Consider the following 47,413-nt stretch of genomic DNA (forward strand, 5'->3'; position numbering starts at 1 on the left):
CTCCTTTCTTTTGTATATGATAGAATAAGAATGTGGAGAAAACCGTTGAATCAAGGCACTCCAATCCCCGTTACTCGATGTAGGGAGTTGGTTGCAGGAAACGTTGCAACCGTAAAACATCGAGCGTACATCCGTCTGTTGTGCGTGGAAGTCAAGTACTGCCTACAGACATGCCGAGCCACTCGGTAGCGATATAGGCATGACCTATGTCGTTGGGTAGTCGTCAACCTGCCCCTGATGCAACCCCAAGTCAAGGAAGGAGGACGAAGTCCGTTCGCACTTCTGGGGAGTTGCAAGCCTCCGCTTCAAGCGTTAGCTAAGTGGGGGTAGTTGACATGTGCTCCACCCCATTTCAAAATCCGAATTTTGTTTCTAATGTGAAAGGTTCAATATATAGCGGATCATTTGGATCGCGATGGTCTTCGTCTTGCACCGATAAGCGAATCGTAACGACGCCACTTTTACATACGTTTTGTTGTTCTCGCATGCATTCGTATTGAAATTCAGACTGTTCGGGAACGATACGTAAATTGGATGGCGTGACTTGCTTCCCATTTATGAATAACGTCCCATTCGTTTTATCTATCATGATTTGTAACGTTTGATCTGCTTGTTCTTTCTCTTCGACGAGCCCTGTACTCGTATCAATTTCTTTTTTCATTCGATTGATGAATGTGAGCGTATAGTCGTTTGATTCATCCTTCTTTAAGCCGTCTGGCGCAAGTGCGTATAGTTCGTTAAACATAGTCGCGACAAGCACATCTGCTTCACTTCGTAGCTGATTTTCAATACCGATTCGTTTATACGCTTTCGTCCCTGTTGTAAATACGCCATACGCGGAAGCAGCAATAAGTGATGTGATCGCTAACCCAACAAGCAATTCAATAAGCGTCAGTCCACGTTCGTTAGCGAATACTTTCATTGGCGATCACCCCTTTTAAGACGATCACTTCGTTATTTGAACGGACGGTGACATATAAACGAAGTAAGTAGTTGCTGACGTCTTCGGCCATCTCTTTCTCTTGTTGGATCGTTCGTTTTAATTCGTCAGGAAATTCGTTTGGCGGGTTCGTTTTGATTTCTGACCATATAGCTTGATCGTACGGAATAATCCAAGCTTGTACGTCCTCTTCATCGTATGTGACGTTGTTTACTGTCGGTGAAAAAACGGCTTTACATACAGTTTCGTCCGGGAATATGGATGTATTTGAACATGATGAAGCATCTAAACGAATAAAAGGTGTTTGTTGCGTCACGTGATCGTTTATATATGTCGCAATTGTTTGAAAATCGAGACGTGCCATATAATGAACGACCCCACGTGCGATATTGACGGCTACCGTTTTCGATTGATTATATGATGTGTATGTCATCGCGTTTGTAAAAAACATAAACATGCCACCCATAACGAATGATAAAATAACAATGGATAATAACACTTCAATTAACGTAAATCCACGTTCATTATAAAAAATATTTATTTTCTTTTGACACATTTTCCTTCCCCTTCTTTTAAAATACATAACTTTATTATACAATATGTTAGAGTTAGGTGTTGTATCATTTGTGAATGGGGGGAACGATTTGCCATATTTATTTTTCGCTATCTTTTTTCTTATATTAATCCCCATCTATATGCGGCTGCCTTTTGGGTGGACAAAAAAAGGAGTAGCTCTTTTATTAGCGGTCGCTTGTTTATTAAGCATGTTTGCGATGATTGCGATCGAGCAATTTCCACTTTGGCAAGCCTCATTATTCCTTTTTCTTTTAGTCATTGCAAGCACATATTTACTTGAACGAAAGCTCGGTCATTTATTTTATGCGCGCATATATGAACATGATTTAATTGTTGAAGGCGACGAAAAAGACGAACGAAAAGACGAACTACCGTCTGCTATAGAAGAGGTGGTGGAGCAACAAAATGAGGAGATTCGACAAGAAGAAATCGAAAACGTCGATGAGGAATGGTTTCAAAGGGAATGGCCTGAAGAAATTGAACAACAAACCTCTATTGAACCGCTCCGTGAAAATGACTTTGATCATATGATTGAGCCGATAGAAAGTGTAGATGACGTCATTGAGCCGTTACATATGGTAGACAGTGACGATACAAGTGTAAACGAAACAACCGAAGACGTGGCAGAACAACAGTGGCTTGATTTGCTCAGTGAAGAAAATATGGAGATTATACATGATCAAAATGAAATGAAGGAAGAAAAAGATAGTCAGCTGCTCGACATCGAAACGATTGCTGTCATCGAAGAAACGAGCGAGCATGTGAGCGATGAATGGTATAACATCGAGCCGATTGTAGAAGACGATGATATACATACGGAAGCGAGTGCTGATATGGTAGAAGAACAAGAAAGTATTCAAAGCGTTGAGGAAGCAGTAGAGCAAGTGAGCGAAGAAGAACAAGGAACGGCCGATGATGAATGTGTAACAGTAGAAGAAAACAATGAAGAGGTGCATATGCTCCCGAGACCATTCATGAAAAATTTACTCGCTTCTTTATACGCGATGCGTCCGATGATGTCGGGCGAGCAATACGAGCAGTTCATTTTTAAGCACTTGCATCCTCAATTGCATGAACAAGATTATTATACGTTTGCGAATGTGTTAATCGAACATTATGTTGCTTCAAAACAATATGAAAAACTATATCATTTTGCTAAACAATTGTATGGGCAATATGAGCCTTATCCAATCATTCAACAACAATTAGCACATATGATTCATTACGCTGAACAAAAAATGGGGTGGAAAAAATGAAAAGTAGTACACAAGTTATTGGTCTTCCAGTCATTAGCATTCAAAATGGTGTTCAACTTGGGCAAGTGAAATCGCTCGTGGTAAACCCAGAAAAAGGAACTGTTGACTTTTTTATTGTTGATCAAGAAAATTGGGAAATTAGTATGAAAGCGATTCCGTTTCGCCATATCATTGGGATTGGTGAATTTGCGGTAACAGTAGAGGAAGAAAAAGCTGTTCTTGATTTAAACGTCATTCCGATTGCAAACGAGCTTGTCAACAAAAAAATTACGATTAAACAAGCGAAAGTAATGACGAGAAAAGGACAATTGCTTGGGGAGGCAACAGAGTTTTATATCGATGAAGAAACAGGGAAAATTACAGGCATTGAAGTACAAATCGGATCAGATGTTCGTATCGTTCGTGCCGATCACGTCATTACATATGGAAAAGAGTTGTTAATTGTTTATGAACATGCGCAACAAGAACTCGTCTCCAATGTTGACGCGTTATTGTCGCTAAAAGGAACACAAGTCGAGCCGCTCATTGAACAAATTCTTCCAGAAACGGTAGGGAACGAGCTAGATGAATTGCGTCAAAAACAAATTGAGATGTTAACAGGAAAACGATTATTAAAAGATATTGTTGATGCAAACGGTCAAGTGTTGCTTCCAAAAGATACGGTGTTGACGAAAGAACATGTGATTCGCGCGCAAGAAGAAGGGCCAGAGGTTGTGATTGAGCTGTCGATGAATGTCGAGTAAGGAGGCGTACGTCATGCGCCAAAACGTTTCATTCAAGCTTTTTTTTACGTTAGTCATTACTGTTTCATATTTGCTTGCGAGCACAAAAGTGGCGACGTGGGCGTACGAGTCGTTTGTTGGCGGGGATAAATTTGCTGAAGGGACGATGATTGGTCCGATCGATGTATCGAATCGTTCGGCTGATGAGGCGTATAAACAAGTGAACGAAAAAGTGAACGAGTGGAAGCAATCAGCAACGATGACGCTCGTACTCGAAGGGAAAGAAGCGACGCTGCAAACGAATGCGTTTACGTTTCATATCGAGGAGAGCATGAAACAGGCGGTAAGCGGAAAAACTACCCCTCTTCTCGTATCTGTTGATCATGAAGCGTTACAACAGGCGATCACTTCCATCGGCGCATTAGGCGATTGGATGGATGTTGAAAAAGTAAAAGCTCAGTTAGAACATGAGGCTGCTTCCCTTACATCTGCTCGCTTATCGCTTAGTCAATACGTTCGCGAGGACATGCAACAACAAACGATATTGTCGCAAGTCGTTATTCCTTTATATGACGAGCTTCATGTCATGTCACAAACAACCATTGTCGTTGAGCCAAAACAAATGTTTTCTGTTCTTGATTTTTTTAAAAGGCAAGGCATAAGTTTATCTAAAGAGGCGATGACGCAATTTGCCTCCGCATTATACGAGGCGATTGTACCGACAAATTTTGAAGTGATCGAGCGACATACAAGCGTGACGTTGCACAATGGGGTAAAGGCAGGGTTTGAAGCGGCTGTTGAACAAAATAAAAAAGACTTTATATTTTTTAACCCGAATGATCAATCGTATACGATCGAAGTAAGAGCGGAAGATGGACAAATGAAAGTTGCCTTAGTGGGCATTCCGTTTATTTACCAATATGCAGTAAAAACAGATCCAATTGAATATTATGATCCGAAAACGATTGTGCAATATAGTGCGCTGCTGAAGCCAAACGAAAAACGAATAAAAGAAGAGGGAAAAAAAGGAATGCTCATTCGTTTACATAAAGAAGTGTACGACCGAAATGGGTCGTTCATCGAGAAGGTGCTCGTTTCGGAAGATTTTTATCCGCCTGTTCATCGCGTTGAGTTGCGCGGATTGCAATCGGGGGGAGATAACGGTATACCGAATGACACCCCTTCAACACAGTCGCCACAACAAGATGACGTTTGGGGAAATGAAAATGAGCAAATAAAAGGAAATGAGGATGATGCCTCATGAAAAAGCAAGAACGAAAACGATTAGGTGATTTGTTAATTGAAGCGGGCCTTATTACGAAAGAACAGCTTGAAGAGACGTTAAAGGAAAAAGCGCCGGGGCAAAAGCTAGGCGATGCGTTATTACAAAGAGGATATATTACAGAGCAACAACTCATTGAAGTGTTAGAATTTCAACTTGGCATTCCGCATGTTAGTTTATATCGTTATCCGATCGATCCGAAGTTGACGAATCTCGTATCAAAAGAATTTGCGAAACGAAATATGCTTATTCCTTTAAAGCAAGAAGGGGATCGGCTATTTGTTGCAATGGCAGATCCAATGGACTTTTTTGCGATTGATGATTTGCGTTTATCGACGGGCTTTCATATTGAAGTAGCTATTGCATCAAAAGATGATATTTTACGGGCAATTAATAAATATTACGACATTGATGATTCGGTGGAAGAATTTTTAAACATCGCTCCTGCGCAAGAGGTGCGCGAACAAGAGAAACTTGTGGAAGATGACTCGCCGATTGTTCGACTCGTCAATCAAATTTTACAAATGGCAGTAGAACAGCGGGCGAGCGATATTCATATTGACCCCCAGGAAACAAAAGTCGTCATTCGTTATCGCATCGACGGCATTTTGCGCACAGAGCGGGCTTTGCCTAAGCATATGCAAGGGATGTTAACGGCGCGTATTAAAATTTTAGCGAATATGGATATAACAGAGCATCGTGTTCCACAAGATGGACGTATTAAAATGAACATCGATTTTCACCCGGTCGACTTGCGCGTATCGACGTTGCCGACCATTTACGGTGAAAAAATCGTTATGCGCGTGCTTGACTTAGGGGCGGCGTTAAACGACTTAAACAAACTTGGATTTAATAAATTGAATTTACAACGGTTTATTCAACTGATCGAACAACCAACGGGCATCGTGTTAATTACAGGACCGACCGGTTCAGGAAAATCGTCGACGCTTTATGCAGCATTAAACCGATTAAATGGGGAACATGTGAATATCATTACAATTGAAGACCCTGTCGAATATCAGCTTGAAGGAGTAAACCAAATTCAAGTAAATCCGAATGTTGGGATGACATTTGCTGAAGGGCTGCGCTCCATTTTGCGCCAAGATCCAAACATCATTATGGTTGGAGAAATTCGCGATCGTGAAACAGCGGAAGTAGCGATTCGTGCCTCTTTAACAGGGCATCTTGTGTTAAGTACGCTGCATACGAATGATGCATTAAGCACTGTTGCTCGTTTAATTGATATGGGAGTCGAGCCGTTTTTAGTTGCTACATCGCTTTCAGGAGTCGTTTCGCAACGTCTCGTGCGTCGCGTTTGTCGCGATTGTCAAGAAGAGCACGAACCGACGAAGCGGGAAATCGACATTTTCGCGCGCCGCGGTTTGAAAATTGAAAAAGTGATGCGCGGTCGTGGCTGCCCGACATGCAATATGACAGGGTATAGAGGACGTATTGCGCTACATGAATTAATGGTCATGTCTGATGAAATGAGAAAAGTCATTTTAAATGGCGAGCCGCTTTCGAAACTGCGCGAAATTGCGATAAAAAATAAAATGATTTTTTTAATTGATGACGGCTTATTAAAAGTGAAACAAGGGCTCACGACAACAGAAGAAGTGTTGCGTGTAAGCATTGGATAAGGTGATGAACATGAAACAAAAAGTAGATGCGATGTTACGTGCCGCATTTGAGCTAAAAGCATCAGATATTCATTTAACGGTCGGCGTTCCCCCGATTTTTCGCGTGAACGGAGATTTAAAGCGATACGGTCAAGAGGTGTTATCGCCAACCGATACGGAACAAATGGCAAAAGCGATCGTTCCGGAGCATATGTGGCCGCGTTTTGAAAAAGACGGGGAGTTAGACTTGTCATATAGCCTATCAGGTGTTTCTCGTTTTCGTGTAAATGTGTTTAAACAGCGTGGATGCATATCGCTCGCCATTCGTACCATACCGACAAAAATTCCGACGCTTGAAGAATTGCAATTGCCAGATGTATTGAAAAAGTTAGTGACAAAACCACAAGGTCTTATTCTTGTTACCGGGCCGACAGGAAGCGGAAAATCGACGACGTTAGCGGCAATGATCGATTATATGAATAAAACGATGCGCAAACATATTATTACGCTTGAAGATCCGATTGAATACGTGCATAAGCATGGAGGGTGTATTATTGACCAGCGTGAAGTCGGGACGGATACAAACAACTTCGCAAACGGACTTCGGGCAGCGCTTCGGCAAGATCCAGACGTCATTTTAGTTGGAGAGATGCGCGATTTAGAAACGATTCAAACGGCTATTACCGCCGCAGAAACAGGGCATCTCGTATTCGGGACGCTGCATACGTCCAGCGCACCAGCGACAATTGATCGCATCATTGATGTGTTTCAACCTGAACAACAAACACAAATTCGCATTCAATTGGCAACCGTTTTAGTTGCAATTATTTCACAACGATTATTTCCACGCGCTCAAAAAAACGGGCGCATCGCAGCAACAGAAATATTAATGAACAATGCAGCGATTGCGAATTTAATTCGCAACGGAAAAATTCATCAAATTCCGACTGTTATGCAAACGAGCCGCGCGCTCGGCATGCATACGCTTGAAGCAAACATTAAAGAGCTTGTGCAGCAAGGGCTCATCGCAAAAGAATCGGTTGAGCCGTATTTGCAGGAAGGATGAGATAGATGGCGCAATTTCGTTATGAAGCACGCGATGTGCATGGGCGAGTGAAAAAAGGTACGATCATGGCTTCTTCGCGTCGGGATGTCATGATGAAATTGCGGGAGCAACGATTAAAAGTCATTGACGTACGCGAAGTACCACAGACGTTATTAACAAAAGAAATTACGTTTGGAAATCCTGTGAAGTTGCAGCATTTCGTCATTTATTTACGCCAATTTTCCACGTTGTTAAAAGCAGGGGTAACGATCGTTGACGCCACTCGCATTTTAGCGGAGCAAACAGAAAGTAAAGCGTTGAAAAAAGCGCTCGTGCATATTGAGGAGCAATTAAGAAGCGGTCAACCGTTATCTACGGCAATGATAGATCATCCGAACATTTTTCCTTCGCTCGTCGTCAATATGATTCGTGCGGGAGAAGCAAGCGGAAGCATTGACGAAACGCTTGAAAGGCTTGCCGATCATTTTGAAAAAGTACATCGCACAAGACAAAAAATTGTTTCTGCTCTAGCATACCCGATCGTTGTTGGAATCATTGCTGTCATCGTTGTCATCTTTTTGCTCGTGAGCGTCGTCCCGACATTCGTTTCAATGTTTGCTGATTTTGGCGCAGAATTGCCGGCCATTACGAAGTTTGTTTTACGTGCAAGCAAAGTGATGCAAACGTATTGGTGGGGCGTTATTTTGTTGTTTATCGCTTTATATATGTCATTCATTTTGTTAAAAAGACAAAAAGTAACGAAATATTATTTAGACGTTTTCGTGCTTCGTATGCCAATTTTCGGTGGGATGATGCAAAAAGCGGTGCTTGCCCGCATGACGCGCACATTAAGTTCCCTTTTTTCAAGCGCTGTCCCGATTTTACAGGCGCTTGCGATCGTTGAAACGGTCGTTGAAAACGAAGTCGTTGCCCGCGTCATTCGTACATCGCGTGATGCGCTTGAACGCGGGGAATCGTTAACAGAGCCGATGAAGCGACATTGGGCATTTCCGCCACTTGTTACACAAATGATTGCGATCGGAGAACAAACCGGTTCACTAGATGCGATGCTTGCAAAAGTTGCTGATTTTTACGAAGCGGAAGTCGAAGCGGCGACCGACCGTTTAAAATCGCTCATTGAGCCGCTCATGATCGTATTGCTGGCCGGTATTGTCGGGACGATTGTCACATCGATTTTAGTGCCGATGTTTGATATATTTAACCATATTCAACAATAAAACTAGTACTTTTCAACTAGGTTGTTAATGTTGTAAAATGATGAAAGAAAACAAAAAAATGCAAAGGAGAGGAATTATGTTAAAAAAATTCATTCGCAATGAAAAAGGTTTAACGTTAATTGAGCTGTTGGCTGTCATCGTTATTTTAGGGATTATTGCTGCCATTGCGGTTCCGAGCATTGGGGGATTAATCGACAACTCGAAAAAAGACGCTCATGTAGCAAACGCACAACAAATGATTAACGCGGCGAAAATTGCTGTGACGGCGGATAAAAGCCTTTTACCAGCTGAAGGAAAAGCAAAGGTTGTTTCACTTAAATACTTGGAAGATAATGGATATTTAGAGGAAGTTAAGGATCCAGACAAAACAACAAACGGATACGTGAAAAATGTACCAAACTATAGTGGTACTGCAGATCCACAAGTATCAGGCGACTTAAATGTAGATGGGCAAGGAAAAGTTGATCAACAACCATCTTCTGGTTCTTATGTTGTTATAGTAAATAAAAATAACAAGTTTTCATATCAAGTAAAATTAGTGAACAACAATCGTGGTGTTAAAGATAGTAACGGTAAAGCAGTAAAGGAAGAAGATTTAAAACGTAATGCAGTAAACGAAATTCAGTAACAGAATAATGAACAGAATAATGAACAGGATAATGATTAATAAATAAACAAATTTTAATTTACAATTAGAGTGATCGCATATGTTGTTTTTTATTTCCTTCCTCCTTGGTCTTTTTCTTGGCTCATTTTATAATGTTGTCGGGCTAAGGGTGCCAAGAGGGGAGTCGATTGTTGCGCCGCGTTCGCATTGTCCACATTGTAAGCGGACGTTGACGGCGTTAGAGTTAATTCCAGTTGTTTCGTATGTGTTGCAAAGAGGGAAATGCCGCGCATGTTCAGCGCGCATTTCCTTTGTTTATCCGTTGATTGAGCTGTCCACGGCGATATTGTTTGCGCTCGCCCCGCTTTTTGTCGGTTGGTCAGCGGAAGTAGCCGTTAGTTGGACGCTCATTTCTTTATTCGTTATTATTTTTGTGTCTGATGTGCATTATATGATTATCCCAAACCGTGTTTTATTATTTTTCACTCCACTTCTTTTTGTTGAACGTTTATGGATTGCCCCCCTTACTCCTTGGTGGGATAGTTTGCTCGGTAGTGTTGTTGGATTTATGATATTGTTTGTGATAGCGCTTATGAGTAAAGGCGGCATGGGCGGTGGAGATATTAAATTATTTGCGTTAATTGGTTTGGCGCTTGGCGTAAAGCTTACCGTTTTAGCGTTCTTTTTATCGACGCTCGTCGGGACGATATTCGGACTGATTGGTATGGCAATTGGCCGTGTGAAACGAGGCGAACCGATGCCGTTCGGGCCAGCGATCGTCGTTGGGACGTTAATCGCTTATTTTTTCGGGGATACGATCATCGATGCATACGTAAAGGTTATGATGTAAGGAGAACGAACTATGCGGCTTTTTTCGTTGAAACATAAAGTGGGCAACATTGTTATAAAAGATCACGTCATTCGCTATGTCGAGTTAAAACAACAGCAACCGCTCGTTTTGCATACGTGCGAGGAATGGCCACTTCCAGAAGGAATTGTGCGAGATGGGAAAATTGTCGATGAAGAACAGCTCGCTCATATTATGGAGCAATGTGTCGATACGTGGAAGATGAAACATCGCCGCATTCGTTTTCTCGTTCCTGATCCGCTGATCGTTATTCGGAAAGTTTCGTTGCCGAAAGAAATCGATGTAGAAGATATACGTAGCTATTTATTTATGGAAATTGGTTCAACCATCCCCCTTCCGTTTGAAGATGCGGTATTTGACTATGCCTTGCTTGAAAAAACGAAAGAGGCGCTTCATGTTTTATTGTTTGCCGCACCGGAAGCGAACGTGATGCAATATGCGCAATTGTTTGAGGAAGTGAAATTAAAACCGATCGTGGCAGATATTTCTCCGCTTAGCTTATATCGCTTATTTTACACATTTCATTTAGCGAACGATGTTGACCACTTTTTATTCGTTCAATTTGATTTATCGTCGTTGAACGTCAGCGTATTTTATCAACATCGTCCTATATTCACGCGCCAGTTAGCGTTTGATGCTCAATGGACGTATTGGGAAAAAACGAATGAAGGATGGAAGTGGTTAAAAGAAGGGGAACCAGAGCGACAGCTTGAAGACGTATATAAAGAGCTTGAGCGCGTCATGAACTTTTATCGTTTTTCGCTGCAGCAAGGCAAAGCGCAAATTACACGGGTTATCATCACCGGCGACCATCCGCTCGTTCATACGTTTTCCCATTTGTTACAAGAGCGTCTTGATCTTACGGTCGAAACGTTGACGTTGCCACTTTCGGTCGACCCAGCTTATTATTTACCAATTGGACTCGGACTAAAAGAGGGTAGTGCACATGCTAGTCGAAATTAACTTATTGCCGAAACGTGAAAAAAAATCCCGACTTATCCCACTTTTATCCATTGTGGCGGCTGTTTTATTCATCGTTAGTGCGACGACGTTTTATTTCGTCGTACAGCGCATGGAACAACAAATCGCCCAATTAAAAACGGAGCTTGATCAAATAAAAGCGCTGCGAATCGCAGAGGAAGAAAAACAAAAAACAGCTGCGAACACATCTGTCGGAGTCCAGTTACAAGAAGCGATTCAATGGGCGGAGCAATATCCGATTCATACGGTCGCGCTTTTACATGAATTGATTGAACGATTGCCAGAACGAGGGTTTTTCATGAACGTTTCGTACGCGCGAGATGGCGCCATTCAAATGACCGCTCAATTTGATACAACACGTGAAAGCGCCGCATATTTACAATCACTAAAAGACGCATCGTTTATCGCAGACGTGAAACTGACGAGTTTAACGGCATCAGAAGGGAATGCGGAAGAAGGAATCATGCCGCGGTACATTGGACAATTTTCTATTCAGCTAAATATGGAGGAATGGAAAAAACAGCAACAAGGAGGGGAAAAATGAGAAAAGGATTTATTGCGACGGTCTCCCTCTTGTTGCTTTCGCTACTATCATTTGCGTTATATATATATGTGTACAAACCGCTCGATGACCGAAAAGAACAACTGGAAACAGAATTGCAGACGGAAAAAAAGTTGCTGCAAACGTTACAAAGCAAACAACCGTCAGACGATTTGCGTGTTAGTCTTGTCGAGTTACAAAAACGCGTTCCTGTTCAACCGTTTGTCGAACAATTTTTATTAGATATTGAAAAAGCGGAAGTCGTATCAAATAGTGAGGTATTGTCGCTCACATTTCAGGAAGGAGAAAACGTTGAAGGGCCTCCTACTCCGATTCAAAAGTTGACGGTCAATGTATCTGTTCGTTCTCCTTCTTATTTTGCGCTCGAACAATTTATTGATGTGTTGGAGAGATCGAAGCGCATCGTGTCAGTCGATTCACTATCGTTTACAGGATATGAAGAATGGACGACGGTGATGGATGAAGTACCGGAACTGTCTTATTCCCTTACGGTTTCAACGTTTTATGCGCCAGAGTTGCGCCAATGGATTGAGCAATTGCCACCGATTGATTTACCGCAACCGAGCGAAAAGCGCAATCCGTTTCCTTCATTAACGGAGCAATAAAGGAGTCGGTCGGATGCAAAATGAGCGCGGAATGACGTTAATCGAACTGTTAGCCGTCATTGTTATTTTAAGTATTTTAGTCATGATAGCGACTATTTCTGTTGTTGAAGTGATTAAAAAGTCACGGGATCGAGCGTTTGTTGCGACAGCGTATTCCTTATATGAAGCGGCACGACTTCACGTTGGTGCGCAGAAAGTAGAGTTTTTCACGCCGAATGAAAGTGAGATATTAACGTACGAACAGTTAGTTGACGATGGCGTTCTTGAGAGAATCATGGATCCGTACACATCGAAACGGTTGCCGCCAAATGATGACTCATATGTTATTGTAACGAAACAACATGACGGTACGATTGCATATGCGGTTTGTTTAAAAGGGGAAACGAAGCAAATTTGTAAAGATAACGGAGTCCCTGTCGATCAGTTGTCGATAAATGACATTCAAGATCGGTAGTGCGAAATTTGACGAAAACCTTCCGCGGCGAGACGACAAATGTCTCGTTTTTTTTTTCTTTTTTTATGTTACGATGACCGAAGAATGACAGCGGGAGGGAGAAAAGTTGGACAAGCCAGCGAAAAAAGCAATTGTGATTAAAGTGAATGGGAAAGAACAAACGTATACGACAGCGACGAACGTATTGCCGCAATGGCCAAGTGACGAGAGCGATGAACGACATGAAAAACAAAATGATTCGATCCAATTTGAAACGGATAGTAAACGATATAAAAAACGATCACCTTGGCGTTCGTTTTTGCTAGCGATCGTTTTAGCGGTCGTTCTTGGGACAAGCTTCGGTTTATTTGTATTAACGATCATTCCGACAACTGAAACTCCTTCGACCGCCACATTGCAGCAAGAACAAAAGGAAGAAGAGCCAATGATGAAACCGACAGAAACCGTTTTTGTCGTTCAAGGTGGGGTGTTTCAAGATACGGAAGCGGCGAAAGCGTACGCGCAAAAAATAAAAGGGCAACATCGTCCAAGCGTCATGGTAGGAAAACAACCGATTTACGTTTTTTTAGGCATGGCATTAACGAAAGAGGAGGCAAAGAAAATCGCGAGCTTATACGAATCGCTCGGAATTGACACATACGTAAAAGCATGGAACGTATCGGTGGACGAAAAAGAAAATGAGCCGTTTATGACGATCGTTTCCGCGATTAGTTTATTGTTGGGTGGGCAACAACTTTCCAATGAACAATGGAATGAGTTACAGTCGTATTCGTTTCATGATGAACAGATGAAAAAAGCGTATGAAGCACTTTTAGATTTTCGTCAAACAAACGATCAATCACAATTATGGATTGCACAACAACATTTATTAAATGTTTTACAATAAGAAGCGCACAGCTTCTTTTTTTCTTTGTCGAACCATTGTACATTGTGTATAAATTTGGTACGATACAAGTGTATCTTCCTTGAAACAAACGCTCATGACAGAAAGGTGATGACGATGCAACTTGTGTTAGCTTCTAGTTCTCCTCGTCGAAAACAACTTCTTCGTATGCTGGGACTTCCGTTTGACATCCTCGTCGGCGATGTCGATGAATCATTTGATGCCGCTTTATCCCCAAGTGAAATTGTGAAGCAGCTCGCACATAAAAAAGCAAATGCGGTGTGGCAGCAAAAAAAAGACGCGTGCGTCATCGGTGCTGATACGATCGTTGTGAGTGAAGGAGAGGTGCTTGGGAAGCCGACGGGCGAACAAGACGCCTTTCGGATGTTAAAACGTTTATCTGGAACAACACATGAAGTATGGACAGGTGTCGCCATTTGTGCTGAAAAAGAGTGCGTCACTTTTGCAGAAAAAACGGACGTTACGTTTTGGCCGCTTACAGATGAAGACATTTGGGCGTATATTGCGACAAAGGAACCGCTCGATAAAGCGGGCGCGTACGGCATTCAAGAACGGGGGGCGCTTTTTGTAAAAAAAATTGACGGCGACTATTTTTCCGTTGTTGGTTTGCCGATTGCAAGGCTCGCTCGCGAATTAAAAAAATTCGGATTTTATCCATTTCGTTAAAAAAGATTAAAATATAGGGGGGAACGTATGCTTATTCGTCATGTTCCGCCCGATGAACGCCCGCGTGAACGTTTGCTTTCTGAAGGACCGCAAAGTTTATCCAATCAAGAATTGTTAGCCATTTTGCTTCGCACGGGGACGAAACAATATTCCGTTCTTACGCTTGCACAACATTTACTTACCCATTTTGAAGGACTTCGTCAGTTAAAAGATGCAACGATTGAAGAAATGACAAGCATTAAAGGGATCGGAAAAACAAAAGCGATCCAAATTATTGCAGCGCTTGAGCTTGGCCGACGCGTGCATCAAATTCAATATGATGATCGTTACGTCATTCGTTCTCCGGAAGATGGTGCACGTTACGTCATGGAAGATATGCGTTTTTTAAGCCAAGAACATTTCGTTGTGTTATATTTAAATACGAAAAATCAAGTGATGCATAAAAAGACAGTATTTATCGGCAGTCTAAATGCATCGATCGTCCATCCGCGCGAAGTGTATAAAGAAGCGATTAAACGTTCGGCTGCTTCCATCATTTGTATTCACAATCATCCGTCAGGGGACCCGACGCCGAGCCGCGAAGATATTGAAGTGACGCGCAGGCTCGCAGAATGCGGCCGTCTCGTTGGTATTGAGCTGCTTGACCATTTAATTATTGGTGATAAAACATATGTGAGTTTAAAGGAAAAAGGATATGTGTAAATCATTCTCTTTTCATTGTAATTGCGTTATAATAAATGTCATGAGTTTTTGAAAGCATTTTGTTTCAGAAAGGAAGATACGAACATGTTTGGAATTGGATCAAGAGATCTCGGAATAGATTTAGGCACTGCCAATACGCTTGTATATGTCAAAGGAAAAGGAATCGTTTTGCGCGAGCCTTCTGTCGTTGCGCTACAAAAAGATACGAAACAAATTGTTGCGGTTGGGAATGAAGCGAAACAAATGATCGGACGTACGCCAGGAAACGTTGTGGCGCTTCGTCCGATGAAAGATGGAGTGATCGCTGATTACGAAACGACAGCCATTATGATGAAGTACTACATTAAGCAAGCGACGAAAAATAACGGATTGTTTGCTGGAAAGCCATACGTGATGGTGTGCGTGCCATCAGGTATTACGGCAGTCGAGGAGCGTGCTGTCATTGACGCAACGAGACAAGCAGGGGCTCGCGACGCTTATACGATCGAAGAACCGTTTGCGGCGGCAATTGGTGCGAATTTGCCTGTATGGGAGCCAACAGGAAGCATGGTTGTCGATATCGGGGGTGGCACAACGGAAGTCGCTGTCATTTCTTTAGGCGGCATCGTTACGAGCCAGTCGATTCGTGTCGCAGGTGATGAAATGGATGAAGCAATTATTCAATATATTCGCAAAACGTACAATTTAATGATTGGGGAGCGCACAGCGGAAGCGATTAAAGTCGAAATTGGTTCGGCAGGCAATCCGGAAGGGATCGGAAGCATGGAAATTCGCGGTCGAGACTTATTAACAGGCTTACCAAAAACGATTGAAATTCATGCAGAAGAAATCGCTGAAGCGTTGCGCGATACGGTATACGCCATTGTTGATTCCGTAAAAAATACGCTTGAAAAAACGCCGCCAGAACTTGCTGCAGATATTATGGATCGTGGCATTGTGTTAACGGGTGGAGGAGCGTTATTACGCAATTTAGATAAAGTCATTAGCCAAGAAACGAATATGCCAGTTATTATTGCTGAAAATCCGCTCGACTGCGTCGCGATCGGTACAGGAAAAGCACTCGACCATATTCATTTATTTAAAAATAAAGCGCGAGACCATCGCTAATGCATAAGAAGGTGTCGTTATGCCGAAATTTTTCTTAAATAAGCGGCTAATTATATTGCTTGTTAGCATCATGGTACTCGTGGCTCTCATTGGTTTTTCGTTAAAAGAACGGAATGAATTAACTTGGATGGAAAAATTCGTAAAAGACACCGTTGTTTTTATGCAATCTATCGTGCACAAGCCCGCACAGCTCGTTGCGGGCTTCTTTGAAAATGTGAACGATTTGCGCCATACATATGAAGAAAACAAGCAGTTAAAAGCGCACTTAGAGCAATACGTTCTTTTGCAATCCGAGGTGGAATCGCTCAAAAAAGAAAATGAACGTTTGCGTGAGCTGCTTGATAAAAAAGAAAGTTTACGCGATTTTGTCGCCATTCAAGCGACGGTGATCGGGCGCAATCCAGATCGTTGGGAAGAAACGTTAATTGTAAATAAAGGATCTCAACACGGTGTGAAAAAAGATATGGCGGTCATTACGCCTCAAGGACTCATTGGTAAAGTGCGCAGCGTTTCACCATTTAGCGCAACGGTGCAACTTCTTAGCGCAAACGATCGGCAAAATCGCATCTCTGCATTTATTCAAGGAGATGAAAACGTATTCGGTTTAATCGAAGGATACGATGAAGAACGAGAAGCATTGCTGCTGAAACGTATTCCATATGATGCGAAAATAAACGAAGGACAGCGTGTATTTACATCAGGACTTGGCGGGATTTTTCCAAAAGGACTATTTATCGGAGAAGTGGAAGAAGTCGTTGCGGATGAGTACGGGCTTACACAAATTGCCTATATCAAGCCAGCAGCGAATTTTTATGATATTGATGATGTGATGATCGTGAAACGAAAAATTGAAATGTCGCAAGAGGAGGAAGGGCAATGAGACGTTTGCTTCTCCCTTCCTTTGTGACCGTTATGTTTTTATTGGAAAGCATTATCGTACAACTTTTCCCTGATCCGTTATTCGATGTTTATTTGCTCGTTCCGCGCATTTTGCTTATTTTGATCGTGTTTATTACGATTTTTATTGGACAAACAGAAGGAATGACGTATGGATTTATTTTTGGTCTGTTATATGATGTTGCATATACAGAACTATTAGGCGCTTATGCGTTCGCCTTTTCGCTTGTCGCTTATTTAATTGCGAAAGCGATAAACATTTTTCACAAAAATGCATGGACAGCCTCCTTTTTTGCGATTGTTGCCATTGCATGCGTCGAATGGTACGCATATGCCATTCAACTCGTTATTAGTGGGACGACGATGCCTGTTCAAACGTTTTTGCAGTCGCGCTTTTTGCCAACGCTATTTATTCATACAATTGTTATTTTAATCGTCGCTTATCCGTTAAAGCAAATGCTGCTTAAGTGGTATGAGAAGCAGGACGAATCGTCGCGAGTATGAAGGAATACAAGAAAAATCCGGAGAACTATTCATTGAGGTGAAAGTCGTGGCTGGCAAGGAGAAAAGACCATATGTGTCAATGAAAGGGACGAAAGAAGGGCTGACGTTGCATCTTGATGATACGTGTGCCTATGACGAATTGTTAAAACAAGTGGATGAATTATTGACGACAACAACACGTGACGAAGAAGGGCCGCTTGTCGCTGTGCACGTTCATGTTGGCAACAGATATTTGACGCGTGAGCAAGAAGAACGATTGCGCGATGTGATTCGAACGAAAAAGCATTTAATTGTCCACTCGATTGTAAGCAACGTCATGACAAAACAAGAAGCGTTAGAATGGAAGAAGAAAAATGAAATTGTATCTGTTGCGAAAATCGTTCGTTCTGGACAAGTGTTACACGTTGACGGGGACTTACTTTTAATCGGTGACGTGAATCCTGGCGGGACGGTTATTGCAACAGGAAATATTTTTATATTAGGAGCATTGCGCGGCATTGCACATGCAGGGTATGAAGGAAACCGTCAAGCTATTATCGCGGCATCAGTGATGAAACCGACACAGTTGCGCATTAGCGATGTGATGAATCGAGCGCCGGACTATCGTAGCGATGAAGGAAATGAAATGGAGTGCGCTTATATTGATGAACATGATCAAATTGTTGTCGATCGACTCCAGCTATTAATGCATTTACGTCCGAATTTAACCCGATCAGAAAGGAGTTTTTGACAGTGGGAGAAGCGATTGTTATTACTTCTGGCAAAGGCGGCGTTGGCAAAACGACAACGACGGCAAATCTCGGAACGGCGCTAGCGTTATTAGGAAAGCGCGTCTGTCTCGTTGACACCGATATCGGTTTGCGCAATCTTGATGTCATTATGGGACTTGAAAATCGCATTATTTACGATCTTGTCGACGTCGTCGAAGGACGTTGCACCATTCAAAAAGCGCTTGTGAAGGACAAACGATTTGAGGATCGTTTATATTTATTGCCAGCTGCCCAAACGAGCGACAAATCGGCTGTTACACCAGAGCAAATGAAACAACTCATTGATGATTTAAGACAAGATTACGATTATATTTTAATTGATTGTCCAGCAGGCATTGAACAAGGATATAAAAATGCCGTTGCAGGAGCTGATGAAGCGATCGTTGTGACGACGCCAGACATTTCAGCTGTGCGCGATGCCGACCGGATTATCGGTCTGCTTGAAAAAGAAGAGCATATGAAACGTCCGCGTTTAGTTATTAACCGCATTCGTAGCCATATGTTAAAAAATCATGATATGTTAGATATTGATGAAATTGTGATGCACTTATCCATTGATTTACTCGGGATTATAGTCGATGACGAACATGTGATTAAAGCGTCAAATAACGGTGAACCGATCGTGCTTGATCCGAACAGTAAAGCGTCTTTAGCATATCGCAACATCGCCCGCCGTCTTCTCGGTGAATCCGTACCCCTTATGTCGCTCGATGATGAAGAACAAAAAGGCTTTTTCTCGAAAATAAAAAAGCTATTTAGCGCGCGTTAGCACTTCCGTTTGGAGGTGCTTTTTTCATTCATATCTTCTCCATTTCCCCATAAATATAATACAAATCGGACGAGAGGGGTGTGGGAGTGTGAGCGATCGAATTGAACATATTCGAAAGCGAATCGCCAAGCGAAAAAAGGAGCGTGAACGTTACGTTCAAACGATGATGACAAATTGGAGTGAAGAAGAAAAATATGGGAATCCAATGGTTGTGACGTACGATGGGGAGCGAGAACCGCCACTTTTTCGCAAAGATATATTTTTATTTAAAAGTTTTCTGTCAGCTCTTTTGTTTTTTGGCGTTGCGATTTTATTTCAATATGACTCCCCGAACGTTGAAGGTGCCCGTACATTTGTGAAACAAGCGATGGAAAAAGATTTTCAATTTGCGACAGTTGCACAATGGTACGAAAAAACATTTGGGAAGCCACTTGCGTTTTTTAACGTAAACAAACAACAAGAGACAACAACAGCCGCATATGCCTTTCCGGCTTCAGCGCGCGTCGTGGAAACGTTTGAACATAATGGACAAGGCATTGTCATTGAAACCGATCAAGCCATTAAAGCAGTCGAAGAAGGAATTGTTGTATTTGCAGGAGTGAAAGAACCGTACGGAAAAACAGTCATTATTCAACATGCGGATGGAAGTGAAACTTGGTACGGAAAGTTGTCTGCTATTTCGGTGAAGTTGTATGACTTTATTGAGGCAGGAAAAGAAGTTGGGAGAGCGGAAACGAACGATCATAAAGGTTTGTTTTATTTTGCCGTGAAGCAAGGGGATCATTTTATTGATCCAGTTCAGGTGATTTCCTTTGAATAAATGGTTATCTATTTTTATAAACATTCATATTCATCCGCTTTTTTGGGCTGTTGCGCTTATTGCTGTTATGACTGCACAATTTCAGACACTTCTTTTATTGTTTTGGATTGTGATTTGGCACGAACTCGGACACGTTGTCGCAGCGCATATGTTTTCATGGCGCGTCAAACGCATTTTACTTTTGCCGTTTGGCGGAGTGGCTGAAATGGATGAACATGGTAATCGGCCGTTTCATGAAGAATTGATCGTGACGTTAGCGGGGCCGTTTCAGCATATATTTATTTTTTTCATGGCATATATCGCTCAAGAGGCAAACATGTTATCTAATGAATGGTACCAGCAACTAATGGAATATAACATATCTATTTTACTCATTAACTTATTGCCTATTTGGCCGCTTGATGGAGGGAAGCTCTTTTTTTTGTATCGTACGGCGCGCACATCGTTTCGCCGGGCGCACGAACAAACGCTTTATGCTTCCGTCTTTTTTTTAGTCATTTGCTTCGTCTTTTTATTGATCAATGCTCCATTGCACATCAATTTATGGATCATCGGCTGCTTTTTAGCGCATGCCATTTGGATGGAATGGAAGCAACGTCCGTATGTATGGATGCGTTTTTTGTTAGAACGATATTATGGAAAACGGGTCGAATATCGAGCGTTAAAGCGACTTGTTGTGGATGCAAATGATTCGTTATTTCACGTTCTTCTCTTATTTCATCGCGGGAAAAAACATGCGATTATCGTAAAGAAAAATCAAATGGAAATGGAGCTTGATGAAAACGAGTTGTTGTACGCTTATTTTCATGAGAAACGAACGAATGAACCGATCGGCCATTTGCTTTATACGTATTGACAATTGTTTTCTTTTTATGCTATCATCTTCTATGTTGTGTAGCACCCGTGCTACAACCGCTCAGCTAAGGCTATTTAAGCGTTCGCTTGAACCGCCTCACAGCTGGCGAGTCTGAGTCTAATTTAGGAGGTGCAAATATGTACGCGATTATTGAAACAGGTGGAAAACAAATTAAAGTAGAAGAAGGCCAAGCGATTTACATCGAGAAAATTGATGCAGCAGAAGGCGAAACAGTAACATTTGACAAAGTGTTATTTGTAGGTGGCGAAAACGTAAAAGTTGGCAATCCTACAGTCGCTGGCGCAACAGTAACGGCGAAAGTTGAAAAACATGGTCGTCAAAAGAAGATCATCGTTTTCAAATACAAGCCAAAGAAAAACTATCGTCGTAAACAAGGTCATCGCCAACCATACACAAAAGTTGTGATCGAAAAAATTAACGCATAAGGCGTAAGCGATGATTCGTATAACGATTAATCGGACGGTGGAAGGGACGATTCGTTCCTTTACGATTAGCGGACACGCTCAGTTTGCGAAGCGTGGACAAGATATTGTATGTGCCGGTGTATCAGCCATTTCGTTTGGTGCGGTTAACGCAATCATTGCGTTGACGAATGTGAAACCGATCATTCAACAAGGAAAAGATGGCTATCTTCATTGTGAACTTCCGACAATTGAAGATAAGAAAGCACAAGCGGATGTGCAACTTCTTCTTGAAGGGATGATCGTGTCGCTCCAAACGATTGAGCGCGATTACGGGAAATACGTCAAAATAACGACGAAAACGTTGTAGGAGGTGACACGGCATGTTACGTTTAGATCTTCAGTTTTTCGCATCGAAAAAAGGGGTAGGTTCAACGAAGAACGGTCGTGATTCGATCGCAAAACGTCTTGGCGCGAAGCGTGCAGACGGTCAATTCGTTACAGGCGGCTCTATTCTTTATCGTCAACGCGGAACAAAAATTTACCCAGGATTAAACGTGGGACGCGGCGGCGACGATACACTTTATGCGAAAGTTGACGGCATCGTTCGTTTTGAGCGCATGGGTCGCGATCGCAAAAAAGTGAGCGTATATCCTGTTGTGAAAGAAGCATAAGGAAGTGGAAAACTCTAACCGACTTGGTTAGGGTTTTCTTTTTGTTAACGTATGTTATAATTATAGTCAAACTGTTTATGGGAGAATGAATGATGGAGAAGCGGTGGACGATTGTAGAGGCATTGCGCCATTCCCGACACGATTGGCTCAATAAAATCCAATTAATTAAAGGAAATTTATCTTTGAAACGCATCGATCGTGTCAATGAAATCATTCAACAAATTATCATTGAAGCAGAAAATGAAACGAAGCTAACGAATTTACAAACAGAACGGCTCGCTGAACTGCTGATGACGTACCATTGGCAAGCACGTCATATTCAACTAGAGTATGAAGTGTTAGGAGAGCCGCGCTCATTACATGCATATGACCATATGCTCGCTACATGGTGTCAACGATTTTTACATATGCTTGAGGAATGTTCTTCTCCGCATGTTGAAAACTATGTAACGATTACGATTGATTTAACAGAAAACGATATGCGGCTCTTTGTTGATTACCGCGGCATGCTTCATGAAATTGAGATGGTAAAACAATGGATTCAAAAGCATAGTCAGTATGATGCGTTTACAATTTGTGAACATGCGATTCATGAACATGAACTAACCATATGTGCAATCATTCATCTTGTTGAGTAGATGAGAAGATCGGAGGAGAAAAACGATGTTTGTTGATCAAGTGAAAATATACGTGAAAGGTGGCGACGGTGGAAACGGAATGGTCGCGTTTCGACGCGAAAAATACGTACCAAAAGGCGGACCTGCCGGAGGAGACGGCGGAAAAGGTGGCGATGTCGTCTTTGTTGTTGATGAAGGGTTGCGCACGTTAATGGATTTTCGCTATCAACGCCATTTTAAAGCGCCGCGTGGCGAACATGGCATGTCAAAAAATCAACACGGGAAAAATGCGGAAGATTTAATTGTAAAAGTGCCGCCTGGGACGGTTGTCATTGACGATGAAACGAAAGAAGTCATTGCTGATTTAACAGAGCATGGACAACGATTTGTCGTAGCGAAAGGCGGACGAGGTGGACGTGGAAACACTCGCTTTGCGACTGCATCAAATCCGGCTCCAGAAATTGCTGAAAATGGTGAGCCAGGGCAAGAACGATACGTAACGCTAGAATTAAAATTGCTTGCGGACGTTGGACTTGTTGGCTTTCCGAGCGTTGGCAAATCGACGTTATTGTCCGTCGTTTCAGCGGCAAAACCGAAAATTGCAGAATACCATTTTACAACGATCGTTCCGAATTTAGGTGTTGTTGAAACAGAAGACGGCCGCAGTTTTGTTATGGCTGATTTGCCAGGTCTTATTGAAGGGGCGCATCAAGGTGTCGGGCTCGGGCATCAATTTTTGCGCCATATTGAGCGGACGCGCGTCATCGTTCACGTCATTGACATGGCTGCGATGGAAGGGCGAGATCCGTATGAAGATTATTTAGTCATTAACGAAGAATTAAAACAGTACAATTTGCGTCTAACAGAGCGGCCGCAAATTATTGTTGCAAATAAAATGGATATGCCAAATGCGGAACAACATTTGCGTGAATTTAAAGAAAAGCTAAAAGACGATGTGCCTATTTTCCCAATTTCAGCAGTGACACGCCAAGGGTTGCGCGAACTATTATTTGCGATTGCTGATCTGCTTGAAACGACGCCAGAATTTCCGCTTTATCCACAAGAGGAAGAAGCAATTCATCGCGTCGTTTATAAATTGGAAAAAGAGGAAGCACCGTTTCATATTACGCGTGATGATGATGGAACGTTTATTTTGTCAGGAGAAAAAATTGAAAAGATGTTTAAAATGACCGATTTTTCACGGGAAGAGTCGGTGCGTCGTTTTGCACGTCAATTGCGTTCGCTTGGTGTCGATGATGCGCTGCGCGCTCGCGGAGCAAAAGATGGAGATATTGTCAAACTGTTGAATTACGAATTTGAATTTGTCGACTAATGCGAAAGGGGGAGCTTGTGCGGTGGATAAAAAATTTTATTTAGTGCGAGAAGATGTATTGCCTGAAGCAATGAAAAAAGTGTTGGCGGCAAAAGAATTAATTGAACGAAAAAAAGTCGATTCCGTTGCTGACGCTGTACAGCTTGTCGATGTCAGCCGAAGCGTTTTTTATAAATATCGTGACGCTGTTTTTCCGTTTCATACGATGGTTCGGGAACAAATTATTACACTTTTTTTCCATTTAGAAGACCGCTCAGGCACCCTTTCGAAGCTATTAAGCGTCGTTGCCGCGGCAAATTGCAACGTTCTTACGATTCACCAAACGATTCCGCTTCAAGGGCGGGCAAATGTCACGTTGTCCGTTAGTACGAGCGAGATGACGATGACGATCGATGAGTTGCTTTCGCAATTAAAACAGTTGCCTTTTGTTGAAAAAGTAGAAATTCTCGGTTCAGGGGCGTAGAGAGGGGAAGGATTGTGAAAATAGGATATTTAGGACCAGAAGGGACGTTTACGCATGCGGCTGTGGAAGCGATTTTCCCTCATATACGAAACGTTCCATATCATACGATTCCACAATGTATGGACGCCGTCCGCGACGGAGAAGTCGAGCTAGCCGTTGTCCCGCTAGAAAATGCACTAGAAGGTTCTGTGAATTTGACGATCGATTATTTAATTCATGAATGCAATTTACCGATTGTTGGAGAAATTATTGCACCAATTGAGCAACATTTGCTCGTACATCCATCTCAATTGGACGATTGGATGCATGTTGAACGCATTTATTCTCATTCACATGCGATTGCTCAATGCCATAAGTTTTTACATCGTCATTTAAAGCACGCCACGTATGAATACGTCACATCAACAAGCGCAGCAGCAAAATATGTGAGCGAGCATCCAGAAGAAAAGATCGCGGCGATCGGCAATCGTCTTGCAGCGAAACAATACGGTTTAGCCATTGCGAAAGAAAACATTCATGACTATGACTACAACCATACGCGCTTCATTGTTTTGCATCGTGAGCGCAATTTGTTGCCTGTTACAGATAAAGAAGATGGGTTTAAAACGACGTTAATGGTCATGTTGCCAAAAGATCAGGCAGGAGCGCTCCATCAAGTGTTATCAGCTTTCGCATGGCGAAAGCTTAACTTGACAAAAATTGAATCCCGCCCAGCGAAAACAGGGTTAGGGAACTACTTTTTTATTATTGATATTGATCAAAAAATGGACGACGTTTTAATTCCAGGAGCGATTGCAGAATTGGAAGCGCTTGGCTGCACGGTGCAAATATTAGGTAGCTATCCATACTATACGGTGAAAAAAACATCCCTCGTGTAAAGGGATGTTTTTTTACTCAATCAAAAACCCGGCTTGTTTTAATGCAGCGCATGCTTCATCTAGTTTTTCGATGGAATCTGCTTCAAGTGTATGCAAATGAACACCACCGGTCAGCTGAGATAAATAAGCGGATTTCGTTTCGTTAATTTTTTGAATGAATTCATCGACTTCTAACCGATTGCTTACCATAATGGACGCCGTTAAATCCCCGTATACCGGATGTTCAATTTTCACGTCTTTGACCGTGACTCCATGGTCAACAATTGTATATAGTTCGTCTTTCGTTTGTTCTGGCGTGTGGCAACAAGCGATGGTGCGCGTATACATATGGGTAGAAGAAGGGGATAAATATAAGTATCCTTGGCTTGTTGCAATAATCGGTTCGTTTTTTGCTTTTAATAGCGAAATATCTTGAACGATCACTTGGCGGCTCACGTTCGTTTTATTAGCCAACTCCATTCCTGTCATCGGGCGTTTCGTTTCTTTTAACCATTGCAAAATGAGCGTTCGACGTTCTTCCCCTAGTAGTTTTCTCTCTTTTTTCATCGTGACATCCTTTCTTTTTGAAGCTGTTCAAGTGCGGAAACAACGGCTTCGACCTCGCTTTTTGTCGTATGCATGCCAAATGATAGACGAATGAATTGTTTTGCTTCGTCTTCTTCTTTCCCGATGGCGGTCATCGTTTTTGATGGTGCTTGCTTGCCGACTTGACATGCGCTTCCGGTAGAAATCGCAATACCGTGGCGATTGCAATGCAACATCACATATTGTCCTTCAAAGCCGTGAACGAGACAGCCAACAATATTCGGGAGTTGATCTGTCTGATGTTCGAAAACAGTGATTGGCAGTTGTTTTTTCACGATTTGTTCAACAAAATAACGACGCAATTCGGTTATGTTTTGTTGAACCGTTTCCCGTTTTTTTTCCGCTTCAAGCGCTGCGGTTGTGAACGAAGCGATGCCAGGGACGTTTACCGTTCCAGGACGAAATCCGCTTTCATGTGTTGTGTTTGGCAGCCACATATGCCAACGTACGCTCGGATTCACATACACAGCCCCAACCCCTTTTGGACCATAAATTTTATGGCTAGCAATCGATATGCTATCGAGGTGAAGTTGTTTCACATCTATCGGTATTTTACCAAAAGTTTGTACACAATCGCTATGAAAGACAATTTGTTTTTCTTTTAATAACTCACCGATTTGTTGCAACGGTTGAATCGTACCAATTTCAGAATTCGCATGTTGAATAGAAACGAGAATCGTTTCGTCCGTTAATGCCTGTTCAAGCGTTCCGATATCCACTTGCCCGAAGCGGTCGACTGGCACGTACGTAACGGTAAATCCTTCTTGTTCGAGTTGCGCGCATACAGCGTGAACGGAAGCGTGCTCGACGCTTGATGTAATAATGTGTTTCCCTTTATGGCGATGGGCGTAAGCGAGCGAACGGATAGCAAGAACGTTCGCTTCTGTTCCTCCGCTTGTAAAATATATTCCTTTTTCCTCGCCACGAATGAGTTGGGCGAGTTGTTTTCGACAAATTGTAAGCAATTCGTTTGCTGCTGTTCCGACATCATGGAGGCTACTTGCATTTCCAAAATATGTTCTCGCACTTTCTACATAGACCGCTAGAGCTTCTTCACTCATGGGCGTTGTTGCTGCGTAATCTAAATAAATCATCTCGTTCACCACTTCCAAAAACAAAAGTCTTGTCATCAGTTTAAATATATGTCAATATAGGTGTCAAGACAGTATGAAATGGAGGAACATCCATGCGCGAAGCGGATGTGATTATCGTTGGTAGCGGCCTTGCAGCGTTAATGGTTGCCTATCATTTATGTGAGCATAAAAATGTGATTATTTTCACGAAGTCGAAAAAAGAAACGAGCAACTCTTGGCTTGCTCAAGGGGGCGTTGCTGCTGCCATTCATCCTGACGATCATTGGTTAACTCATTATACGGATACGATGATTGCCGGATGTGAGCATAATGACGAGGAAGCAGTACGCATTTTAGTTCAAGAAGGACGCGAGGTCATTCAACAGTTTATGAACGTCGGTTTTTCATTTGATGTTGATGAGCATGGCCAATTGCTTTTCGGACAAGAAGGTGCGCACCGCATGAGGCGTATTTTACATGCGGGGGGCGACGCGACAGGAAAAAACATGGTTTCATTTTTATTTGAAAAGCTTTCTAGCCGTGTGACGTTTATTGAAAACGATCCCGTCATTGATTTGCTCGTTTCCGATGGACGTTGCGTGGGGGTACAAACGAAAAATGGAACGTATACAGCGAACGCGATCGTCATTGCGACTGGCGGGATTGGACAGTTATATACGTTTACATCAAATGCAGAAACGGCAACTGGCGATGGCATTGCGATGGCATATCGAGCGGGTGCTGCTTTAGCAGATATGGAATTTGTGCAATTTCATCCAACGATGCTTTATGTGGACGGAAAAGCTGTTGGCCTCATTTCGGAAGCGGTTCGTGGAGAAGGAGCGATTTTATTGACCGATGACGGTCGTCGCGTCATGGACGGAGTGCATCCTCAAAAAGATTTAGCGCCACGCGACGTCGTATCTCGAGCGGTTGATCGCGAAATGAGAAACGGTCATTTTGTTTTTTTAGATATTTCGATGATTCCGCATTTTTCATCCCGTTTTCCGACGATTACATCGCTTTGTGAGCGCTATCAAGTCGATTGGCGCAACGGTTTCCTTCCTGTTGTCCCAGGTGCTCACTTTTTAATGGGCGGCATCGTTGTGAATGTCGATGGTGAAACGACATTACCGGGACTGTATGCGGTTGGGGAAGCAGCATGTACAGGTGTGCACGGAGCGAACCGTTTAGCAAGCAACTCGCTGCTTGAAGCGCTCGTCTTTAGTCGACGTGTTGCTTTCCATCTGTTGAACAAAACGGAGCAACGTTTGATATTAAAGAAAAGCGAAAGAAAAGAAAATAACGTACATATTGCGTTACCGACAAAAGAGGACATTCAGCATATGATGACGCAATATGTCGGCATTGTGCGCGATTATGATCAACTGTTTTACGCGAAACAATGGCTTGAACAATATTCGATTGATGAGCTTGTCAACATGTCAACAGAGTATGATGACGAGAAGCGGACGATTATATACATGTTGATCGTTGGCTGGCTTGTGACGACTTCAGCTTTGCAAAGAAGAGAAAGCCGAGGGGCTCATTATCGAAGTGACGAGCCATTTGAAAGAACGTATTGGGAAAAACGGCGCATCGTCCGCACGAAAGAAGAACATTTCATGAAGGAGGGATTTCGTTGAATGAGCTAAAGCTAAAAGAGTTGCTTAAGCAGTTTTTTTTAGAAGATATCGGAGAACGCGATATAACAAGCGAAACGATCTTTTCCCGTGAGGATGAAGGAAGAGCGATATTTGTTGCCAAAGAAGATGGAATTATCTCAGGGGTATCGATTATTGATATCGGATATAGGCTATTGCATCCATTGATCACATGTCAATTATATAAAAGAGATGGAGAACGCGTAAAAAAAGGAGAGGTTATCGCCGTCGTTTCAGGTCCGACCATCCCGATTTTATCAGGTGAGCGCGTCATTTTAAATATACTCCAGCGCATGAGCGGGATTGCTACGTTGACAAATCGAGCTGTTCGAGCGTTAAATAGCAACCATACACGCATTTGTGATACGCGAAAAACGACGCCGGGCCTGCGGATGTTAGAGAAATATGCCGTAACGTGCGGCGGTGGATACAACCATCGTTTCGGTTTATATGATGGAGTGATGATTAAGGATAATCATATTGCGTTTTGTGGTTCCATTACAAAAGCAGTCGAACGCGTCCGCTCGCAGCTTGGTCATATGGTAAAAATTGAAGTGGAAACAGAGACGAAACAACAAGTGATCGAAGCGGTTGAGGCAGGAGCGGATGTCATTATGTTTGATAATTGTACGCCTGAAGAAATTCGTGAATTTGTTCAACTCGTCCCACCATCGATCATTACGGAAGCTTCCGGCGGAATTACTCTTGAAAATATTGCACAGTATCGGGATACAGGTGTGGACTATATTTCGTTAGGCATGTTGACGCATTCAGCGAAAGCGTTAGATATTAGTTTAAACGTGCAGTAGGAGGAATGAGCGATGAACGTATTACAACTCATGCAACAACAAGATGCGATGCCAGAGACGTATAAACAGTTGTCAGTCGAAGAAATGGAACAGCGCGTAGCCCGTGTCAAACGAGAGCTTGGTACGCGTTTATTTATTCCAGGACATCATTATCAAAAAGATGAAGTCATCCAATTTGCGGATGCGACCGGTGATTCATTGCAACTCGCACAAGTAGCAGCGAAAAATAAAGAAGCTGAATATATTGTATTTTGCGGCGTACATTTTATGGCGGAAACAGCTGATATTTTAACAAGCGATGAACAAGTCGTCATTTTGCCAGATATGCGTGCCGGATGTTCGATGGCAGATATGGCGGAAATTGAACAAGTGGAGCGAGCATGGCCAATATTACAACAAATGTTTGGAGATACGATTTTACCGTTAACGTATGTTAACTCGACTGCTGCGATTAAAGCGTTCGTCGGCTTACACGGCGGAGCAACGGTGACATCATCAAACGCGAAAAAAATGGTCGCTTGGGCGTTTACACAAAAGGAACGCATTTTCTTTTTGCCTGATCAACATTTAGGAAGAAATACAGCTTACGATCTTGGCGTTCCACTTGAACAAATGGCTGTATGGGATCCAGCGACAAATACACTTCAATACGACGGTGACGTTCAGCAAGTTAAAGTGATTTTATGGAAAGGACATTGTTCTGTCCATGAAAACTTTACAGTAAAACATATTGAACATATCCGAAAAACAAAGCCAGATATGAAAATTATTGTTCATCCAGAATGTAGCTGGGAGGTTGTTCAACAAGCAGATGATGCAGGTTCGACAAAATACATTATTGAAACGATCGCTCAAGCACCGTCAGGAAGTAAATGGGCAATCGGAACGGAAATGAATTTAGTTAACCGGATTATTCAGCAACATCCAGATAAAGAAATTGTATCGTTAAATCCGTATATGTGTCCATGTTTAACGATGAATCGCATTGATTTACCACATTTGCTTTGGGCGCTTGAATCGTTGCTTGAAGGGAAAGTTGTCAATCGCATTACTGTTCCGAAAGATGTAGCTGAAGGAGCGATGCTCGCGCTTGAGCGCATGTTAGCGCGAGCATAAACGGATCGGCATTTTTTTGCCGGTCTTTTTTATTTTTATCATAAAAAAAGCTTTCCGTTCATAAGTTATGTTGAAGCCTAGTAGCGACAAGCTGAACATGACATACACGTCACGTCTGAGTATAGGAGGGGGAAACACGTGAAAATCCATATCGTTCAAAAAGGAGACACCCTTTGGAAAATTGCGCAAAAATATGGGGTTGATTTTGAAGAACTAAAAAAAATGAATGCTCATTTAAGTGATCCAAACTACATTATGCCAGGTATGAAAATTAAAGTACCGACGCCAGTCACTCCGGTAAAACCTGTAAAAAAGGAAACACAAAATATTTCTGTTGATGTCGACATTCACGTAAACAAAAAGGAGCAACCGTTGCAACAGCCGATGAATGTTGAACCAATTGCAAAAGAAATTCCAATTGCAAAAGAACAAGAGAAAAAAGAACAACCGAAACAAGAAACGCCGCTTTTACCGCCGAAGCCACCAAATATTATGCCAAATATGATGGAGCCTGAAGAAGAGATACCAATGCCACCGATTCTAGACATTCCACCGATTCCAACGACACAGGCGCCAGTCATGGAAGAACAACCACAACAACCAATGCAGCCGCAGCCTGTTCCAATGCCTGTGCCGATGCCAATGCCGTGCGTTCCTGTTTCGCCGATTATGCCGGGATACGGTTTCTATCCATGGTTCCCACCGATGTATCCTGTTATGCCATGGACGTATCCACAAGGGGCTATGAATAACGATGATTGCGGATGCGGTGAGCAGTTACAACCGACACCATATATGCCACAAATGCCAACAGGTGAATATTCTCAACATTCGCAACCGATGATGCCGCAAATGCTAACAGGTGCAGGGGAGTATTCACAACAACCGCCACAAGCACCGTATCCACAACAAATGTATGGTGAAAACGTACCGATGGTGCCACAGCCGATGTATATGCCACAGCCAGCTATGCCGTATAGTCCGTACGGGTGGCAACAAGGATGGCAGGGGCAGCCGTATGGGATGAATCCGTATTTTTCAGTTCCTTATCGTGAGGAGGAAGAGGGGCAATAATGTCGCCTCTTTTTCTTTTTAGTTTTTGTGTGATAAAATGAACATGATGATGTAAAAAGAAAGGGATGTACATATATGGAACAAAAAATTGAAAAACTAATTACATGGCTTCGTGAACGAGTACAAGAAGCTGGAATGAATGGAGCGATCGTCGGGATTAGTGGCGGAATCGATTCTGCTGTCGTTGCCCATTTAATTAAACGAGCGTTTCCTAACAACTCGTTAGGGTTAATTATGCCATGTAAAAGCAATCCGAAAGATAAAGAAGACGCATTAAAAGTTGTCCAAAGTTGTGGGATTGATTACCATATCATTGACTTAACAGAAACGCATCGCGTACTATTTGGGGAAATTGAAAAGCAATTAAAGGAAAAAGGGCAGTGGAACGAGCAAGCAGCTCGCCTTGGCGATGCAAATACACGCGCGCGCTTGCGCATGACGACGTTGTATGCTGTGGCGAACAATTACGGTTATCTTGTTGTCGGAACGGATAATGCGGCGGAATGGCATACAGGGTATTTTACAAAATACGGTGACGGTGGCGTCGATTTAGTGCCACTCGTTCATTTCACAAAAGGCGAAGTGCGCGAAATGGCACGCATCCTCGGTGTACCTGAAGAAATTATTACAAAAGCGCCAAGCGCAGGTCTTTGGGAAGGACAAACAGACGAAACTGAAATGGGAACAACGTACGATATGATTGACAAATATTTAAAAGGTGAGCCCATTCCAGAACGAGACCGTGAGATTATTGAGCGGCTTCATGAACGCTCCCACCATAAACGGCAATTAGCTATCGCTCCGCCAAAATTTTAACAGCGATAAAACCCCCTTTTTTGCATCAAGCTAATGATGTAGACTGTCGTCTACAAAAGCAAAAAGGGGGTTTTTCCTTTGCGGAAACGAATCGTCGCTCTCGGTGCAGTCATTGCTCTTAGTGGACTAGCAGCTTGTAATAACCAAGCGTTTGATACACGTTATACCGATCGTACACGTCCGATCGGATATTACTCAAATGAAAATGATATGACCGGCTTTCAATACGGTCGTTACGGGACGGAGCGTTTAAACGGAAACGTTCGCCAAGTGCGGGATAATGACGGACCGATTACAGAAATGCTTGATCGGGGCATGGATCGAACAACTCGAACACCGCAAGTCGATCGCAATTTTAGTCGTGCCGATCGCAACTATCATGGACATTTGAATGCGATGGATGAACGAACACGCCCATCGTATTACCGTAACTATAACGGGGCGTTAGCTGAAAAAATTGCAAAACGTGCAGCGAACGTCGCCAACGTAAAAGATGCACGTGCAGTTGTCTCAGGTGATCGTGTCGTCGTTGCCGTATCGACGACAGAGAAAAATACAACGCGCATTGAGCGTCTCGTTCGGCAGGCGATCGCTCCATATACAGCGGGGAAAACAGTTCGCGTTGTGGCAAATGAAAGCATGTATAACCGCATCCGCACGCTCGATAACGATATTCGCGACGGTGGTCCAATGGATCAACTAGAGCGTGATATTCGCGACATATTTAATGACATGGGTGATATGATGGAACGTCCATTTATGAATCGTGGGTAAAGAACAGGGGTGAGCCCCTGTTCTTTTTTATTTATTTTTGGTATAGTTTTTATGGACATTTTTCACATATGAGAGGGGATCCGAATGGCAGGACATTCCAAGTGGAAAAATATTCAACGGCGTAAAAATGCACAAGATGCGAAACGCGGAAAATTGTTTATGAAGCTTGCAAAGGAAATTTATGTAGCTGCAAAAATGGGCGGAGGCGATCCGACGACAAACGCTTCGTTGCGTCTTGCGATTGAAAAAGCAAAATCAGCGAACATGCCGAATGAAAACATTGAACGTGCGATTAAAAAGGCAACAGGCAACCAAGAACATACACATTACGAAGAAATTCGTTATGAAGGATATGGACCGGGTGGCGTAGCGGTCATGGTCATTTGTTTAACAGATAATAAAAACCGTACTGCATCGAATGTTCGTGTCGCGTTTTCGAAAAACGGTGGAAACTTAGGAGAAACGGGATGCGTGTCGTATTTATTTGATCGAAAAGGGCTCATTGTCATCGCTCGGGAAGATTTAAGCATCGATGAAGATGACATGTTGTTACAAGCGATTGAAGCAGGGGCAGATGAAATGGAGACGACGGAAGATTCGTTTGAAATTTACACGTCTCCTGAACAGTTTGAACAAGTAAAAAATACGTTAGCTGCGCAAGGATTTACGTTTGCGACGGCTGAAATCACAATGATTCCGCAAACGTATACAACATTAACAGGCGACGATTTAACGAAAATGTTAAAGCTTATTGATATGCTTGAAGATGATGATGATGTACAAGAAATTTACCATAATTTAGATGAATCTATGTTAGAATAACGGTCTTGCGATGGCAAGGCCGTTTATTTTTAGGAAAAATGGTCAATATATGAATGAGGTGACAATGATGAATATAATCCTTACACTATGGATGAGTTTATTTTTAACACAACAAGCATCTCCTGTACACATGACAGTCATTTTAGAAACGGTATATATGGATGGGGAAGTTAGTGAGGAAATAAGGGAAGAAACCGTAACGTCGATGAAAGACATTTGGAACAAATATAAAGATTGGCAGCTTATCAATATGGATGACGAACAAATTGTTTTCCAACGTTACGTTGATGACCTTTCGCCATTAACGAAAGCAGGGTATTTCGGTCTTACTGAAGATGGCACGCTTTCTATTTTTGAAGGAAAACCAGGTGAGTCATCTCGCGTCATTCAGTCGTTTTTTCAAATTGATGTAAAAAAACTTGAAAGTCACGAACGAGAAAAACTGAAAAAGGGCATTTCCGTTCGTTCGAAAAGAAATTATGAACGCGTCATCGAAGCGTATGAACCGTTTGGAAAATAAGTCCGCGCATAAAAGCGGACTTTTTTCATATCGTTTCCCTACGCCTTGCGCTTTCCGCTTTTCTCATCTTATGCTAAAATGAAAGGCGTGAGAAAAGGAGGACGGGGTTTTGATTGAATTTATTCGTGGCTATGTGGATTACGTTTGTCCGGAATATATTGTTATTGAAAATAACGGAATAGGCTATCAAGTTTTTACCCCTAATCCGTTTTCGTTCCAAATAAATAAACAACAACGAATCGTTGTATATACATATCAGTATGTGCGTGAAGATGTCCTCGCTCTTTATGGATTTCATACGCGCCAAGAGCGAGCGTTATTTGCTAAATTATTACAAGTGTCAGGAATCGGACCAAAAGGGGCGCTGGCCATTTTGGCGGCTGGTCAGCTTGAACAGCTTGTTGAAGCGATCGAAGCGGAAGATGATAAGTTTTTATGTAAATTTCCAGGAGTAGGAAAGAAAACAGCACGACAAATGATTTTAGATTTAAAAGGAAAATTGCAAGCAGTTGTCCCAGACGCTTTTCCGAATTTATTTAAGGAGCCGATTGAAGAAACGGACGCGCTTTCTGAAGCGCTTGAAGCGTTAAAGGCGCTCGGCTATGCCGAAAAAGAAATTCAAAAAGTCGTTCCTATATTAAAACAAGAGCAGTTATCGACAGAAGGATATATTAAGCTCGCTTTACAAAAACTATTAAAGTAAGGGAGGATGCATGATGGAAGAGCGTCTTATTTCAAGCGCGGCCGATTACGACGATGCCTCGCTTGAATACAGTCTTCGCCCAAAGCAGTTGCGAGAATATATCGGGCAACAAAAAGTAAAGGAAAACTTAACTGTATTTATTGAAGCGGCGAAAATGCGTGGAGAGACGCTTGACCACGTATTGTTGTATGGGCCGCCGGGGCTTGGAAAAACGACGCTGGCCGCCATTATTGCTAACGAGATGGGCGTTCAATTGCGTACAACAGCTGGACCAGCGATTGAGCGTCCGGGGGATTTGGCGGCAATTTTAACAACGCTTGAACCGGGGGATGTACTATTCATTGATGAAATACACCGCTTGCCACGAGCAGTGGAAGAAGTGTTGTATCCAGCAATGGAAGACTTTTGTTTAGATATCGTCATCGGCAAAGGACCGGCTGCCCGTTCTGTCCGCCTCGATTTGCCGCCATTTACGCTCGTAGGAGCAACAACAAGATCTGGAGCACTCTCTGCCCCGCTCCGCGACCGTTTCGGTGTGTTAAGCCGTTTAGAATATTATACCTCTGAAGAGCTCGCTCATATTGTGAAGCGAACCGCCCACATTTTTGCTGTCGAAATCGAAGAAGAAGCAGCGTTTGAAATTGCGCGTCGTTCGCGTGGCACACCGCGCATCGCAAACCGATTGTTGCGCCGCGTGCGCGATTTTGCTCAAGTGCGCGGGAATGGAACGATTACGTTTATTTTAGCGAATGAAGCGCTAGAACAATTACAAGTCGACCGTTTAGGGTTAGATCATCTAGATCATAAACTATTAAAAAGCATGATGGAAAAATTTCGCGGTGGACCAGTTGGATTAGAGACGATTGCTGCAACGATCGGGGAAGAAGCGCAAACGATTGAAGATGTATATGAACCATATTTGCTACAGATTGGCTTTTTACAGCGAACACCGCGCGGGCGAATTGTTACGCCTCTTGCTTACAACCATTTCGGTTTGGAGGTGCCACGATGATGAATGTGCCAAAAACAATTATGCTTCTTGGTGTCGTTCTTATTATTGTCGGTTTTTTGATGCAATTTATTAAACTTGGTCGTTTACCGGGGGATATTGTTATCAAGAAAGAAAATGCAACTTTTTATTTTCCTATTATGACGTCAATCATTTTAAGTGTCGTTCTATCGCTCGTTTTTTATATGATTGGTCGTTTTCGTTAATGAGATAAAGAAAGGGACGTGGACATGAAAGTAGATTTATTTGATTTTCATTTACCGGAAGAACTTATTGCTCAAACACCGCTTCCAAATCGCGAATCGTCGCGCTTAATGGTATTGAATAAACGAACAGGCGAAATCGCACACGAACCGACGTTTCGTTCCATTTTATCGTACTTGAAAGAAGGAGACTGCCTCGTTTTAAACGATACGCGCGTATTGCCAGCGCGATTGTATGGAGAAAAAGAAGGAACAGGGGCGCACATTGAAGTGCTTTTATTAAAACAGGTTGATGGAGATCAATGGGAAACGCTTGTTAAGCCCGCTAAACGTGTGAAAGTTGGAACGACGCTTTCGTTCGGTGATGGGCGCTTACGCGCGGAATGTGTAGCTGAGCTAGAGCACGGCGGGCGCATTCTTTCGTTTTCATATGAGGGCATGTTTCTTGAAGTGCTTGAGTCGCTTGGGGAAATGCCGCTTCCGCCATACATTAAAGCACAGCTCGATGACCGAGAGCGATATCAAACCGTCTATGCTCGCGAAGCTGGATCAGCTGCAGCACCGACGGCTGGGTTGCATTTTACACAACAACTTCTTGAAGATGTGCAAAAAAAAGGAGTGCATATTGTCTTTATTACGTTGCATGTCGGTTTAGGTACGTTTCGCCCTGTGAACGTAGAACATATTGAAGAACATGATATGCATGCTGAGTTTTATCAAATGACAGAGGAAACAGCAAACTTGCTAAACGATGTGAAAGCAAAAGGAGGGCGCATCATCGCCGTTGGGACGACATCGACACGCACGCTTGAAACAATTGCCTCTCGTCACGATGGCACATTTGTTGCTGAAAGCGGTTGGACGGATATTTTTATTTATCCTGGCTACACATTTCGAGCGATTGATGGAATGATTACAAATTTTCATTTACCAAAGTCAACGCTCATTATGCTCGTGAGCGCGCTAGCTGGTCGGGAGCATGTGTTGCGAGCTTACGAAGAAGCGGTGAAAGAGCGTTACCGATTTTTTAGCTTCGGCGATGCAATGCTTATTATATAAGTTGAGAAAGGGGACTATACGTGACACCAATTCGTTACGAACTCATTAAAACATGTAAACAAACAGGGGCGCGTCTCGGTATTCTTCATACGCCACACGGATCGTTTGAAACACCGATGTTTATGCCTGTCGGTACACTTGCGACAGTAAAGACGCTTTCGCCTGAAGAATTAAAAGAAATGGGAGCGGGCGTCATTTTAAGTAACACATATCATTTATGGCTTCGACCAGGACATGAGATCGTCAAAGAAGCGGGTGGTCTTCATTCATTTATGAATTGGGACCGCGGGATTTTAACAGATTCTGGCGGGTTCCAAGTGTTTAGTTTAAGCGAATTTCGTCGCATTGAAGAAGAAGGCGTATATTTCCGAAATCATTTGAATGGGGATAAATTATTTTTATCGCCAGAAAAAGCGATGGAAATTCAAAATGCGCTCGGGTCGGATATTATGATGGCGTTTGATGAATGTCCACCGTATCCTGCGACGTATGAGTATATGAAGCAATCTGTCGAACGGACAAGCCGATGGGCAGAGCGATGCTTAAAAGCACATCAGCGCCCGAATGAACAAGGTTTATTTGGCATCGTGCAAGGCGGAGAGTTTGAAGATTTACGCAAACAAAGTGCGCAAGATTTAGTGTCGCTCGATTTTCCGGGATACGCAGTCGGCGGCTTGTCTGTTGGCGAGCCGAAAAATGTGATGAACCGCGTATTAGAATTTACAACGCCGTTATTGCCAGCGAATAAGCCGCGTTATTTAATGGGTGTCGGTTCACCAGATTCGCTCATCGACGGGGCGATCCGCGGCATTGACATGTTTGACTGCGTCTTACCGACGCGCATCGGTCGCAACGGAACGGTCATGACAAGCGAAGGCCGCGTCGTCATTAAAAACGCAAAATATGCACGTGATTTTTCACCGCTTGACCCGAACTGTGACTGTTATACGTGTCGAAATTACACACGCGCGTACATTCGCCATTTAATTAAATGTGATGAAACGTTTGGCATTCGTCTTACGTCTTACCATAACGTCTACTTTTTGATAAAATTAATGGAGCAAGTTCGACAAGCGATTCGAGAAGATCGTCTCGGTGATTTCCGTGAGCAGTTTTTTGAACAATACGGCTTTCATGCGCCGAATGCAAAAAACTTTTAGAAAGGGGTGAAAATATGGAAACGTTAGCAAGCTTACTACCACTTATTTTAGTCTTTGCGATTTTTTACTTTTTGCTCATTCGCCCGCAACAAAAACGCCAAAAAGCTGTTCAACAAATGCAGGCGAACTTGCAAAAAGGAGATAAAGTCATTACGATTGGCGGATTGCACGGCATCATCGATTCGCTCGATGAAAATACGGTCGTCATTCGCGCGGGTGACGGTTCGCGTCTTACATACGACCGTGCGGCCGTTCGTGAAGTCGTGAATGAAAAATAAGACAGGTTGCTGCCTGTCTTATTTTTACGCGCTTCGTGAACGAGATGTGGCGACGTTGACACCAATGATGCCACCGATCATGGCAGTAATGAGAAAACCGACGTGGTATCCCCACTGTTCAATCGAAAACGTTTGGTCCATTCCGAGAAATTGAAATAAAAAAATGATAGTTGTAAAGATGGCACCCGTTGCTCCACCAAGCATCCAGCCGCGTTCTTTCCCTTTTCCACCTGCAATAAACCCACCGAAAAATAATGATAAAAATGCGAGACCGTGCATGACCCATTGCAATGACGTTTCATCATAACTTGTCAGCTTCAATAAAAGGGCAAATATAAAACTGCCTATGATGGCGCTTATAAAAATTGTCACGACCCCATGCAAAATAGCGCGAATCATCCTTATCCCTCCTTACTACATTTAGTACAAACATATTCCATTGTCCATTTGTTTAGAATAAAAACGTAGAACAAACGAGGAGGAATAAAGGTGGAGTACGTCACGATTATTTTGCGAACGTTACTGTTGTACGTAGCTATTTTATTTATTTTTCGCATCATGGGGAAAAGGGAAATTGGGGAGTTGAGCATTTTAGACTTAGTTGTTTTTATTATGATTGGGGAAATGGCGGTCATTGCGATCGAGCAACCGAAAGATCCGATTTTTCATACGCTCGTTCCGATGATTGTATTGACAATCGCCCAAATTGCTTTTGCATTTTTTTCTTTAAAAAGCGAAGCGTTTCGGCATCTCGTTGATGGATCACCGACCGTCATTATTAACAACGGAAAAATTGATGAAAAAGCGATGCGAAAGCAACGGTATAATTTTGATGATTTGCTTATTCAATTGCGTGAAAAAAATATTAAAAACATTGCGGACGTTGAATTTGCCATTTTAGAGCCGTCTGGCAAACTGTCTGTATTTGAAAAAGACAAAGGAAAAAAGAAAACACCGTCTTTAGCTTTGCCTCTCATTAAAGACGGTGTCATTCAAGAAGAACATTTAACATTGATCGATCAAACGCCCGCATGGTTAATCAAGCAACTAAAAAAGCGCGGATATGAACGAATTGAGCATATTTCTTATTGTACATATGAAAATGGGACGTTCTATATTGATGAAAAAGATGAATGATTAACGAAACAATTGGCGAAATTCATCTTTTTCAATTAAACGAAACGATTGTGCAAGAACGACATATATGACCGTCATCATTATGATGACAACAATCGTTTTCATAAGCAATGAAAACGGCAAAATCGGAACGAGCATATGTCCAATTGCTGCAACGGAAACGATAACGGCGAAATGAGCGACATATTGTTTGATATATAAAGTAAGCGAAATCGCTTTAACGATTGTAGCAGCATGTAATAACGTGACAATCATCATGCCGACAGTAATGGCTAGCGCAGCCCCCATAATGCCGAGCGACGGTTGTGAAGCGAGCCAAAAAATAAGCGCTGTTTTTACGACGGCACCGATGAGGCTATTTGTCATTGCTTCTTTTGCTAGATCAAGCGCTTGCAATACAGCTTGCAACGGTCCTTGTAAGTAGTAAAAGATAAAAAACGGTGCCATGACTTTGACAAAGATTGCTGCTTGATTAGCCCCATACATGAGGTGCATGATTTCTTCTGCTAATACGTACAACACGACAATGGACAATCCCCCAGCGAAAAGCGACAACCGTACCGCTTGATGCAACCGGTATTCAATTAAACGGTGTTGTTTTTGGGCAGCAGCTTCGCTAATTGCTGGAACGAGCGAAGTGGCGAGCGCGTATGTAATAAACGATGGGAGCATTAAAAGGGGGAGCGCATATCCGGTAAGCTCCCCGTATTGTTTTGTCGCATTGGTTGCAGTGATGCCGGCGAGCGCTAAACTTTGTGCCACGACGATCGGTTCAAAAAACCATGCAATCGACCCAATCATCCGGCTTCCGAGCGTTGGAACAGCGATGCGCATCAGCGAAACAAACGTATCTTTCCCTTGTTTGACGTACGCAAAAAAACGGTATCGAATGCGAATCGGCTTTTTTCGTCTAAATGTAATAAACAAATAAATGAGGGAGACAAGCTCGCCAACGACGGCAGAAATCATCGCGCCCGCTGCGGCATATTCGATACCGTACGGCAAAAAAGAGGTCGTAAAAGCAGCAATGAGCGTAATGCGCACCGCCTGTTCAAGCAATTGGGAATACGCATACGGTTTCATTTCCTGTCTTCCTTGAAAATAACCACGTAAAACGGAAGAAACAGCGACAATTGGGACGACCGGCGCAAGCGCAACGAGCGGATAATATACGCGTGCATCTGTAAATAACGTGTTAGAAAGAATCGGTGCGATGGCTAGTAGCGCTGGGAAAAAGATGAAACTTAAAACGACGGTAATAGACAAAGATACGACTAATATTTTTTTCACTTTTCGTTTATCGCCTACCGCTTCCGCTTCAGCAACGAGCTTTGAAATGGCGACTGGGAGGCCGAACTGCGTAATTGTAATCGCTAATACGAGCGTCGGCACAGCCATCATATATAAACCTACCCCTTCTTCACCGATGAGACGAGCAACAACGATGCGATTAATAAAGCCAAGTATGCGCGTCAACAATCCCGCAACAATTAAAATCATCGTCCCTTTCAAAAATTTGGACATGTTCCTCCCTACCTTCTCAAATGAGGTCATCTTTTATACAATGAAATATATGCACATGTTGGCCAAGCATGACAAAATGGGGGAGACGAATATGGATCGTAAACAATTAATGCCAGCGTTACAAAGTAAAGTGGATGAGTTGAAGTTGCTCGGCTATGAACAAGCGACGATTGAAGACGTATGGAATTGTTTAATGGTGAAAAAATGGAAGAAAAATAAAGAAGAAAAGCGTCTATTTGAGCTCGTGAACGACATTTTATCATTGCGTACAAGCGACTATATGGCGTATATTGTCGCAAAGGAACAAAAGCACGATCTTTGGTTTACGGAAGAAGGGCTTTCGGAGTTAGAACAATTGTTTTAATTGTTCGTTTGGAAATTGACAGAAAGTGTACTGTCATTCATAATTTGTTTTGTTGGTAAAAATTCTGGCAGCGTCCAGAATAGAGGAGGATTTTTATGGTAAAACGTAGTCGCATCATTGCTTTTTTCCTTCTTGTCGTTTTACTAGGCGGCATGATGGGAACGACAGCAGAGAAAATTGTCAAAAATATTAAACTCGGCTTAGACTTGCAAGGTGGTTTTGAAATTTTATACGAAGTGAAGCCGACAAAAGAAGGAGAAAAAATTACGAAAGATGTATTGCTTAGCACGGTAAGCGCATTAAATAAACGCATTAACGTGCTTGGAGTAAGCGAACCGCGCATTGATGTAGAAGGAAACGATCGCATTCGCGTTCAGTTAGCGGGGGTGAAAGATCAAAATAAAGCGCGCGAAATTTTATCTACAGAGGCGAAATTAACGTTTCGCGACGTACATGATAACGTATTGATGGATGGAAGCGACCTCGTTGAAGGAGGCGCAAAGCAAACGTTTGATGATAGAGGGAAACCGAGTGTTGCGATTCAATTAAAAGATGCAAACAAGTTTAAAGAAGTGACACAAAAAGTATTGAGCATGGCACCAAATAATGTGCTTGTCATTTGGCTTGATTTTGAGGAAGGCGTTGACTCATACGCAAAAGAAGTAGAAAAAGAGCATCCGAAATTTATTTCGGCCGCCCAAGTGAATGAAGTGTTCAACCAGACGGACGTTTCTATCGTTGGAAACTTTACCGTTGAAGAAGCGAAACAATTAGCGGATTTGTTAAATGCGGGAGCGCTTCCTGTGGAATTAAAAGAAATTTATTCAACATCGGTAGGTGCACAGTTTGGAGAGCAAGCATTACAAAAAACGATTTTTGCAGGAATCATTGGTATTGCGCTCGTCTTTTTATTTATGCTCGTTTTCTATCGCTTGCCTGGGATTGTTGCAGTCGTTACATTAAGCGTATATATTTACCTTATTTTGCTCGTCTTTGATTGGATGAACGGTGTATTGACGTTACCGGGAATTGCTGCACTCATTCTTGGGGTTGGAATGGCAGTCGATGCAAATATTATTACATACGAGCGAATAAAAGATGAGTTAAAGCTCGGAAAATCGCTTATGTCAGCGTACCGCATCGGAAATCGCGGTTCTTTTGGCACGATTTTAGACGCAAACATTACAACAATCATTGCTGGTATTGTTCTGTTTGTATACGGGACGAGCTCTGTAAAAGGATTTGCAACGATGCTCATCATTAGCATTTTAGCGAGCTTTATTACAGCAGTATATGGTACTCGTCTCTTGCTCGGCTTGCTCGTGAAGAGCCGCTTATTCGATAAAAAACCGCATTATTTTGGCGTCAATTCGAGAGATATATTAGATATTGCGAAAGTAACAGATGATACAGACGTTCCGACAAAATTTGCACGTCTTGATTTTGTTAAACGAAGCAAACTATTTTTCATGATTTCAGGAGCGATGATCGTTATTGGACTCGTGTTATTATTGACCGCTAAATTAAATTTAGGCATTGATTTTTCAAGCGGAACGCGCGTCGATTTAATGAGTGAAAAACCGCTCACAACAGAAGAAGTGAGGCAGGAATTAAGTGAATTACGTCTTAAGCCGAAAGATGTTGTTCTGTCAGGCAATAACAACGAGATGGCGATTGTACGTTTTCTCGGTGTACTTGACCAAAAAGAAATTTCACAGTTGAAATCGCATTTTAAAGAAAAATATGGCATCGAGCCAAACGTAAGCACGGTATCGCCAACGGTCGGAAAAGAACTAGCGCGCAATGCATTTATTTCTGTACTCATTGCGTCGATCGGGATCATTATTTACGTCACCGTTCGCTTTGAGATGTATATGGCGATTGCAGCCATTGTTGCGCTGTTGCACGATGCGTTTTTCATCATTGCTTTCTTTAGTTTGACGCGTTTAGAAGTCGACTTAACGTTTATTGCCGCTGTGTTAACGATCGTCGGTTATTCAATTAATGATACTATCGTGACGTTTGACCGCATTCGTTATTTAATGAAAAAGCGGACAGTAAAAACGGTCGATGATTTAAAAGATGTCGTCAACAAAGCATTGCAACAAACATTTGGTCGCTCTGTAAATACGATATTAACCGTTGTGTTTACCGTTGTCGCCCTTTTATTGTTCGGTAGTGAAGCGATTCGCAATTTCTCCTTTGCGTTGCTTGCTGGTTTAATTTCAGGCACATATTCTTCGCTCTTTATTGCAGCACAATTATGGCTCATTTGGAAATCGAAACAATTGAAAAAAGGAAAGCAAAAACGCGAGCAGTGGGAAGCAGAACCAGAAGTATAAACGTCGTGGCGCATGCCGCGACGTTTTTTCATGAAGTGAATAGGATACAATAAAGAAAAACAAAAGGGAAAGGAAGCGAATGGGGTGAATGAACAAACACGCTTTCAGCAGGCTCAATTTGCCGCTATGGTTGGTGTTGTCGGCAACATTATTCTGGCGGTAATTAAAGGGTGGATCGGAATGATCGCAAACAGTAAGGCGCTTATTGCCGATGCGGTACATTCCGCATCTGATGTGGCAGGATCATTTGCCGTATGGATTGGCTTGCGTGCGGCGAAACAGCCGCCGGATGACGATCATCCGTATGGACACGGAAAAGCTGAATCAATTGCTGCCATTATTGTCGCGGTTTTGCTCTTTTTCGTCGGAATAGAAATTGGAACATCTTCTTTTTCTTCATTTTTTCATCCAATTGAACCGCCAAAAATGATCGCTGTATATGCTGTTATTTTATCGATCGTTGTGAAAGAAGCGATGTTTCGCTACAAGTATGCGTTAGGGAAAAAAATTAAAAGCGATGCCATTATCGTTAACGCGTATGAACATCGTTCAGACGTTCTTTCGTCGCTTGCTGCTCTCATCGGCATCGTCGCTGCCATTGTTGGACAAAATATCGACATTCGTTGGCTTATTTACGCTGATCCTGTTGCTGGGCTTCTCGTTTCCCTTCTCGTTTTAAAAATGGCGTGGAAGTTAGGGGCGGAATCGATTCATCATGCACTTGACCACGTGTGGCATGAGGAAGAAACGATGAGCTTGCGCGAAGCCGTTTTGTCATTTTCAGAAGTGAAGCGTATTGACTCGCTTTATGCTCGTCAGCACGGTCATTATGTTGTTGTTGACTTAAAAATTGCCGTGTCGCCACACTTAACGGTTTTAGAAGCACATGATATCGGAAAAAAAGTGAAAGAAAAGTTATTGTCATTTCCACAAGTGCATAATGTGATGGTGCATATTAATCCATACGATGAATAAATTGCCCCTTAGCCTATTGTTTTGTATAATAAAAAGGTTGAGGGGTGAATGACATGTTAGCATCGAAAACCCGCTGGAACATGAAACAAGTAAATGCGCAACAAGTGCAAATGATTGCGCAAGCGTTACATATAGCTCCGCTCGTTGCTACATTGCTTGTTAGCCGCGGCTACGATACCGTTGAAGCCGCCCGTTCTTTTTTTGAGCAAAGACAATCGTTTCACTCGCCATTTTTGTTAAACGATATGCAAAAAGCGGTTGAGCGAATAGAGAAAGCGATTACAAAAGGTGAACATATTCTCGTTTTCGGCGATTACGATGCCGATGGAGTAAGTAGTACAGTCGTGATGGTAAGTGCGTTACGAGAAAAAGGAGCGAATGTTTCTTTTTACATTCCGAACCGCTTTTCAGAAGGATACGGTCCGAATGAACAAGCGTTTCGGCTTGCAAAAGAACAAGGTGTCTCACTAATTATTACAGTCGATACAGGCATTTCTGCTTTGCATGAAGCGAACGTAGCAAAACAGCTTGGCATCGATTTAATTATTACCGATCATCACGAACCGGGTCCTGTGCTTCCTGAATCGTATGCGACGATCCATCCGAAAATTAGTCCAAATTATCCGTTTAAACATTTAGCTGGCGTCGGTGTAGCATTCAAACTCGCTCATGCGCTTATCGGACGCGTGCCTTATGAATGGCTGGACGTCGTCGCGATCGGGACGATTGCCGATCTCGTTCCGCTTCAAGATGAAAATCACTTATTTGCTCGGTTAGGCATTGAACAATTTCGGCAAACGAACCGCCTTGGCTTACAGGCGCTTTGTAAACAATGTGGCGTATCTCATACGGCGGTGACAGAAGATACGATTGCGTTTATGATCGGTCCACGTATTAATGCGGCCGGACGTCTCGATTGCGCCGATCCTGCTGTGCAGTTATTGTTGACGACAGATGTGCATGAGGCGGACACGCTCGCTGAACAAATTGATATGATGAATCGCGAGCGTCAGCAACTCGTAAACGACATAACAGAAGAGGCGATTCAACTCGTTGAACAACATTATGTCGACGACCGCGTGTTAGTTGTAGCGAAAGAAGGATGGAATGTCGGTGTCATCGGCATTGTTGCTTCTCGATTAGTGGAACGATTTTACCGCCCGACGATCGTTTTAAGTATAGATCAAGAAAAGGGAGTTGCGAAAGGATCAGCGCGCAGCATTGAGGGGTTCGATTTATTTGCCAATTTGTCAAACTGCCGCGACATTTTACCGCATTTTGGTGGACATCCGATGGCTGCGGGGATGACGCTTTCTTTACATGATGTAGATGAATTACGTCACCGTCTAAACGAGGCGGCGAAGCAACAGCTAACTCCTGAACATTTCGTTCCTGTCACGCATGTCGATGTATGTTGTTCGATCTCGGACGTTTCACTTGAATTAATTGAACAAATGAATCGGCTTGCACCGTTTGGTATGGGGAATCCGAAACCGCGTGTTCTTCTCGAACGTGTGCAGCTTGATACGTTACGAAAAATTGGAACAGATCAAAGTCATTTGAAGTTGTTGTTGGTTGAAGATGGAAAAACGTTAGAAGCGATCGGATTTGGCTTTGGACATATTGGTGATGAAATTGCACCGAACGCTCGTCTTTCGGTTGTGGGAGAGCTGTCTATTAACGAATGGAATAACTTTCGCAAACCACAATTAATGATTCAAGATATAGCTGTCAATGAGTGGCAGCTGTTTGATGTCCGTCATATTCGTCAACCGAGCAAGTTCATGGCATCGCTTCCGAAAGAAAAGCGGTTGTTTGTTGCCTTTCATCGCGACACTGCAGATGAGTTGCAATTGTCCGCATACGCTAATGAAATTGTTTATGTGCAAAGCGAACAAGAAGCGGCGATTGATGTGAGTGGAAAGTATGTCGTCCTTCTTGACTTACCTCCGTCGCAACAAATCGTTAAAGTTTGTGTGAGTAAAATATTTGTGGGTGACATTCAGGAATGATTCCCCGACGAGGGTTGCGAACTTTTGTTCGCGACGCTCGTCGGGGCCACCAAGCGAAGCGCGGTAGAAAAAAGCAAATGTCATGCAAAAAGGACTCTCTCCCTGCTATGATGGTGATGACCAACATCAATAAAACAGGAGGGAGAGAGTCCATGAAACATTTTACCACAGAATGGCCTTTATTAAAAGAGCTGGAGGAACAATTAGTCAGAACTCTTCAAAAGGTGTTCGCTGTCTTGTTGGCGGCCCTTTTGGAG

53 protein-coding genes, 1 pseudogene and 1 other annotated feature are annotated in these 47,413 nt (G+C 42.7%); of the genes and pseudogenes, 48 read left to right on the plus strand and 6 right to left on the minus strand.

Annotated features, from left to right (window positions below):
- Positions 1 to 352: 352 nt before the first annotated feature.
- Together LH47_RS04835 and LH47_RS04840 are read right to left on the minus strand one after the other, a co-directional pair.
- Positions 353 to 922: a PulJ/GspJ family protein gene (locus tag LH47_RS04835; protein ID WP_043965191.1), complete on the minus strand. Its 570-nt coding sequence runs from the start codon at positions 920 to 922 to the stop codon at positions 353 to 355.
- Positions 906 to 1,496 carry a prepilin-type N-terminal cleavage/methylation domain-containing protein gene (locus LH47_RS04840; RefSeq protein ID WP_043965193.1) on the minus strand — a complete coding sequence of 197 codons (591 nt, stop codon included), beginning with the start codon at positions 1,494 to 1,496 and terminating at the stop codon, positions 906 to 908. Before LH47_RS04840 ends, LH47_RS04835 begins: the two co-directional genes overlap by 17 nt.
- An 88-nt stretch (positions 1,497 to 1,584) precedes the next feature.
- Here LH47_RS04840 and LH47_RS04845 point away from each other — a divergent pair, with 88 nt between their 5' ends.
- The 29 genes from LH47_RS04845 to pheA all read left to right on the plus strand — a co-directional run bounded on the left by LH47_RS04845 (position 1,585) and on the right by pheA (position 25,137).
- Positions 1,585 to 2,772, plus strand: a complete 1,188-nt coding sequence (locus LH47_RS04845; RefSeq protein WP_043965195.1) for a hypothetical protein — start codon at positions 1,585 to 1,587, stop codon at positions 2,770 to 2,772.
- The gene (locus LH47_RS04850; protein ID WP_043965197.1) at positions 2,769 to 3,515 is read left to right on the plus strand and encodes a PRC-barrel domain-containing protein; all 747 of its coding nucleotides are present in this window, start codon (positions 2,769 to 2,771) and stop codon (positions 3,513 to 3,515) included. The genes LH47_RS04845 and LH47_RS04850 overlap by 4 nt, the downstream gene beginning before the upstream one ends.
- 13 nt (positions 3,516 to 3,528) lie before the next feature.
- Positions 3,529 to 4,758 (plus strand): VanW family protein, encoded by a 1,230-nt coding sequence (locus LH47_RS04855; protein WP_043965199.1) that lies wholly within the window; start codon positions 3,529 to 3,531, stop codon positions 4,756 to 4,758.
- A complete protein-coding gene (locus LH47_RS04860) occupies positions 4,755 to 6,416 on the plus strand; it encodes a GspE/PulE family protein (RefSeq protein ID WP_043965201.1) in 1,662 nt (553 codons plus the stop codon). Before LH47_RS04855 ends, LH47_RS04860 begins: the two co-directional genes overlap by 4 nt.
- A gap of 10 nt (positions 6,417 to 6,426) precedes the next feature.
- Positions 6,427 to 7,461: a type IV pilus twitching motility protein PilT gene (locus LH47_RS04865; RefSeq protein ID WP_043965205.1), complete on the plus strand. Its 1,035-nt coding sequence runs from the start codon at positions 6,427 to 6,429 to the stop codon at positions 7,459 to 7,461.
- A 5-nt stretch (positions 7,462 to 7,466) separates the two neighbouring features.
- The gene (locus tag LH47_RS04870) at positions 7,467 to 8,678 is read left to right on the plus strand and encodes a type II secretion system F family protein (RefSeq protein WP_043965208.1); all 1,212 of its coding nucleotides are present in this window, start codon (positions 7,467 to 7,469) and stop codon (positions 8,676 to 8,678) included.
- A 76-nt stretch (positions 8,679 to 8,754) separates the two neighbouring features.
- The gene (locus LH47_RS04875) at positions 8,755 to 9,306 is read left to right on the plus strand and encodes a type II secretion system protein (RefSeq protein ID WP_043965209.1); all 552 of its coding nucleotides are present in this window, start codon (positions 8,755 to 8,757) and stop codon (positions 9,304 to 9,306) included.
- Between the two features lie 79 nt (positions 9,307 to 9,385).
- Positions 9,386 to 10,135, plus strand: a complete 750-nt coding sequence (locus LH47_RS04880; protein ID WP_043965211.1) for a prepilin peptidase — start codon at positions 9,386 to 9,388, stop codon at positions 10,133 to 10,135.
- Between the two features lie 12 nt (positions 10,136 to 10,147).
- Complete coding sequence (gene pilM, locus LH47_RS04885) at positions 10,148 to 11,116, plus strand: type IV pilus biogenesis protein PilM (RefSeq protein WP_043965213.1); 969 nt, start codon at positions 10,148 to 10,150, stop codon at positions 11,114 to 11,116.
- Positions 11,100 to 11,678, plus strand: a complete 579-nt coding sequence (locus tag LH47_RS04890) for a PilN domain-containing protein (protein ID WP_043965216.1) — start codon at positions 11,100 to 11,102, stop codon at positions 11,676 to 11,678. The genes pilM and LH47_RS04890 overlap by 17 nt, the downstream gene beginning before the upstream one ends.
- Positions 11,675 to 12,301, plus strand: a complete 627-nt coding sequence (gene pilO / locus LH47_RS04895) for a type 4a pilus biogenesis protein PilO (RefSeq protein ID WP_043965218.1) — start codon at positions 11,675 to 11,677, stop codon at positions 12,299 to 12,301. Before LH47_RS04890 ends, pilO begins: the two co-directional genes overlap by 4 nt.
- 13 nt (positions 12,302 to 12,314) lie before the next feature.
- Positions 12,315 to 12,755, plus strand: a complete 441-nt coding sequence (locus tag LH47_RS04900) for a type II secretion system protein (RefSeq protein ID WP_043965220.1) — start codon at positions 12,315 to 12,317, stop codon at positions 12,753 to 12,755.
- A gap of 106 nt (positions 12,756 to 12,861) precedes the next feature.
- The gene (locus tag LH47_RS04905; RefSeq protein ID WP_043965222.1) at positions 12,862 to 13,641 is read left to right on the plus strand and encodes an SPOR domain-containing protein; all 780 of its coding nucleotides are present in this window, start codon (positions 12,862 to 12,864) and stop codon (positions 13,639 to 13,641) included.
- 114 nt (positions 13,642 to 13,755) lie between these two features.
- Positions 13,756 to 14,325 (plus strand): Maf family protein, encoded by a 570-nt coding sequence (locus LH47_RS04910; protein ID WP_043965224.1) that lies wholly within the window; start codon positions 13,756 to 13,758, stop codon positions 14,323 to 14,325.
- Between the two features lie 27 nt (positions 14,326 to 14,352).
- The gene (gene radC, locus LH47_RS04915) at positions 14,353 to 15,027 is read left to right on the plus strand and encodes a RadC family protein (protein ID WP_035049165.1); all 675 of its coding nucleotides are present in this window, start codon (positions 14,353 to 14,355) and stop codon (positions 15,025 to 15,027) included.
- 84 nt (positions 15,028 to 15,111) lie between these two features.
- Positions 15,112 to 16,134, plus strand: coding sequence for a rod shape-determining protein (locus tag LH47_RS04920; RefSeq protein ID WP_043965225.1), 1,023 nt, complete (start codon positions 15,112 to 15,114; stop codon positions 16,132 to 16,134).
- 19 nt (positions 16,135 to 16,153) lie between these two features.
- A complete protein-coding gene (gene mreC / locus LH47_RS04925; RefSeq protein ID WP_043965226.1) occupies positions 16,154 to 17,014 on the plus strand; it encodes a rod shape-determining protein MreC in 861 nt (286 codons plus the stop codon).
- The gene (mreD, locus tag LH47_RS04930; RefSeq protein ID WP_043965228.1) at positions 17,011 to 17,535 is read left to right on the plus strand and encodes a rod shape-determining protein MreD; all 525 of its coding nucleotides are present in this window, start codon (positions 17,011 to 17,013) and stop codon (positions 17,533 to 17,535) included. Before mreC ends, mreD begins: the two co-directional genes overlap by 4 nt.
- Complete coding sequence (gene minC, locus LH47_RS04935) at positions 17,504 to 18,265, plus strand: septum site-determining protein MinC (RefSeq protein ID WP_043965229.1); 762 nt, start codon at positions 17,504 to 17,506, stop codon at positions 18,263 to 18,265. The genes mreD and minC overlap by 32 nt, the downstream gene beginning before the upstream one ends.
- Before the next feature lie 2 nt (positions 18,266 to 18,267).
- Positions 18,268 to 19,074 (plus strand): septum site-determining protein MinD, encoded by an 807-nt coding sequence (gene minD, locus LH47_RS04940; protein ID WP_043965231.1) that lies wholly within the window; start codon positions 18,268 to 18,270, stop codon positions 19,072 to 19,074.
- Positions 19,075 to 19,162: 88 nt separating this feature from the next.
- A complete protein-coding gene (locus tag LH47_RS04945) occupies positions 19,163 to 19,894 on the plus strand; it encodes a M23 family metallopeptidase (RefSeq protein WP_043965233.1) in 732 nt (243 codons plus the stop codon).
- Positions 19,887 to 20,750, plus strand: a complete 864-nt coding sequence (locus tag LH47_RS04950) for a M50 family metallopeptidase (protein WP_043965235.1) — start codon at positions 19,887 to 19,889, stop codon at positions 20,748 to 20,750. Before LH47_RS04945 ends, LH47_RS04950 begins: the two co-directional genes overlap by 8 nt.
- A 44-nt stretch (positions 20,751 to 20,794) precedes the next feature.
- Positions 20,795 to 20,873: a sequence feature (ribosomal protein L21 leader region), on the plus strand.
- A gap of 14 nt (positions 20,874 to 20,887) precedes the next feature.
- Positions 20,888 to 21,196, plus strand: a complete 309-nt coding sequence (gene rplU / locus LH47_RS04955) for a 50S ribosomal protein L21 (protein ID WP_009361728.1) — start codon at positions 20,888 to 20,890, stop codon at positions 21,194 to 21,196.
- Positions 21,197 to 21,206: 10 nt separating this feature from the next.
- The gene (locus LH47_RS04960) at positions 21,207 to 21,542 is read left to right on the plus strand and encodes a ribosomal-processing cysteine protease Prp (RefSeq protein ID WP_043965240.1); all 336 of its coding nucleotides are present in this window, start codon (positions 21,207 to 21,209) and stop codon (positions 21,540 to 21,542) included.
- Positions 21,543 to 21,555: 13 nt separating this feature from the next.
- Positions 21,556 to 21,846 carry a 50S ribosomal protein L27 gene (gene rpmA / locus LH47_RS04965; RefSeq protein ID WP_003396301.1) on the plus strand — a complete coding sequence of 97 codons (291 nt, stop codon included), beginning with the start codon at positions 21,556 to 21,558 and terminating at the stop codon, positions 21,844 to 21,846.
- Positions 21,847 to 21,935: 89 nt separating this feature from the next.
- Positions 21,936 to 22,484 (plus strand): Spo0B C-terminal domain-containing protein, encoded by a 549-nt coding sequence (locus tag LH47_RS04970; protein ID WP_052585013.1) that lies wholly within the window; start codon positions 21,936 to 21,938, stop codon positions 22,482 to 22,484.
- 25 nt (positions 22,485 to 22,509) lie between these two features.
- On the plus strand, positions 22,510 to 23,796 hold the full coding sequence (gene obgE, locus LH47_RS04975) for a GTPase ObgE (protein WP_043965246.1): 1,287 nt from the start codon (positions 22,510 to 22,512) through the stop codon (positions 23,794 to 23,796).
- A 22-nt stretch (positions 23,797 to 23,818) separates the two neighbouring features.
- Positions 23,819 to 24,259: an ACT domain-containing protein gene (locus tag LH47_RS04980; protein ID WP_043965248.1), complete on the plus strand. Its 441-nt coding sequence runs from the start codon at positions 23,819 to 23,821 to the stop codon at positions 24,257 to 24,259.
- Between the two features lie 14 nt (positions 24,260 to 24,273).
- Positions 24,274 to 25,137: a prephenate dehydratase gene (gene pheA, locus LH47_RS04985; protein ID WP_043965250.1), complete on the plus strand. Its 864-nt coding sequence runs from the start codon at positions 24,274 to 24,276 to the stop codon at positions 25,135 to 25,137.
- Positions 25,138 to 25,149: 12 nt separating this feature from the next.
- On the opposite strand, the gene LH47_RS04990 is transcribed toward pheA, so the two are convergent.
- Positions 25,150 to 25,683 (minus strand): transcription repressor NadR, encoded by a 534-nt coding sequence (locus LH47_RS04990; RefSeq protein WP_043965252.1) that lies wholly within the window; start codon positions 25,681 to 25,683, stop codon positions 25,150 to 25,152.
- Complete coding sequence (locus LH47_RS04995) at positions 25,680 to 26,816, minus strand: IscS subfamily cysteine desulfurase (protein ID WP_043965254.1); 1,137 nt, start codon at positions 26,814 to 26,816, stop codon at positions 25,680 to 25,682. The genes LH47_RS04990 and LH47_RS04995 overlap by 4 nt, the downstream gene beginning before the upstream one ends.
- A gap of 92 nt (positions 26,817 to 26,908) precedes the next feature.
- Here LH47_RS04995 and nadB point away from each other — a divergent pair, with 92 nt between their 5' ends.
- The 14 genes from nadB to yajC all read left to right on the plus strand — a co-directional run bounded on the left by nadB (position 26,909) and on the right by yajC (position 38,802).
- Positions 26,909 to 28,441 (plus strand): L-aspartate oxidase, encoded by a 1,533-nt coding sequence (gene nadB, locus LH47_RS05000; RefSeq protein WP_043965255.1) that lies wholly within the window; start codon positions 26,909 to 26,911, stop codon positions 28,439 to 28,441.
- Positions 28,438 to 29,268: a carboxylating nicotinate-nucleotide diphosphorylase gene (nadC, locus tag LH47_RS05005; RefSeq protein ID WP_043965257.1), complete on the plus strand. Its 831-nt coding sequence runs from the start codon at positions 28,438 to 28,440 to the stop codon at positions 29,266 to 29,268. The genes nadB and nadC overlap by 4 nt, the downstream gene beginning before the upstream one ends.
- Before the next feature lie 12 nt (positions 29,269 to 29,280).
- The gene (nadA, locus tag LH47_RS05010; protein WP_043965259.1) at positions 29,281 to 30,384 is read left to right on the plus strand and encodes a quinolinate synthase NadA; all 1,104 of its coding nucleotides are present in this window, start codon (positions 29,281 to 29,283) and stop codon (positions 30,382 to 30,384) included.
- A gap of 138 nt (positions 30,385 to 30,522) precedes the next feature.
- On the plus strand, positions 30,523 to 31,458 hold the full coding sequence (locus tag LH47_RS05015; RefSeq protein WP_043965261.1) for a LysM peptidoglycan-binding domain-containing protein: 936 nt from the start codon (positions 30,523 to 30,525) through the stop codon (positions 31,456 to 31,458).
- Between the two features lie 75 nt (positions 31,459 to 31,533).
- Positions 31,534 to 32,274, plus strand: coding sequence for an NAD(+) synthase (gene nadE, locus LH47_RS05020; RefSeq protein WP_043965263.1), 741 nt, complete (start codon positions 31,534 to 31,536; stop codon positions 32,272 to 32,274).
- 78 nt (positions 32,275 to 32,352) lie between these two features.
- A complete protein-coding gene (locus LH47_RS05025) occupies positions 32,353 to 33,048 on the plus strand; it encodes a YhcN/YlaJ family sporulation lipoprotein (protein WP_043965265.1) in 696 nt (231 codons plus the stop codon).
- An 84-nt stretch (positions 33,049 to 33,132) separates the two neighbouring features.
- Positions 33,133 to 33,870 carry a YebC/PmpR family DNA-binding transcriptional regulator gene (locus LH47_RS05030; protein WP_043965267.1) on the plus strand — a complete coding sequence of 246 codons (738 nt, stop codon included), beginning with the start codon at positions 33,133 to 33,135 and terminating at the stop codon, positions 33,868 to 33,870.
- A gap of 64 nt (positions 33,871 to 33,934) precedes the next feature.
- On the plus strand, positions 33,935 to 34,390 hold the full coding sequence (locus LH47_RS05035) for an intercompartmental signaling factor BofC (protein ID WP_043965287.1): 456 nt from the start codon (positions 33,935 to 33,937) through the stop codon (positions 34,388 to 34,390).
- Between the two features lie 109 nt (positions 34,391 to 34,499).
- The gene (ruvA, locus tag LH47_RS05040) at positions 34,500 to 35,093 is read left to right on the plus strand and encodes a Holliday junction branch migration protein RuvA (protein WP_043965269.1); all 594 of its coding nucleotides are present in this window, start codon (positions 34,500 to 34,502) and stop codon (positions 35,091 to 35,093) included.
- Between the two features lie 13 nt (positions 35,094 to 35,106).
- A complete protein-coding gene (gene ruvB, locus LH47_RS05045; RefSeq protein WP_043965270.1) occupies positions 35,107 to 36,105 on the plus strand; it encodes a Holliday junction branch migration DNA helicase RuvB in 999 nt (332 codons plus the stop codon).
- Positions 36,102 to 36,308, plus strand: coding sequence for a DUF2905 domain-containing protein (locus LH47_RS05050; RefSeq protein WP_084221249.1), 207 nt, complete (start codon positions 36,102 to 36,104; stop codon positions 36,306 to 36,308). The genes ruvB and LH47_RS05050 overlap by 4 nt, the downstream gene beginning before the upstream one ends.
- 24 nt (positions 36,309 to 36,332) lie before the next feature.
- A complete protein-coding gene (gene queA, locus LH47_RS05055; protein WP_043965272.1) occupies positions 36,333 to 37,364 on the plus strand; it encodes a tRNA preQ1(34) S-adenosylmethionine ribosyltransferase-isomerase QueA in 1,032 nt (343 codons plus the stop codon).
- A gap of 20 nt (positions 37,365 to 37,384) precedes the next feature.
- Positions 37,385 to 38,524, plus strand: a complete 1,140-nt coding sequence (gene tgt / locus LH47_RS05060; protein WP_043965274.1) for a tRNA guanosine(34) transglycosylase Tgt — start codon at positions 37,385 to 37,387, stop codon at positions 38,522 to 38,524.
- A gap of 14 nt (positions 38,525 to 38,538) precedes the next feature.
- The gene (yajC, locus tag LH47_RS05065) at positions 38,539 to 38,802 is read left to right on the plus strand and encodes a preprotein translocase subunit YajC (protein WP_043965275.1); all 264 of its coding nucleotides are present in this window, start codon (positions 38,539 to 38,541) and stop codon (positions 38,800 to 38,802) included.
- A gap of 24 nt (positions 38,803 to 38,826) precedes the next feature.
- Here yajC and LH47_RS05070 read toward each other — a convergent pair whose 3' ends face one another.
- Positions 38,827 to 39,201 (minus strand): TIGR04086 family membrane protein, encoded by a 375-nt coding sequence (locus tag LH47_RS05070; RefSeq protein WP_043965276.1) that lies wholly within the window; start codon positions 39,199 to 39,201, stop codon positions 38,827 to 38,829.
- A gap of 90 nt (positions 39,202 to 39,291) precedes the next feature.
- On the opposite strand from LH47_RS05070, the gene LH47_RS05075 reads away from it, so the two are divergent.
- Positions 39,292 to 39,939: a DUF421 domain-containing protein gene (locus LH47_RS05075; protein ID WP_043965278.1), complete on the plus strand. Its 648-nt coding sequence runs from the start codon at positions 39,292 to 39,294 to the stop codon at positions 39,937 to 39,939.
- Here the strand turns inward: LH47_RS05075 and spoVB are convergent, their stop codons facing one another.
- Positions 39,940 to 41,463, minus strand: coding sequence for a stage V sporulation protein B (spoVB, locus tag LH47_RS05080; protein WP_043965279.1), 1,524 nt, complete (start codon positions 41,461 to 41,463; stop codon positions 39,940 to 39,942).
- A gap of 91 nt (positions 41,464 to 41,554) precedes the next feature.
- Here spoVB and LH47_RS05085 point away from each other — a divergent pair, with 91 nt between their 5' ends.
- The 4 genes and pseudogenes from LH47_RS05085 to recJ all read left to right on the plus strand — a co-directional run.
- Positions 41,555 to 41,827 (plus strand): post-transcriptional regulator, encoded by a 273-nt coding sequence (locus LH47_RS05085; protein WP_043965282.1) that lies wholly within the window; start codon positions 41,555 to 41,557, stop codon positions 41,825 to 41,827.
- Between the two features lie 95 nt (positions 41,828 to 41,922).
- Complete coding sequence (gene secDF / locus LH47_RS05090) at positions 41,923 to 44,169, plus strand: protein translocase subunit SecDF (RefSeq protein WP_043965285.1); 2,247 nt, start codon at positions 41,923 to 41,925, stop codon at positions 44,167 to 44,169.
- An 84-nt stretch (positions 44,170 to 44,253) separates the two neighbouring features.
- Complete coding sequence (locus LH47_RS05095; RefSeq protein WP_084221250.1) at positions 44,254 to 45,144, plus strand: cation diffusion facilitator family transporter; 891 nt, start codon at positions 44,254 to 44,256, stop codon at positions 45,142 to 45,144.
- Between the two features lie 53 nt (positions 45,145 to 45,197).
- Positions 45,198 to 47,126: pseudogene (gene recJ, locus LH47_RS05100) on the plus strand (single-stranded-DNA-specific exonuclease RecJ); the annotation flags it as partial.
- Positions 47,127 to 47,413: the final 287 nt, after the last annotated feature.

The sequence above is a fragment of the Anoxybacillus thermarum genome, assembly GCF_000836725.1.
Taxonomy (GTDB): Bacteria; Bacillota; Bacilli; order Bacillales; family Anoxybacillaceae; genus Anoxybacillus; species Anoxybacillus thermarum.

Coding starts and splice junctions, on each gene's coding strand:
- LH47_RS05050 (WP_084221249.1), top strand. CDS start 36,102: ATGATGAATGTGCCAAAAACAATTATGCTTCTTGGTGTCGTTCTTATT.
- LH47_RS04850 (WP_043965197.1), top strand. CDS start 2,769: ATGAAAAGTAGTACACAAGTTATTGGTCTTCCAGTCATTAGCATTCAA.
- LH47_RS04855 (WP_043965199.1), top strand. CDS start 3,529: ATGCGCCAAAACGTTTCATTCAAGCTTTTTTTTACGTTAGTCATTACT.
- LH47_RS04840 (WP_043965193.1), bottom strand. CDS start 1,496: ATGTGTCAAAAGAAAATAAATATTTTTTATAATGAACGTGGATTTACG.
- LH47_RS04970 (WP_052585013.1), top strand. CDS start 21,936: ATGATGGAGAAGCGGTGGACGATTGTAGAGGCATTGCGCCATTCCCGA.
- LH47_RS04920 (WP_043965225.1), top strand. CDS start 15,112: ATGTTTGGAATTGGATCAAGAGATCTCGGAATAGATTTAGGCACTGCC.
- mreD (WP_043965228.1), top strand. CDS start 17,011: ATGAGACGTTTGCTTCTCCCTTCCTTTGTGACCGTTATGTTTTTATTG.
- LH47_RS04960 (WP_043965240.1), top strand. CDS start 21,207: ATGATTCGTATAACGATTAATCGGACGGTGGAAGGGACGATTCGTTCC.
- nadA (WP_043965259.1), top strand. CDS start 29,281: ATGAACGTATTACAACTCATGCAACAACAAGATGCGATGCCAGAGACG.
- rplU (WP_009361728.1), top strand. CDS start 20,888: ATGTACGCGATTATTGAAACAGGTGGAAAACAAATTAAAGTAGAAGAA.
- queA (WP_043965272.1), top strand. CDS start 36,333: ATGAAAGTAGATTTATTTGATTTTCATTTACCGGAAGAACTTATTGCT.
- pilM (WP_043965213.1), top strand. CDS start 10,148: ATGCGGCTTTTTTCGTTGAAACATAAAGTGGGCAACATTGTTATAAAA.
- LH47_RS04870 (WP_043965208.1), top strand. CDS start 7,467: ATGGCGCAATTTCGTTATGAAGCACGCGATGTGCATGGGCGAGTGAAA.
- spoVB (WP_043965279.1), bottom strand. CDS start 41,463: ATGTCCAAATTTTTGAAAGGGACGATGATTTTAATTGTTGCGGGATTG.
- minC (WP_043965229.1), top strand. CDS start 17,504: ATGAGAAGCAGGACGAATCGTCGCGAGTATGAAGGAATACAAGAAAAA.
- LH47_RS04865 (WP_043965205.1), top strand. CDS start 6,427: ATGAAACAAAAAGTAGATGCGATGTTACGTGCCGCATTTGAGCTAAAA.
- mreC (WP_043965226.1), top strand. CDS start 16,154: ATGCCGAAATTTTTCTTAAATAAGCGGCTAATTATATTGCTTGTTAGC.
- LH47_RS04890 (WP_043965216.1), top strand. CDS start 11,100: ATGCTAGTCGAAATTAACTTATTGCCGAAACGTGAAAAAAAATCCCGA.
- rpmA (WP_003396301.1), top strand. CDS start 21,556: ATGTTACGTTTAGATCTTCAGTTTTTCGCATCGAAAAAAGGGGTAGGT.
- nadB (WP_043965255.1), top strand. CDS start 26,909: ATGCGCGAAGCGGATGTGATTATCGTTGGTAGCGGCCTTGCAGCGTTA.
- LH47_RS04835 (WP_043965191.1), bottom strand. CDS start 922: ATGAAAGTATTCGCTAACGAACGTGGACTGACGCTTATTGAATTGCTT.
- radC (WP_035049165.1), top strand. CDS start 14,353: ATGCTTATTCGTCATGTTCCGCCCGATGAACGCCCGCGTGAACGTTTG.
- LH47_RS05070 (WP_043965276.1), bottom strand. CDS start 39,201: ATGATTCGCGCTATTTTGCATGGGGTCGTGACAATTTTTATAAGCGCC.
- LH47_RS04875 (WP_043965209.1), top strand. CDS start 8,755: ATGTTAAAAAAATTCATTCGCAATGAAAAAGGTTTAACGTTAATTGAG.
- LH47_RS04990 (WP_043965252.1), bottom strand. CDS start 25,683: ATGAAAAAAGAGAGAAAACTACTAGGGGAAGAACGTCGAACGCTCATT.
- LH47_RS04900 (WP_043965220.1), top strand. CDS start 12,315: ATGCAAAATGAGCGCGGAATGACGTTAATCGAACTGTTAGCCGTCATT.
- yajC (WP_043965275.1), top strand. CDS start 38,539: ATGGAAACGTTAGCAAGCTTACTACCACTTATTTTAGTCTTTGCGATT.
- LH47_RS04880 (WP_043965211.1), top strand. CDS start 9,386: ATGTTGTTTTTTATTTCCTTCCTCCTTGGTCTTTTTCTTGGCTCATTT.
- LH47_RS04860 (WP_043965201.1), top strand. CDS start 4,755: ATGAAAAAGCAAGAACGAAAACGATTAGGTGATTTGTTAATTGAAGCG.
- LH47_RS05030 (WP_043965267.1), top strand. CDS start 33,133: ATGGCAGGACATTCCAAGTGGAAAAATATTCAACGGCGTAAAAATGCA.
- pilO (WP_043965218.1), top strand. CDS start 11,675: ATGAGAAAAGGATTTATTGCGACGGTCTCCCTCTTGTTGCTTTCGCTA.
- LH47_RS04910 (WP_043965224.1), top strand. CDS start 13,756: ATGCAACTTGTGTTAGCTTCTAGTTCTCCTCGTCGAAAACAACTTCTT.
- LH47_RS05085 (WP_043965282.1), top strand. CDS start 41,555: ATGGATCGTAAACAATTAATGCCAGCGTTACAAAGTAAAGTGGATGAG.
- obgE (WP_043965246.1), top strand. CDS start 22,510: ATGTTTGTTGATCAAGTGAAAATATACGTGAAAGGTGGCGACGGTGGA.
- ruvB (WP_043965270.1), top strand. CDS start 35,107: ATGGAAGAGCGTCTTATTTCAAGCGCGGCCGATTACGACGATGCCTCG.
- LH47_RS05035 (WP_043965287.1), top strand. CDS start 33,935: ATGATGAATATAATCCTTACACTATGGATGAGTTTATTTTTAACACAA.
- nadE (WP_043965263.1), top strand. CDS start 31,534: ATGGAACAAAAAATTGAAAAACTAATTACATGGCTTCGTGAACGAGTA.
- secDF (WP_043965285.1), top strand. CDS start 41,923: ATGGTAAAACGTAGTCGCATCATTGCTTTTTTCCTTCTTGTCGTTTTA.
- LH47_RS04995 (WP_043965254.1), bottom strand. CDS start 26,816: ATGATTTATTTAGATTACGCAGCAACAACGCCCATGAGTGAAGAAGCT.